Origin of the sequence: Pseudomonas sp. 6D_7.1_Bac1 (assembly GCF_025465945.1) — a bacterium.
In the GTDB taxonomy this organism is placed as follows: Bacteria; Pseudomonadota; Gammaproteobacteria; order Pseudomonadales; family Pseudomonadaceae; genus Aquipseudomonas.
Genome location: NZ_JANLNW010000002.1, coordinates 1 through 55,169 on the forward strand (window position 1 = coordinate 1; position 55,169 = coordinate 55,169).

Below are 55,169 nucleotides of genomic sequence, written 5' to 3' on the forward strand. Positions count from 1 at the left end.
CCCCCCCCCCCCCCCCCCCCCCCCCCCCACGGTGGTTAGTGTGAAATTTAGATATGCAAACGCGACACTGAAATGTCGCGTATCGGATACTTCGCCCCGTAACAGTGCGTTTGTCGCGCAAATTCGTTACGCTAGCCGCCATTTTGCGTTTGCTGCCCACAAGGACGCTGCGCGCTAAACGGGTCAGTCCTATACGGACCGGCAGCATTTCCCTCACCCATAAGGGAAATCCCTCTCTAAATTCCGATTCAGTAGTGTGGTATTTCCTTAATGAAAGTGTTGAAAGGCCAGGACATCCTGGCACTTGGTTTTATGACGTTTGCCCTGTTCGTCGGGGCTGGCAACATCATCTTCCCGCCTATCGTCGGCTTGCAGTCCGGGCCTAATGTCTGGATGGCGGCGCTGGGCTTTCTGATCACCGCAGTCGGTCTGCCGGTGATCACCGTTGTTGCGCTGGCCAAGGTCGGTGGCGCCATGGACGCCTTGAGCAGTCCGATCGGTAAAATCGCCGGTGGACTGCTGGCAGCGGCGTGCTACCTCGCTGTGGGTCCGCTGTTCGCCACTCCGCGTACCGCAACGGTGTCCTTCGAAGTGGGCCTGGCGCCGCTGACTGGCGAAAGCCCGTTGGCGCTGTTTCTCTACAGCTCGGTGTACTTCCTGCTGGTGTTCTTCATTTCGCTGTACCCGGGCCGTCTGCTGGACACCGTTGGCCGTTTCCTTGCGCCACTGAAGATCATCGCACTGGCCGTGCTCGGCATCGCCGCATTCGCCTTGCCGGCGGGCGACATCGGCACAGCAACGCCTGAGTACGTCGCAGCACCGTTCTCCCAGGGTTTCATCAATGGTTACTTGACCATGGATACCCTCGGTGCGCTGGTGTTCGGTATCGTTATCGTCAACGCCATTCGTTCCCGCGGTGTCGAGTCTCCAGCCTTGATCACCCGGTACGCGATCATCGCCGGGCTGATTGCCGGCGTCGGTCTGGCACTGGTGTACGTGAGCCTGTTCCGCCTGGGTTCGGGCAGCCATGAAGTGGCGGTCGGTGCTACCAACGGCGCAGCGGTATTGCACGCTTATGTGCAACACACCTTCGGTTCTCTGGGCAGCGGTTTCCTTGCGGTGCTGATCTCCCTGGCCTGCCTGGTGACGGCAGTCGGTCTGACCTGCGCTTGCGCCGAGTACTTCAGCCGCGTGCTGCCACTGTCCTACAAGACGCTGGTGATCATCCTGGCGGCGTTCTCGCTGCTGGTGTCGAACCTGGGGCTGACCAAGCTGATCGCGTTCTCGATCCCGGTACTGACCGCAATCTACCCTCCCTGCATCGTCCTGGTGGCGCTGAGCTTCTGCAAGGACTTCTGGCTTGAGCAGGGCCGTATTGTTGGCCCGGTGATGCTGGTGTCGTTCCTGTTCGGCATGATCGACGCGCTCAAGGGCGCGGGTATGGCGGACTGGATGCCGGCTCAGTTGGCGCACTTGCCGCTGGCCGAACAAGGTCTGGCATGGCTGGTGCCATGCGTCTTTACCCTGGTTGTTGCATTCGCGTGCGACCGTTTGCTGGGCAAGCGCGGCGAAGCCCTGGCTTAATGCTTCAAGGCCCGCCACAAGCGGGTCTTGAGCAACAATAGAAATGCCCCGTATCAATCGATACGGGGCATTTTTTATGGGCGCTGTGCAGTGTCTTTTTCCTTGCGCTAACGTCGAAGCATTGCAAAACCCAATGTGGGAGCGAGCCTGCTCGCGATGGGGGCTTCGCATTCAGCAGAGATGTTGACTGAGCTACCGCTATCGCGAGCAGGCTCGCTCCCACAGGGATTCGGTACTCCGTATACACATCACAAGGACCTGCATGTCGTTCATCCACACCAACCTGATCCACATTCTCGCTGCGCTCTGGTTCGTCATCTGCTGGGGCGGATACACCCGTTACGCCAGCTGGAAGGGCCGCGACACCGCGTGCCTGGCCAGTGTGTTGCACCTTTACCGCGAAGACTGGATGCGTCGCATGCTGTTGCGCGATAACCGCATCGCCGACGCCAGTGTGATCGGCAACCTGGAACGCAACGCGTCATTCTTCGCCTCGAGCACGCTGATTATCCTGGCCGGTATTCTCACGGTATTGGGAGCCTCTGAACGGGCGGTGTCGCTGCTGGCGGACATACCCATGGTCCAACAGGCTTCCCAGGGTATGTCAGAGATCAAATTACTGTGCCTGGCACTGGTGTTCGTTTACGCGTTCTTCACCTTCAGTTGGTGTATGCGCCAATACAACTTCGCCGCGATCCTGATTGGCTCGGCGCCAATGATCGGTGAACGCCATGTTTCCGAGCAGGAGCGCAAGGCGTTCGCTTCGCGCGCTGCGCGGGTGATCTCGATGGCGGCCAACCAGTTCAACTTCGGCCTGCGCTCTTATTACTTCGGCATGAGCATGCTTGTCTGGTTCGTCAGCCCGTGGTTGTTCATGTTGATGAGTGCAGGTGTGGTGTTGGTGTTGTATCGCCGCGAGTTTCATTCCGACGTATTGGACGTAATGGTCTATACCCCTACGGAGGCGCCATTGCCTGAAGCGATCAAGGAGATGAGTTGATGAGTATCCCGTTCTGGTGCGTGTTTATCAGTGCCGTGCTGATTTTCGTCGCCCGAATGCCGGTGGCCAAGGCCATGAAAGAGCAGGGCGGTTATAACAATCACCTGCCACGCGCGCAGCAAGCGCAGCTCACAGGCTTCGGCGCTCGCGCACTGGCTGCGCATCAGAACAGTTTCGAGGCTTTCATATTGTTTGCGGTCGGGGTGTTGATGGCGCACACCACGCAAACGGCGGGGTGGCTGGTCGACTGGCTGGCCATCATCTTTGTGATTGCCCGGGTGATCTACTTGCTGTGTTATTGGGCAGACTTGGCCTGGCAACGAAGTCTGGTGTGGTTTATCAGCTTGGTCTGTTCGCTGTTGCTGATGGTTAGCCCAATCTTGCGCACAGTATTGCTCTAACGTTTTATCGACGCGCAAAGTAAAGCCCGCACTTGGCGGGCTTTACTTTTGTAGCGCTAAAACCGATTAGTTGGTTTTAGGAGCTGCTTGATCAGCGGCTGCTTTGGTCGAATCAACCTGAGCTTTGGCAGCATCGGCGGCTTCTTTCGCAGCGTCGTTCACTTTATCCTGAGCTTCGCTCATTTTTTGCTGGGCTTGTGCAGCTGGTTGGGTAGCATCTTGAGCTTTGTCCTCGGGTTTTTTACCGCAGGCAGCAATGCCGAGGGAAGCGGTCAACATCAAGGCAATAGCTAAAGTCTTACGCATGGGGTGTTTCTCCTTATGGAAATATCTACTTGCCCTTTCGAGCACACCACCATGGATTTAGTTCCATGTTTCCTACAGATATATAAGATTTATCTGTAGGAACTTTTTCTTAGTCTCTCTACTGCTATGCAACGACACTAAAAAGAGCCTTTATCGAATGACCGACAACCCCATTTTTGAGCGCGCGACGCGGTTTTTATCGGCGCTGCGGCACTGCCAGGTACTCGGGTTGCGCGTGCACAGCGCCAGTAACGACGGGCTGACGATCACTTTGCCGTACAGCCCGCAGATCGTTGGCAATCCGCAAACCGGTGTGATTCATGGTGGCGCCATCACCTCGTTGATGGACACCGCGTGCGGCATGGCCACACTGTGCGTTTTGCCGGAGTTCGAGGTGTGTCCGACCCTGGATCTGCGTATCGACTACATGCACCCGGCCGAGCCCCATAAAGATGTGCATGGCTTCGCCCAGTGTTACCGGGTGACGACCGATGTGATCTTCACGCGCGGGTTTGCCTACCAGGACGACCCGCAGCAGCCGATCGCCCATGTGGTCGGGACCTTCATGCGCATGGGTAAGGGTGTCAAAGGCACCAAAGGTTTTGGTGGCGTCATCAATGGTGGTACGAAATGACTGACAACTTCAAAGAGCAGTTGCAGCAGGCCCACGAGCGTGGGGATTACGCATCGCTGCTGCACCTGATTCCCTACGCCAAGCTGATCGGCGTCGAGTGCTCGCGTCTGGGCGATGAGCTGCTTTTTCGTCTGCCGGCGAACAAGGACAATATTGGTAACCCTTTGTTGCCAGCGATTCATGGCGGGGTGATTGCCGGGTTCATGGAGCTGGCGGCGGCCCTGCATTTGCTGATCTTCACCGGTTCCCCTGGTGTGCCGAAGATCATCGACTTCTCCCTCGACTACCTGCGCGCCGGGCAGTTTCGCGACACCTATGCCAAGTGCCAGGTATGCCGTCAGGGGCGCCGGGTCGCCAACGTTGCGATAACCGCGTGGCAGAGCACTCAAGCCGAGCCGATTGCCACGGCGCGTGCGCATTTCAAGATTGAAGAGACCCCCAGCCCTTGAAATCCCCGTCATAGCCCCCAACTTTGATGACATCCCGCCGCCACCCCCCTTCAGGGTGCGGCCACTGCCATCCAATCGGAGTTTGATGACCATGAGCGTGGAAACTCAAAAGGAAACCCTGGGCTTCCAGACCGAGGTGAAGCAACTGCTGCACCTGATGATCCATTCGCTGTATTCCAACAAGGAAATTTTCCTTCGCGAACTGATCTCCAACGCCTCCGACGCTGTCGACAAATTACGTTTCGAAGCCCTGTCCAAGCCTGAGTTGCTGGAAGGTGGCGCCGAACTGAAAATCCGTGTCAGCTTCGACAAGGACGCTAAAACCGTCACCCTCGAAGACAACGGTATCGGCATGAGCCGTGACGATGTCGTGACCCACCTGGGCACCATCGCCAAATCCGGCACTGCCGATTTCATGAAGCACCTGTCCGGCGATCAGAAGAAAGATTCGCACCTGATCGGTCAGTTCGGCGTGGGTTTCTACTCTGCATTCATCGTCGCCGATAAAGTTGACGTATTCAGCCGCCGTGCCGGCCTCGCTGCCAGCGAAGGCGTGCACTGGTCGTCCAAAGGCGAAGGCGAATTCGACGTCGCCACCGTCGATAAGGAAGACCGCGGTACGCGCATCGTCCTGCACCTGAAGTCCGCTGAAGACGAGTTCGCCGATGGCTGGCGTCTGCGCAACATCATCAAGAAGTACTCCGACCACATCGCTCTGCCGATTGAGCTACCGAAAGAAGTGACGGCTGCCGAAGGTGAAGAGGCTCCCGCCGTTGAATGGGAAACCGTCAACCGCGCCAGCGCGCTGTGGACCCGTCCGCGTACTGAAGTAAAAGACGAGGAATACCAGGAGTTCTACAAGCACATCGCTCACGATTTCGAGAACCCATTGAGCTGGAGCCACAATAAGGTCGAAGGCAAGCTGGAGTACAACTCGCTGCTTTACGTGCCGGCCCGTGCTCCGTTCGACCTGTACCAACGTGAAGCGCCGCGTGGCCTGAAGCTGTACGTGCAGCGTGTATTCGTCATGGACCAGGCTGAGTCGTTCCTGCCGCTGTACCTGCGCTTCATCAAGGGTGTGGTCGACTCCAACGACCTGTCGCTGAACGTGTCGCGGGAAATCCTGCAGAAAGACCCGATCATCGATTCGATGAAGTCGGCGCTGACCAAGCGCGTTCTGGACATGCTGGAAAAACTGGCGAAGAACGAGCCTGAGCAATACAAGGGCTTCTGGAAAAACTTCGGTCAGGTCATGAAAGAAGGCCCGGCTGAGGATTTCGCCAACAAAGAGAAAATCGCTGGCCTGCTGCGCTTCGCCTCCACCCAGGGCGAAGAAGGCGAGCAAGTGGTCGCGCTGGCCGAATACCTGGCTCGCGCCAAGGAAGGTCAGGACAAGATTTACTACCTGACCGGCGAAACTTACGCGCAGGTCAAGAACAGCCCGCACCTGGAAGTCTTCCGCAAGAAAGGCATCGAAGTGCTGCTGCTGACCGACCGTATCGATGAGTGGCTGATGAGCTACCTCAGCGACTTCGACGGCAAGAGCTTTGTCGACGTGGCACGCGGTGACCTGGACCTGGGCAACCTGGACTCGGCAGAGGACAAGAAAGCCGCAGAAGAAGTCGCCAAGAGCAAAGAGGGCCTGGTTGAGCGGATCAAGACGGCGCTGGGTGAAACAGTCAGCGAAGTGCGGGTTTCCCACCGTCTGACCGACTCCCCGGCGATTCTGGCCATCGGCGAGCAGGATCTTGGCATGCAGATGCGTCAGATCCTGGAAGCCAGCGGTCAGAAGGTTCCGGATTCCAAGCCGATCTTCGAATTCAACCCGGCTCACCCGCTGATCGAAAAACTCGACGGTGAGCAGAGCGAAGAGCGTTTTGGCGACCTGTCGCACATCCTCTTCGATCAGGCAGCCCTGGCCGCCGGCGACAGCTTGAAAGACCCGGCCGCCTATGTGCGCCGCCTGAACAAGCTGCTGGTTGAACTGTCGGTTTAATCGCGTTAAAGAAAAACCCGCTTCGGCGGGTTTTTTCATTCTGGCGTTTCTTTACGGGAGTTAGTCATGAGCCAAGTCACTGTGCGTTCCGTGGTTTATCAGCTTGATGGTCAGTCTTACGAAGGTCGTCTGGCGTTCGATGCCAGTCAAACAGGTTCACGTCCGGGCTTGCTGATGGCGCCGAACTGGATGGGCGTCAGTGCTGGTGCCGAGAAGATTGCCCAGGAGGTTGCCGCCAAAGGTTATGTGGTGTTGATCGCTGACCTGTATGGGCAGTCGGTTCGCCCGCAAAACGCTGACGAGGCGGGCGCGGCGATGATGCCGCTGAAAAATGACCGTGCCTTGTTGCGCAAGCGCATGCAGGCGGCCTTCACTGCCTTGCAGGGTCAGGCTGAAGCAGCGGTCGACACGTCGAAACTGGCGACGTTTGGTTTCTGCTTCGGTGGTTGCTGTGCTCTGGAGCTGGCCCGTACTGGGGCGCCACTCAAGGCTGCTGTGTCGTTCCACGGCACGCTGGACACACCGAATCCTGCCGATGCAAAAAACATCAAAGGCTCGGTGCTGGTGCTGCACGGTGCTTCCGATCCACTGGTCGCGAAAGAGCAACCGCCAGCGTTCGAGGCTGAGATGAATGCAGCGGGTGTGGACTGGCAATTGCTGAGCTACGGCGGCGCCGTGCATTCCTTCACCGATCCACACGCCAATGTGCCGGGCATGATGATGTACGACGCTAAGACCGCCAGGCGGGCCTTTGTGTCGATGCACAACTTGCTGGAAGAAGTGTTCAACGGCTGAGTGTTGTTTCTAGCCCTGGCGCCGTAGGTGTCAGGGCTGGCCTCATCGCGAGCAGGCTCGCTCCCACAATTGACCCAGTCGGGCGCAGGATTTGCGAACGACGCCAATCCAATGTGGGAGCGAGCCTGCTCGCGATGGCGGCGTAACGGACACAGGAAATCTTAAGGCAACTCGATCCGCTCACTTTCCCCCGGTACAGTCGGCCAATCCCTGGCCGCCCAGCGCCTGCGTGCCTCATCGATCACCGCCGGATCGCTGGCGACGAAGTTCCAGTTGATCCGCCGCGGTCCGTCCATTGGCGCGCCGCCGAACAGCATGGCATGGCAATCGCTTTCGGCGAACAGGTCCATTTCTTCCCCGGCAGGCAGCACCACCAGCGAGTGCGGTTCTACGGGCTCGCCATTGAGTTGGGCATCACCGTCCAGCACGTAGAGCGCGCGCTCTTCATGCTCGCTGGGAATCAGCAACGTCGTCGCCGTTTTCAGCTCAAGCTCTGCGTACAGCGTAGGAGAAAGCACCGGCACCGGTGACTCCAGACAGAAGCCTTTGCCGGCAATCATCCTGATCTTCACGCCGAGGTTTTCGCTGACCGGCAGGCTGGCGGCCGGGTAATGGCTGTAATGGCCCGGACCTTGTTCGTGCTCTTTGGGTGAGGCCAGCCAGATTTGCAGGCCGTGCATCTTGAAATCGGTATCCCACAGCGCTTCTGGTGTGCGCTCGACGTGAGCAATCGCACTGCCTGCGGTCATCCAGCTGACGTCACCCGGTTTCACAATCTGGTCAGAACCCAGGCTGTCCTTGTGTTGGAGTTCGCCTTCGAACAGGTAGGTGAGGGTGGACAGGCCAATATGCGGATGCTGGCGAATGTTCATGCCACGGCCCGCCGGATAGCGGGTTTCGAGCATGTGGTCGAAAAACACGAAAGGCCCGACGCTGCGGCATTGGGCCGATGGCAGCGGGCGCAGGATCGGTTGGCCTTCGACATCTTCGGTGCGTGGGCGGATCACGAGCGGACTGTTCATGGTGCATTCCAGGCTGTACGAGTGATGCCGCTGAGCATAACCCGCACAGCCGATGCTTGCCGCTATTGGCTGAAGGCGCCTTCGGACAGGTGGGTTTCGATGGTCACTTCGCTGGTGGTCATCAGCTTGTGAATCGGGCAACGATCGGCCACGCGGTGCAGCTCTTCACGCTGGGCGTCGGTGAGCACGCCTTTGAGGGTGAGTTTGACATGCAGGGCGTATTTGCCTTTCTGCTCCTGGCTGTTGTCGTGTTTGACCTCGACCGTGACGCCGGTCAGCGGGATTTCTTTCTTTTGTGCGTAGAGCTTGAGGGTCAGTGCCTTGCAGGCCCCCAGCGCAGCATCGAAGTAATCGTGGGGCTCTGGCGCGGAACCTTCGCCGCCGAAGGCTTTGGGCACATCGGCGAAGAGTTGATGGTCGTCGATCTGGATGCTGTGACGAAAACCTTCGCTGGATTCGGTATTGACGGTAATGGTCATGACAAACCTCCTGGGCAGTAAGAAAGAGTGAACGTCAGATAAAGACCTTGCAGTTATAGAGCATTCGGCGATTCAGGGTGATCGTTTGCTGACTCAGCAGCGTTTTACCGTTTGCTGAATCGTTTGTGCCCAGGCATCGAAGTGCTTGGGCGTTTTGATATCACGTTTTCGTCTTACGCAAAATTTCTCCGGGCCGATACCTTCTTATGCAGCCAGCTGCAGGGTTGATGCAGCACTTTTGGAAGGAGCCAGAGGATGAGTATCAGAAGTCTCAATATCGCGCCGCGCGCAGGCTTGGGTTTTGGTGTGCTGGCGTTGATGGTGTTCTGTCTGGGCGGTTTTGCCCTGATGCAGATGTCGAACATGCGCCAGCAGTCCGACGAGGTCGACAACAACTGGCTGCCCAGCGTGATGGCGGTCGGTGATATGAATCAGGATTTGTTGCGTATTCGTGCCTTGACTCTGCGCTTGGTGATCAATCGCGATCCCCAGGTGCTGGCCCGCAATGAAAGCAAACTCAATGAGCTCAAGCGTGACCTGATGGCTGCTCAGGACCGCTATGACAAGCTGATCGTACTGCCAGAAGAGCGGGTCCTGTTTGACCGCTTCAAGATCAACGAGAAAATGTACCTGGGATACCAGGAGCAGTTGATGGCGTTTTCGGCGCAAAACCGGGTCGATGAGGCCTTGACCATCGTCAATGGTGGCATGAGTCAGATCGCTGATGAACTCTCGGCCACTTTGCACCAACTGGTTGAATTCAATCATTTGAATGCCAACCTCGCGACGGACCTGGGGCGGGCGGTTTTCAACACTGCCCGGACCTGGGTGATTGGCATGATCGCGGTGACTGCGTTAATCACCATTGGCCTGGCATTGTTGCTGACGCGCAGCATTGTGCTGCCGCTGGCCCAGTCGTTGAAAGTCGCTGAGGTGGTCGCGGGTGGCGATCTGACGGGCGATATCAGCATCAGTGGCAAGGATGAGCCGGCGCGCCTGCTGCACGCCCTCAAGAGTATGCAACACAACCTGCGCGAGACCATCCGGCGAATCTCCGACTCTTCAAGCCAACTGGCCTCGGCTTCGGAAGAGCTCAGTTGCGTGACGGAAGACGCCACCCGAGGCTTGCATCAGCAGAGTCTGGAAATCGAGCAGGCTGCAACGGCGGTGAATCAGATGACGGCCGCCGTAGAGGAGGTGGCAAGCAATGCGGTGGCCACGTCCGAGGCATCACGCGAGTCTGACCGGATCGCTCGGCATGGCCGTGAGCAGGTGCATCAGACGGTGATATCCATCGAGTCACTGGCCGATGACGTGACCGCGAATGCGGAGCAGGTCGAGGACCTGGCGCAGAAGGTCTATGGCATCAGCAAGGTGCTGGATGTGATTCGTTCGATCGCTGAGCAAACCAATCTGCTGGCCCTCAACGCAGCCATCGAAGCGGCGCGGGCCGGGAGTGCCGGGCGTGGTTTTGCGGTGGTTGCCGATGAGGTGCGGGCATTGGCCCACCGGACGCAGCAATCGACCCGGGAAATCGAGCAGATGATTGGCGGTATCCAGCAGGGTACCGATCAGGCGGTCAGCTCGATGCAACAGAGCAACACCCGCGCGCGCTCGACCCTGGAAGTGGCCAAGGCTGCGGGTACGGCGCTGGAAGAGATTGCGTCGGCGTTTGCCCTGATCAACGAGCGCAATCTGGTGATCGCCAGTGCGTCGGAACAGCAGGCAGTGGTGGCGCGGGAAGTGGACCGTAACCTGATGAACATCCGCGATCTGGCGTTGCAGACCTCGGCCGGGGCCAATCAGACCAGTGCGGCGAGTCAGGAGTTGTCGCGATTGGCGGTGGACCTGAATGCCATGGTGGCGCAGTTTTCGGTGTAGTTGATTTTTGTGGTGAGGGAGCAAGCTCCCTCGCCACGGGATTATTGATCGCCCAATAAAAAACGCCCCGAACCAGTCGGGGCGTTTTCATGTGCAGCGAAGCGGCGGGGCTTACTTGCCCTGCCAGCGCTTCAGGACCAGGGTGGCATTGGTGCCGCCGAAGCCGAAGCTGTTGCTCATCACAGTGTTGATGGTGGCGTCTTCGCGAGTCTTGGTCAGGATTGGCATGTCAGCCACTTCCGGGTCCAGTTCGTCGATGTTGGCAGAACCTGCCATGAAGTTGCCTTCCATCATCAGCATGCAGTAGATCGCTTCGTGAACGCCGGCGGCGCCCAGGGAGTGACCCGACAGGCTCTTGGTGGAGCTGATGGCCGGAGCCTTGTCGCCGAAGACTTCACGCACACCTTTCATTTCCGCGACGTCGCCGACCGGAGTCGAAGTGCCGTGGGTATTCAGGTAGTCGATCGGCGTGTCGACGGTGGACATGGCCATCTGCATGCAGCGGATGGCGCCTTCGCCGCTAGGAGCGACCATGTCGTAGCCGTCGGAGGTCGCGCCGTAGCCGACGATTTCCGCATAGATCTTCGCGCCACGGGCCAGAGCGTGTTCCAGCTCTTCGACCACGACCATGCCGCCACCGCCGGCGATGACAAAACCGTCACGCTTGGCGTCGTAGGCACGGGAAGCTTTTTCCGGCGTCTCGTTGTACTGGCTGGACAGTGCGCCCATGGCGTCGAACAGGAACGATTGGCTCCAATGCTCCTCTTCACCGCCGCCGGCGAACACGATGTCCTGCTTGCCCATCTGGATCTGTTCCATGGCGGTACCGATGCAGTGAGCACTGGTGGCGCAGGCAGACGCGATGGAGTAGTTCAGGCCCTTGATCTTGAACGGTGTGGCCAGGCAAGCGGAAACCGTGCTGCTCATGGTCCGCGTAACACGGTATGGGCCGACGCGCTTGACGCCTTTTTCGCGCAGGATATCCAGCGCTTCCATTTGGTTCAGGGTCGACGCGCCACCGGAGCCGGCGATCAGGCCGGTACGCGGGTTGGAAACCTGCTCGTCGGTCAGGCCGGAGTCAGTGATGGCGTCTTTCATGGCCAGGTAGGCGTAAGCCGCCGCGTGGCCGACGAAGCGATAGATCTTGCGATCGATCAACTCTTCGAGTGGCAGGTCAATGGAGCCGGAAACCTGGCTACGCAGACCCATTTCGGCATATTCCGGGTTGAACCGGATGCCAGGGCGGCTTGCACGCAGGTTAGCGGAGACGGTCTCTTTGTCATTGCCCAGGCACGAAACGATGCCCAGACCAGTGATAACGACGCGGCGCATGCGGATAACCCTTAGAAGTTGTCAGTGGAGGTGAATACGCCGACCCGAAGGCCTTCGGCGGTGTAGATCTCGCGGCCGTCAACGCTGACCGAACCATCGGCGATGGCGAGGTTCAGCTTGCCCTTCAGGACGCGCTTGATCTGGATGTTATAGGTCACTTTTTTGGCAGTCGGCAGAACCTGGCCGAAGAATTTCACTTCGCCCGAACCCAGGGCGCGGCCGCGGCCCGGCAGGCCTTGCCAGCCGAGGAAGAAACCGACCAGCTGCCACATGGCGTCAAGGCCCAGGCAGCCTGGCATCACCGGGTCACCTTCGAAATGGCAGGCGAAGAACCACAGGTCCGGAGTGATATCCAGCTCGGCGACCAATTCACCTTTGCCGTACTTGCCACCCTCTTCGCTGATATGAGTGATGCGATCCACCATCAGCATGTTCGGGGCGGGCAGTTGCGCGTTACCAGGGCCGAACAGCTCACCGCGACTGCAGCGCAGCAGGTCTTCCCGGGTAAAGGCGTTTTGTTTGGTCATGCGAGCTCCTCAATAATCCCATGCGGCAGGTGGGGCAAATCTTCCGGCCGATCGAAACATTCATGTCCCGAACCGGCAGCCTACTCATAGACTATTGCGTTGTGGTGAAAGTCACAGCACAAAGGACATGAATGTACACTTGTGCACTGAAATTATTATTCAAGCGCAAATTCGGGCTTGTTAGGTGACTAAGACTGCCGCACTTTCGCCTTTCACGCCAGTCGCAGATGGTCGATCACTCTGTACCAGGGTCTGTTGACGGTTGGTGGCAGCTCGCCACTAACCATCAACAGACCCTAGCGTACCCAACGCTGCAGAATCTGTTGCAGATCAGTGCGTTTGAAAGGCTTGGCCAGATAGTCGTTCATCCCTGCCGACAGGCAGGCCTCGCGATCACCCTGCAACGCGTTGGCCGTCAGGGCGATAATCGGTAGATCGGCGCAGCCGGGCAGTTGACGGATCTGCCGGGTGGCTTCGTAACCGTCGATGACCGGCAGCCGGCAATCCATCAGAATCGCCTCGAAAATCAGGCTCTCGGCGCTGCGCACCGCCTGTGCGCCGTCGGTGGCGACGCTGACAGTAAAGCCCAGGCTGCGCAGCATCGCTTCGATGACAGTCTGATTCACCGGGTTGTCTTCCACCAGCAGCACATTGCGCCCTTCGCCGTGGTCGTTGCCGGCAGGCGTGCGCGGTGCCAGGGTCGGCGGCGTCTGCCTGGACAGCGCCAGCGGAATTTCCAGGGTAAACACCGAGCCTCGGCCTTCTTCGCTCTGGGCGCGCAGTGTGCCGCCCATCCGTTCGGCCAGTGTGCGGGCAATCGGCAGGCCCAGGCCGGTGCCGCCGTAGCGTCGGGAGATCGAGCAATCGGCCTGCCTGAACGCGTCGAACATCAGCTCCAGGCTTTGCACCGAAATGCCAATCCCGCTGTCGCGCACAGTGCAGGTGAACCACAGCAGTTCGTGGTCCAGCGATTGCCACTGCGCCTCGATCGTCACCCGGCCTTTCTCGGTGAACTTCAGGGCATTGCCGATCAGGTTGACCAGGATCTGCCGGATCCGTGTCGGGTCGCCCTGGACTTGCAGGGCCTGCATGCCATCGGGGATTTGCAGTTCCAGGCTCAGACCACGTTGCACCGCACTGTGCTGGAAAGCCTGGGCGCAGCTGTTGATCAGCTCGGTAAGGTTGAACGGGATGTGCTCCAGTTCCAGGGCCGAGCGTTCAATGCGCGAGAAGTCGAGAATGTCGTTGATGACTTTGAGCAAGTGCTCGGTGGACTCCGACGCCAGCGCGGCGTACTCGATCTGCTCCTCGGTCATGTCGGTGGTTTCGAGCAGTTGCAGCATGCCCAGCACGCCATTCATCGGCGTGCGCAACTCGTGGCTCATCATCGCCAGGAAGTCGGACTTGGCGCTGTTGGCCTTTTCCGCTTCCTCGCGGGTCTGGATCAGTTGCGCCATGGCCTGATGTTGCTCGCGACTGGCGAGTTCGAGACCATCGGCGAGGTTGTTGATGTGGCGCGACAGGTTGCCCAACTCAGCATCGTCGACGATCGGCAGCGGTGTTGTGAAATCGCCTTGCTGAATCGCCTTCACTGCATTGCCCATGGCGCTGATGGGCTCAGACAGGCTGGCGGCCAGGCGCCGGGCCAGCAGGAAGGTAAAGAGCAGGGCAAACAGTGCGAGGATCGCGGCCTTGAGCAGGATTTCCTGTTGTCGCTGGCTGAAGGCATCGTTGGACATGCCGACGATTACCCGGCCCAGATAGTCTTCGGAGGCCCCGCCGGCCGATGGAGGGCCCTGCAAAAAGTCGTCGTTGAGCTGGATCCGTTGCAAGCGCACAGGCGCCTGAAACTCTTCGACCTGTTGCGAGCGTTGGCGGTTTTCCGAGGGCTGTTCGACGTACACCAGCACCTTGTTGGCGTTGTCCTGTACCTCCAGGAAACGCACATGCGGCGTCGTCAGAGACGCCTTCATCAGACTTTCGAGCACCTCATTGTTGCCGGAGATAACGCCGTACTCGGTGGCCGGGGCCAGTTGATTGGCGATCAGTTGGCCGGTGTGGTTGAGCTCCTGGCGCAAGTCCTGGATTCGCACGACGGTAAAGAAGCTGATCAGTAGCAAGGTCAGCAGCAGTGCCGGGCCGAGGCTGATGATCTGGGTACGGGTATTGATACCCCAATGGCGACGGAAGGTCATGGTCGGTTTTCTCCTTCGGCCAACTGTGTTGCAACAGCCGCGGGGTCAATCTGTTCGATGCCCAGGGAGCGAGCGACTTGCGGGTTACTTAACACTTTGAAGCGTTGCGGATAGAGGTCGCGCGGCCAACTGGCCGGCGAGCGGTCAAGCAAGTCATTAAGAATGGCCAGCCAATCGCTCTGATCGCTGTAGGTGCTGGCCAGGCTGCCGGCTTTGACAAAGCCTGCGTTGGGACCGATCAACGCAAGCTGTCGGCCATAGCTGCTGAGCAGCAGATTCTTGGCGGTTTTCGGGTTGTACAGGTCGGGGTCGTCGAGCCCCAGCAATACGTCGCTGTTTTTCAGCAGCGCTTGCAGAGGCCGGCTGTCATTGGTGTTGTCCCAACGTTCGGCGACGATTTCCAGCCCCAACCGGTGTGCGGTGTGGTGCAGTTCCTTGAGCAGAAATTCACTGTTCATCCCGTACAGCACGCCGACTCGTCGCGCTTGTGGCAGCAGGGCCTGGGTCAGTCGAAGTTGGCGGCTCAGCGGTGGATCACTCCACAGCAGGCTCAGACGCAGGGGCAGGGCATTGCCCAAGCGCTGATAGGCTTGCAGGCGGCTGATGCGCAACACCAGGGTCGCAGGTCCCTGGTTGTCTTGCAGACGCCAGTCCAGGCTCGGCAGGTCGAGCAGGATCAGTCGGGTTGCGTTGGGTAGCCGGGACGGCGCGGGGAGGTCGGCAAGGCGTGTGAAGCGCACCGTGTCTGCGGGCCGCTGTTTGGCCAGCGCGCGGGTGAAGGCTTGCACGCCGGGGCTGTCTTCGGCGCCGGTCAGCAACACATCGGCAGCGTGCGCGGGCAAGCTGCCCAGACAGACAAGCAAGAATCCCCAAACCCAAGGCCGGCGGCGTCGGGGGGAGAGGGTGCAAGTCTGGCTGTGGCCCATGTCAGAACTCTAACTCTGCGCTGAAGTAGAGCACGTGGCGCGAGTCATAGTGGTTGTCGATGTAGGTGGTCGGCTGGTTGTCGAGGCGTTGTTGCAGGATGCCGGCCAGTTCGAGGTTGGCCTTGCCCAGCGCAATACGTTTGGCGATGCGTGTATCGACACGTTCGAAGCGGTAGCCATTGAGTGCGTCGTCACCGTAGTAGAACAGCGCGCTATTCCAGCCGTTGCCCCAATCGCGCAGCCAACCGGCCGAGCCGCTGTTGCGCGCGGTGAATAGTGCATCCTGAGGGTTGCTGGCCTCGGCATCGACATAGGCGTAGGTCAGGCGCAGCCGGTCAGCGGCGCTGACTCGCCAGTCAACCTGGGTTTCCGTGCCGCTGAAACGTGAGGCGTTGGCGTTGCTGGCAATGTACTGATTATTGCGCAGCGGCTCGCTGATCATGCTGGTGATTTCGTCGTAGAACAGTTTCACGTCGACGCTCAGCCCAAGGTCAGCGAAGAAGCCGTTATACCCCAGTTCCCGCGAGCGCATGTGTTCTTGATCGAGGTTGCCGGGGCCACGAGTCCTGACGAAGTAACGGGCGCTGGACTGACCGTAGGCATCGGGCCTGAGGTTGGTCACCTGGTAGCTCCAGTTGACGTTGTTTTCGAACATGTCGGGTGAGCGGGTGGCCTGCGAATACACCGCACGCAGACCGTGGCGCGGGTTGATCAGGTAATTGATCGCTACCCGTGGGGTGAGCGAGTCGCCGACCAATTGGGGTTTTTCGTACATCGCACCGCCTTGCAACAACCAGTGCTCGGTGGCGCGCCACTCCAGTTGACCGAACAACCGCCAGATGGTGTCGTCGAGGGTGCCGTTGAAGTACGTCTCGGAGTCGGCCCGGTCGTATCGATAGTTCAGGCCACTGACCAGCCGCAGACTGTCGGACAGGCTCAGGGTGTCCTGCAGTTCCAGGTCGTAACGCGACTCTCGGGCGCTCTGGTCGATGTCGCCGCAGACCGTGCGTTTGGCGCCACCTTTCCATTGATCGAGCACCTGATTGGCCAGCGCCTGTTCGGCGGGTGTGCCGTGCGGAGCACCTGTGCCGGTATAGCTTTCCATGTGCCGCGCCAGTCGCTCGGCATAGTTGGGGTTGAGCTGCCAGAGGTTAGTGAGTTCCGGGCTGAAGGACACTTCGGCGTCGCAGGCGCGCCAGTTCTGCTGGCGATCCCAGTGCTGCGCCGAACCCTGGACGTAGAGGCTGTGATCCGGGTTGATCTCCAGGTTCCAGCGTAACGAACCGGCGTAATCCTCGGCAATTACGTCAGAGTTGTCGCCCGCCGAGGTAATTCCGGAAAACACCGGACGGTAGGTATAAGGCCGCTGGTTGGTACCGTCCTTGGCATTCAGTTGCCAATCGATGCTTTGCTGCTCGTTGAGCGTCTGGCTGACGGACAGGTTGAAGCGGTTCAAGCGGCGACTGTCGCGGTAATCCGCACCCTGGCGATTCGAGTCGAAACCATCGTCTTCCTGGCCGGACAGCGACAAGCGCAGGTCGCCGGTTTCCCATCCGCTGCCCTGGCTGGCGTACCAGTCGTTGATACCGCGTTCACCGCGGGTGACTTTCACCCGAGTGCCATGGCTGTTGGCCGGCGCGCGGGTGATGATATTGACCACCGCCATCAGCGCGTTGGCGCCATAGCTGACGGTGTTCGGGCCACGGAACACCTCGATGCGCTCGATGTCCTCCATGGCCACCGGAATGTCGCTCCAGTCCACGGTCGCAAGGCCGGCGCGGTACACCGAACGACCGTCGATCAACACTTGCATGCGCCGTGCTTCGCTGGCGTTGGTGCCGTGATAGTTCACCGCTGCCTGGTTGCCGCTGATGTTACCGACCATCATCCCCGGTACCAGCCGCAGCAATTGGCTGATGTCCCGGGCACCGCTGGCCTTGATCAGTTCGCTGTCGATCACCGTCATGCTGCCGGGCACGGCGGCCGGTGACTGTTTCAGTCGGGTGGCGGTCAGCACTTGTGGCAATGGCGGGTTGTCGAGGAACAGATCATCGGCCAATAGCGGGTCGCAGAGCACCAGCGCCAGAACCAGCGAAGAGCGAAGGTGGGGAGGAGGGCCAACAGACACAGTGCAGCCTTGATAGCGGTTATTTGCCGCGCATGTTAACCGAGCTGTTTGAGTTTTCCAGTCACGATGCCGGCATTTTCCCTGGTTTTGTTGGTCTGCTTCCTACAGGTGTCGGTAATTGACACAGGGGCTGGCCGACGCTGGACCGCCCCGTATAATGCGGCTATCGCCATTGGTATGGATTAACGGATTGCATATGACTGAACAGCGCCCGATTGCGGTCCTGGGAGGCGGAAGTTTTGGTACCGCCGTGGCTAATCTGCTGGCCGAGAACGGTCATCAGGTCCGGCTGTGGATGCGAGATCCCGAGCAGGCCGAGGCCATTCGGGTCAACCGCGAGAATCCACGCTACCTCAAGGGCATCAAGGTTCACCCAGCGGTGGCGCCGGTCACCGACTTGCTGGCCACCCTGAATGCATGCGACCTGTGTTTCGTCGCGCTGCCCTCCAACGCCCTGCGTTCGGTGCTGGTGCCGTATGCCGAGCGCCTGAGTGGCAAGTTGCTGGTGAGCCTGACCAAGGGCATCGAAGCTCACACCTTCAAGCTGATGAGCGAAATTCTTCAGGAAATCGCCCCACAAGCGCGCATCGGCGTACTTTCCGGGCCGAACCTGGCCCGTGAAGTGGCCGAACATGCGCTGACGGCCACGGTGGTCGCCAGTGAAGACGAAGAACTCTGCCAACGGGTTCAGGCTGCGTTGCACGGTCGGACCTTTCGCGTGTACGCCAGTGCCGACCGTTATGGCGTGGAACTGGGTGGGGCACTGAAAAACGTCTACGCGATCATCGCCGGCATGGCGGTGGCGTTGGGCATGGGCGAAAACACCAAGAGCATGCTGATCACCCGGGCGTTGGCGGAAATGACCCGCTTCGCGGTGAATCAGGGCGCCAACCCGATGACCTTCCTCGGGTTGGCCGGGGTGGGCGACCTGATCGTCACCTGCTCGTCACCGAAAAGCCGCAACTATCAGGTCGGTTTTGCCCTGGGTCAGGGCTTGAGCCTGGAAGACGCGGTGACCAGTCTTGGCGAGGTTGCCGAAGGCGTCAACACCCTCAAAGTGCTGAAGGCCAAGGCGCAGGAAGTCGGGGTTTACATGCCGTTGGTCGCCGGTTTGCATGCGATTCTGTTTGAAGGGCGCACGCTTAATCAGGTTATTGAACTGTTGATGCGTGGCGAGCCGAAAACCGATGTCGACTTTATCTCCACCAGCGGTTTCAACTGAACACTCTATCTACAGAGGCAGGGAGCGAGACATGAACGATCCAAAAGTAGAAGCCAAGTACGAATCCATTCTGCTGCGCGTGCTGTGGATGCTGGTTTATGTGCTGGTCTGGCAAGTCGCGCAATTTATCCTTGGCGCGGTGGTGCTGGTGCAACTCATCTATCGGTTGATCTACGGCGCACCCAACGCAGGCCTGATGAACTTCGGTGACAGCCTCAGCCAGTTCCTGGCGCAGATCGGTCGCTTCGGCAGCTTTCACAGCGATCAGAAACCTTGGCCATTCGCCGATTGGCCAACCCCGCGGACACCGGAAGGCGAGGCCCCGCACGCCGTACCGCCTGCGCCGCATCCGACCCGTGATGAGGAGCCGAAGCTATGAAAGTCTGGGTGTTGCGTCACGGTCAAGCCGAGTCTCACGCCCGTAGCGACGCCGAACGGGAATTGACCCAGCAGGGGCGCGAAGAAGTGCTGCGCAGTGCCGCGCAGCTGATCGGCCAGCCGATTCAGGCGATCGTCGCCAGCCCGTATGTGCGGGCGCAGCAGACCGCGCAACTGGTGCGCGAAGCGTTGGGCTTTGAACCAGAGATTCGCACGGTGCCGTGGCTGGCGCCAGACAACAACCCGCTGACTGTCGTGGATCAACTCGACTCGGCGGAGAACATCCTGCTGGTCAGCCATAACCCACTGGTAGGCAACCTGATTGGCTTCTTGCAGCACGGTCATTTACGTGCGCCGCAGCCGATGAACACCGCCAGTCTGGCCGAGCTTGAGGCTGATTTGCCGTTGGCCGGGGGTATGACGCTCAATAGCGTCAAGAACCCGTAGCGCACGATCAATGTGGCGATGACGCTTGATGTGGCGAGGGAGCTTGCTCCCGCTTGGCTGCGAAGCAGTCGTAAAAAGCGCCCTGAAAAACCGAGGTACCGGTTTTAGGGCCGCTGCGCGACCCAACGGGAGCAAGCTCCCTCGCCACAGAGCGATCGTGTTGTTCTCTTGATTTGTTTGTGACAAATACTCAACCAAGCAACCGCTTGGTTGGGCTACGCTTGCCGCCATACCGAACAAAAGGGAGCGCATCGCATGTCCGCCGCTTTTCGTTTGCCGCTGCAAGTGTTCTACGAGCGTGAAGCTCGCCATCCCCGCCAGCGTTTTCTGGTCCAGCCGATTGGCGGTGGCCAGGTCGAGACGCTGACCTGGGCCGATGTCGGCCATCAGGCGCGGTGCGCCGCTCACTGGCTACGCGCTCGGGAGCTGCCTCCAGGCAGCCACATTGCACTGATCTCGAAAAATTGCGCGCACTGGATCATTGCCGACCTGGCGATCTGGATGGCGGGGCATGTCTCCATTCCGTTGTACCCCAACCTGACGGCCGACTCGGTGGCCCAGGTGCTCGAACATTCCGACGCGGCGCTGGTGTTCATCGGCAAGCTGGACGATTGGCCGGGCATGTCCGCAGGCGTCAGAGCCGATCTGACCACCATCAGCCTGCCGTTGTGCCCGGTGGGTGAGTTCGACTTCAGCTGGGCCGACCTGCAACGCAGCTCACCGATTCAGGACGATCCAACACCCGGTGCGGACCAGTTGGCGACGATTATTTACACCTCCGGAACCACCGGTCTACCAAAAGGCGTGATGCACAGCTTCGGCAACCTGGGTTTTGCCGCCACTCACGGCACGCAGTTGTTTGGTCTCAATGAGTCGGACCGGCTGTTGTCGTACCTGCCGCTGTGCCACGTCGCCGAGCGGATGTTCGTCGAACTGGCGGCGATCTATACCGGGCAAACCGTATTTTTTGCCGAAAGCCTCGATACCTTTCTCACCGATTTACAGCGCGCCCGGCCGACGGCGCTGTTCGGTGTGCCACGGATCTGGACCAAGTTCCAGATGGGCGTGTACCGCAAGATTGCGCCAAAGCGCCTGGACTGCCTCCTTGGTGTGCCCATCATCGGAAAATGGGTCGGGCGCAAGGTGCTCGCGGGCCTGGGGCTGGATGCCTTGCGCATCGCGCTGTCGGGAGCCGCCCCTGTGCCGCAGGCCTTGCTGCACTGGTACAAACGCCTTGGGCTGGATGTGCTTGAGGTCTACGGCATGACCGAAAGTTGCGGTTATTCCCATATTTGCCTGCCGGGCCAGAACAAGCCCGGCTGGATCGGCAAGCCGTGCCCGGAGGTGGAGGTGCGGATCGAGGACTCGGGTGAAGTGCTGGTGCGCAGCGGCGCGACCATGCTCGGCTATTTCAAGGAGCCGCAGAAAACCGCTGAGACGATCACCGAGGACGGCTTTCTGCGCACCGGCGACAAGGGTGAACAAGACGCCGAAGGCTATTTGCGCCTGACCGGGCGGCTCAAGGAAATCTTCAAGACCAGCAAGGGCAAATACGTGGCACCGGCACCGATTGAAAACCGCCTGGCGGTGCATTCACGTATTGAGCAGGTGTGTGTGGTCGGCGACGGTCTGAGTGCGCCGCTGGGGCTTTGCGTGCTCTCGGCGGTGGGTTTGCAGGACGCCGCCAGCGTGGCGCGCAATGCCTTGCAATCGAGCCTGGAAAGCTTGCTCGAAGAGGTTAACGGCGCCCTCGACAAACACGAACGCCTGCGCCAACTGGTGGTAGTCAAGGACAGCTGGGCGGTGGAAAACGGCTTCCTCACGCCGACCTTGAAGATCAAGCGCAACGTGATCGAAGCGGCGTATGGCGCACGGTTCGAAGAGTGGAGCGCGCGCAACGAAGCCGTGCTGTGGCAGGATTGACCTGAAATAAAACCAACGAAGGATGCAGCGATGAGTCTGTGGCGTACCGTCCCCAACATTGAACAGTTAAACGCGATTCAGAAAAATACCATCGGCGAAGTGCTGGATATTCGCTTCGAGGCGTTTGATGACGAATCGCTGACCGCCAGTATGGTCGTCGACCATCGCACCCATCAGCCCTACGGTTTGCTGCATGGCGGCGCCTCGGTGGTCCTGGCTGAATCCGTCGGCTCCATGGCCAGTTTCCTGTGCATCGACACCAGCAAATTTTATTGCGTAGGCCTGGAAATCAACGCCAACCACTTGCGCGGCCTGCGCAGCGGACGCGTGACGGCGGTGGCCAGGCCGATACACATCGGTCGCACCACCCACGTCTGGGATATCCGCTTGAGCAGCGACGAGGGCAAGGCCAGTTGCGTGTCACGGTTGACCATGGCAGTGGTGCCGTTGGGCGAAAACCCGCCGGCTCGCTAACGGCACGAATGATCTGCTTCTGTGGCGAGGGGGCTTGTTGTGGCGAGGGAGCTTGCTCCCGCTGGGTCGCGTAGCGACCCCAAAACCTGTAACACCGCATCTGTCATATTTTCGACGGCTGCGCCGCCGAACGGGAGCAAGCTCCCTCGCCACAACAGCGTACTCGATCCTGAATTGCCCATAGCCGTGGCCTGACTGTCATCATTCCTGGCAGTTACGGTCATTGCTGTAGGACTGCGTCTTACGGACAATCAACGCTTGATTTCGTTTATGGACGCGCCGTTATGTCGCAGCAGATTTTTTTCGCCCACGCCAATGGCTTTCCTTCAGGCACTTACGGCAAGTTGTTTGCCGCGCTGGCGCCGGAGTACCAGGTCGCGCATCTGCAGCAGCACGCCCATGACCCACGGTTCCCCGCCGACGATAACTGGCACAACCTGGTGGATGAACTGATCCATCACCTTAAGCTGCAACCTGAACCGGTGTGGGGCGTTGGTCATTCCTTTGGTGGCGTCTTGCACCTGCACGCGGCCCTGCGTTGCCCGCAGCTGTATCGCGGCGTAGTGATGCTGGATTCACCCGTGCTGACCCGCCCTGATCAATGGGTTATCCGCGCCGCCAAGCGTTTTGGCTTTATCGATCGCTTGACCCCCGCCGGCCGCACCTTGGGTCGTCGCGAGGAGTTTGCCGATCTGGAATCGGCGCGCAGCTACTTTGCCGGTAAAACCCTGTTTCGCGGCTTCGATCCGGAATGTTTCGATGCCTACTTGCAACACGGTCTGCACAAGGTCGGTGATCGCTTGCGCTTGCGCTTCGATCCCGCCACCGAGATCAGCATCTACCGTGGCGTTCCGCACACCAGTCCCGGCCGTCCTCGTCAGTTGAAAGTGCCACTGGCGGTGGTTCGTGGCCGGCAGAGTCGGGTGGTGATGCGCCATCACGCAAGTTTCGTGGGGCGTATGCCGCAAGGCGAGTCGCTGACAATGCCCGGCGGTCACATGTTTCCCCTCGAACGCCCGCAAGACACCGCGACGTTGCTGAAAAACCTGTTCAGCCGTTGGGAAGGGCGCGGCGAACGGAGTTGCGCATGAGCGGCGTCGAAGAAGTGCGCCTGAGTCTGCCGCACATCGAGTTGGCCGCGCACTTGTTTGGCCCCGAAGACGGCCTGCCGGTCATTGCCTTGCACGGTTGGCTCGACAACGCCAACAGCTTTGCGCGCCTGGCCCCCAAGCTCGAAGGCTTGCGAATTATCGCGCTGGACATGGCCGGCCACGGGCACTCCGGGCATCGGCCGTTGGGCGCCGGTTATGCGCTGTGGGATTACGCGCATGACGTACTGCAAGTCGCCGAGCAGTTGGGCTGGAAGCGTTTTGCGCTGTTGGGCCACTCCATGGGGGCGATCGTTTCCGTGGTGTTGGCCGGATCGATGCCCGAGCGGGTGACGCACCTGGCGCTGATTGACGGGGTGATTCCACCCACCGCGACTCATGACAACGCCGCCGAACGCATGGGCATGGCCCTGCAAGCGCAGTTGGACCTGCAAGAAAAGCGCAAACCGGTCTACAACACCCTGGACCGGGCCATCGAAGCGCGCATGAAAGGCCTGGTCGCGGTCAGTCGTGAAGCCGCCGAATTACTCGCCCGGCGTGGTTTGATGCCAGTGCCGGGTGGCTACACCTGGCGGACCGACAGTCGCTTGACGCTGGCGTCTCCGCTGCGTCTGACAGATGAGCAGGCGATGTCCTTCGTTCAGCGCGTCAGTTGTCCTGCGCAATTGGTGGTTGCCGCTGATGGCATGCTCGCCAAGCATCCAGAATTGCTGGAGCGTCTACCCTTTAGCCGTGAACAGCTGCCCGGCGGCCATCATTTGCACCTGAATGACGAGCCCGGCGCCGCCCTTGTTGCAGACTGTTTCAATCGGTTCTTCGCCGTTCCTTGACTTGCAGCGGGCAACTGTCGAGGCTGGGCGGGTTGAAATGGGAGACAACCATGATCGATCTCTACACCGCTGCGACCCCGAATGGCCACAAAGTCTCTATCGTGCTCGAGGAACTCGGCATGCCCTATACGGTGCATGCCTTGAGTTTCGACAAGAAGGAACAAAAGGCCCCAGCCTTTCTCAAGATCAATCCCAATGGCCGGATCCCGGCGATTGTCGACCGTGCCAACGGTGATTTCGCCGTGTTCGAATCCGGCGCGATTCTCATCTACCTGGCTGAGCTGAGCGGGAAACTGCTGCCCAAAGACCCGAAAGGGCGCTCGGTAGCGATCCAGTGGCTGATGTTCCAGATGGGCGGTATTGGCCCGATGCAGGGTCAGGCCAACGTGTTTTTCCGGTATTTCCCGGAAAAGCTTCAGGGCGCCATCGACCGCTATCAGCATGAAACCCGACGTTTGTATGAAGTGCTCAACACGCGACTGGAAACCGTCGAGTTTCTCGCTGATGAGTACAGCATCGCTGACATTGCCACTTACCCGTGGGTCCGTGGCCATGAATGGTCCGGCGTTTCGGTGGAAGGTTTACCCGGCTTGCAACGCTGGATGGCCGCAATGGAGGCGCGTCCTGCGGTGCAGCGTGGCTTACAGATCCCGCCGCGTACCGACGACGCCAATGTCGTCAAGGGCGCCCAGGCCATGCTGATCCGATGAGAGTGTCTTCAAGGTTGAAAAGCATGCGTTTAATCGGTTTGTTGGGGCTGGGGTGTTTCAGTTCGCTGGTGTTTGCCGCCGATGTACCTGGAAGTCACGATTTACCATTGGTGCCGCGTCTGGCCGATGCGCAGATTGTCGACTATCGCCCGGCTGCCGAGCTTGAACGGATCTACCCGATGGGGTCGGTCCGTAAAATCAGTGGCCAGCTGCGTTTCGATGGTCAGGTCAGCGCCCGTGGGCAAACGACATCGGTGACCTACGAGTTGCCGCCGGAGCATTCGTCCACCGAGGCCTTCACCGCTGCTCGCGAGGCCTTGCAGAAACAGGGCGCCGAGCTGTTGTTCTGGTGCCAGGCCCGCGATTGCGGCGAAAGCAGCCTGTGGGCCAATGGGGTGTTTGGCAACGCCAAACTCTATGGCGCCGACGATCAACAGGCTTATCTGCTGCTGCGACTCGCGGCACCACAGGACAACTCGCTGGTAGCGCTGTACAGCATCACTCGCGGCAATCGCAAAGCTTATCTGCATGTCGAGCAGTTCGACGCCAGCACGCCACTGGGCGAGTTGTTGCCGACCTCCGCGACCCTGTTGCGTCAGCTCAAGGACACCGGCGTGCTGGACCTGCCGCATCTGACGGGCGACCCGCAACCGGTCTGGCTGACATTGCTGTCGCGCGGCTTGAACCTCGATACCACCTTGCGCGTCAGCGTTTCCGGGATCAACGCCGAGGCCTGGCGCCAGGCGCTGGTCGGGCAGGGCGTGCGTGCGGCGCGGATGGAACTTGGCAACGTGCCAGCAACCGGCCTGCACATCGAGTTCCTGCGATAATCTTATCCCCTGGCGTACGTGCCGTTGGCCGTTCGCCTGCTCTTTATTGATTGACCTTGCTCGAGACTTTTCATGCTCAATAACGATCGCCTGTTGGTGCAGATCCTGCTCCTGGTGTTGTTCGGTGCCAGCTTCTGGGTGATGGCGCCCTTCTGGTCAGCGCTGTTCTGGGGCGCGGTGCTGGCGTTCGCCAGTTGGCCGCTGATGCGCTTGCTGACCCGCTGGCTCAACGGTCGCGAATCCGTCGCGGCCGCCTTGCTGACCCTGGGCTGGATGGTGTTGGTGGCGGTGCCGCTGGTGTGGCTCGGGTTTAACCTGGCCGATCATGTGCGTGATGCCACGGTGTTCATCAAGGACGTGCAGGTTGACGGCTTGCCGGCGGCGCCGGTGTGGCTGGCCGGGATTCCTTTGGTCGGCGAGCGGCTGGTGGGGCTCTGGAACAGCATTGACCAGCAAGGCGCGGCGCTTTTGTTGGCGGTCAAACCTTATCTGGGGCAGGTCGGCAATTGGTTGCTGGCGCGCAGTGCGCAGATCGGCGGCGGTATTCTCGAGCTGACCTTGAGCATCGTTTTCGTGTTCTTTTTCTACCGTGATGGCCCGCGCTTGGCGATGTTCGTTCATCGTCTGCTCGAACGGCTGATCGGCGAGCGTGCCGGTTACTACATCGAATTGGTGGCCGGAACGGTGCAACGGGTGGTCAACGGGGTCATCGGCACAGCTGCTGCCCAGGCGATTCTGGCGTTGATCGGCTTCCTGATTGCCGGTGTGCCGGGCGCGCTGGTACTGGGTATCGCTACCTTCCTGCTCAGCCTGATTCCCATGGGGCCGCCGCTGATATGGATTCCGGCCACTGCCTGGCTAGCCTGGAAGGGCGAATACGGCCTGGCGGTGTTTCTCGGTATCTGGGGCACCTTCATCATCAGTGGCGTCGACAACGTGCTCAAACCCTACCTGATCAGCCGTGGCGGCAACTTGCCGCTGGTGATCGTGCTGCTCGGGGTGTTTGGCGGGTTGATTGCCTTTGGGTTTATCGGGTTGTTTATCGGCCCGACCTTGTTGGCCGTGGCGTACAGCCTGTTGATCGACTGGAGTAACAGTCAGGGGCGGGTTGAAGAAAAGCGCTGATCAATTGTGGTGAGGGGGCAAGCCCCAATGCCGATCAGTCAAGTCGAATACTGAACCTGTGGCGAGGGAGCTTGCTCCCGCTGGACTGCGTAGCAGTCCCATTTTCAGGGCCGCTTCGCCCGAGCGCGGACTGGCCCGCGGGAGCAAGCTCCCTCGCCACAGGTTATGGGTTCAATAACCTCAGGCCGCGGCGTTCAGGTTTTTGCTTGAGTTCAGCGTATTGGTCTGCGAGTACTGCTGGTTCATGCTGACGATCAACTTGCTCAGGGCCTCGGCGACGGCGCCTTGATCGATGGTGCCGCTGGTTTGGCTGCTGCCCGTTTGCAATGCCGTGAGCAGGGCTGTGTCATTGACGGTGCTGCTGGTGGACGAGCTTGTGGTCAGGGCATTGCTCGGTTCGGTGGCGCTGATGCTGCTATCACAGTTCGTGCCCGGTTGGCTGGACAGCGTCTGCGGCTGTTGCGGTGTGAGGGCGGCAAGCAGCTCGTCCTTGCTCACCGTCCCGTCGTTGTTCGTGTCCAGCGCCGCGAACAGGGACTGGCTGTCGGCAGTGCTGCCGGCTTTTGTCAGTCCGTTGCTCAGCTCAGCGCTGCTGATGCTGCCGTCCCCATTGCTGTCCAGCAGGCTCAGCATGGTGTCGGCCAGTTCCGTGCTGGGCGGCTGATCGTGGGCGTGATGTGCCGGCGGAGTCATGGCGGCCATTTCCTGGCTGCTCAGGCTACCGCTGTTGTCGGTGTCCAGGCTGCTGAACTGCTGGCTCAGGCTGTTCAGTACGCGGCTGTCGGGATTCTTCGCCAGGGCGCTGTTCAGCTCATCCTTGGAAACGGTTCCGTCGCCGTTGGTGTCGAGTTTGGCGAACAGTTCTTTCTGACGCTGCTGGAGTCGGGCGGTGTAGGCCGCACTGGTGGCGCTGGTATTACTGGAGTTACTGCTGACGCTGCCGATCATGGGCTCACTCCCCGCGGATGGATAAAACCGGTGAAGGCACCGGCCCATGCAGCCTCGGGGGAGGAGTTGTCGTGGGTATGTGGAATTTGTACGAATCAGCACACAGAGTCTGTTCAGACCCGTGGCAGGCGAATCACCGCAGTCAGGCCGCCACCCGGGGTGTCTTCCAGGCTTAATGCGCCACCCAGCCGCTCGGCAGCTTCGCGCGCGATGGTCATGCCCAGGCCAACACCGCCGGAGTTGCGGTTGCGCGAGCCTTCAAGGCGATAGAAGGGCTCGAACACTGCTTCGCGTTTGTCGGCGGCGATGCCGGGGCCATGGTCGATCACTCGAATGATCAGCTGTTCACGACTGTCCTCCAGGTTGATCAGCGCCTGGCCGGCGTAACGCAAGGCATTGTCCAGCAAGTTGTTGATGCAGGAGCGCAAGGCCATCGGTTGAACCTGCAACGGCGCACAGTGCCCGCTGGCCTGTACGTCTGCTCCATGATCCTGGGCGTTCTCGCAGAGCGATTCGATCAGCGCCTGCACATCCATCCACTGCAGGGCTTCGCTGGTGCGTTGTTCATGCAGGTAACTCAGGGTGGCGTCGAGCATGCGAATCATGTCGTCGAGGTCCTGACGCATCTGCCCTTGCAGTTTGTCGTCGTCGATCTGCTCCAGGCGCAACTTGAGCCGCGACAGTGGCGTGCGCAGGTCATGGGAGACAGCACCGAGCATGCGTGAGCGCTGCTGTACCTGCTCACGAATGCGCTTCTGCATCAGGTTGAAGGTGTGCGCCGCTTGCCGTGCCTCCCGTGGGCCGGATTCATCAAGCGGCGGGCTGTCGAGGTTTTCGCTGAGACTCTCGGCAGCGGCGCTCAGGCGTTGAATCGGCCGGGAGAGCAGCTTCGCGCCGTACCAGGCGGCGACCACCAGCGAGATAAGCTGAAAGGTCAGCGGTACGATCGGCCCACCAAACCAGGGCCGTGGCGGCCTGTTTTTGAAGTGCGGTGACGGCGGTTGCCCGTTGATCTCGGCGGAAAACTCCGGAGGGGGGGGCGGAGGCTTCGGGCCGTAATGGTGGAACCAGAAGAAAGCCAGTAGGTGCGCCAGGAAAATCGCCAGCAACAGCACGCCAAACAGGCGACCGAACAGCGTATCGAAGCGCGCACGCATCAGCCGATGTCTCGGGCGTCGAACAGGTAACCTTCGCCGCGAACGGTTTTGATCAGCGCAGGTGATTTGGGATCGTCACCGAGTTTTTGCCGCAGGCGCGAGACCAGCAAATCGATACTGCGATCGAACGCTTCGATCGAGCGTCCACGGGCGGCGTCCAGCAGTTGTTCACGGCTGAGCACCCGTCGTGGGCGTTCGATGAACACCCAGAGCAAACGAAATTCCGCGTTCGACAGCGGCACCACCAGGCCATCGGCGGAGATCAACTGGCGCAGCACGCTGTTGAGGCGCCAGTTGTCGAAGCGAATGTTGGCGCGTTGCTCGGTGCGGTCATCGCGCACGCGGCGCAGGATGGTTTGAATCCGTGCGACCAACTCCCGTGGTTCGAAGGGTTTGGCCATGTAATCGTCGGCACCCAGTTCCAGGCCGATAATACGGTCGGTGGGCTCGCAGCGGGCGGTGAGCATCAGGATCGGGATGTCCGATTCGGTGCGCAGCCAGCGGCACAGCGACAGACCGTCTTCGCCGGGCAGCATCAGGTCCAGCACCACCACATCGTAATGCTCGGCTTGCAGCGCCAGACGCATCGCGGCGCCATCGGTAACGCCACTGGCGTGGATGTTGAAACGGGCCAGGTAGTCGATCAGCAGTTCACGGATCGGAACGTCATCGTCAACGATCAGCGCGCGGGTGTTCCAGCGTTTGTCTTCGCCGATGGCGGGGGCTTTTTGATCGTCGTTCAGAGGAGCGGGGCTATTATGCATGCGTACGTTCATCTGCCAGAGAGGCTGCCAACCACAAAAGATAGGCCGCGAGGTTGTGGCTTCAGCATAGGCGTCCGGCCGTGAGGCGGGAAGTGCTGTAGGAAGTCTTGCGAGTGGCGAGGGTAGCCTTTGGGGGTGTTGAGGGCGTGTCGTGAGTGTATCTGTTTCGACACAATTGCGGTGCCTGCGGGGTTTATCATCCGCTGATCCGCACCGTTGAAGATGATTTACCGATCATCGGGTCCCGGACGGCCTCGCGTTCCGCTACAATGCGCGCCGATTTCGACTTGCCTGAGAGCCCGCTCATGTCCGCCTGCCAGACTCCTATCATCGTCGCCCTGGATTTCCCTACCCGTGACGCCGCACTGAAGCTGGCCGACCAGTTGGACCCGAAGCTGTGCCGGGTCAAAGTCGGTAAAGAATTGTTCACCAGCTGCGCTTCGGAGATCGTCGGAACCCTGCGTGACAAGGGCTTCGAGGTGTTTCTCGATCTTAAATTCCATGACATTCCGAACACCACCGCGATGGCCGTCAAGGCCGCAGCGGAGATGGGTGTGTGGATGGTCAACGTGCATTGCTCCGGCGGTCTGCGCATGATGGCGGCCTGTCGCGAAGTGCTCGACCAGCGCAGCGGTCCAAAACCGCTGTTGATCGGCGTGACCGTGCTGACCAGCATGGAGCGTGAGGATTTGGCCGGGATTGGCCTGGACATCGAACCGCAAGAGCAGGTATTGCGTCTGGCGGCACTGGCGGAAAAAGCCGGGATGGACGGTCTGGTGTGCTCGGCACTGGAAGCCCGTGCCTTGAAAACGGCGCATCCGTCGCTGCAACTGGTGACCCCGGGGATCCGTCCGGCGGGCAGCGCCCAGGACGATCAGCGCCGTATTCTGACGCCGCGCCAGGCGCTGGATGCCGGTTCCGACTATCTGGTGATTGGTCGCCCGATCAGCCAGGCGGCCGATCCGGCCAAAGCCCTGGCCGCCGTAGTGGCCGAACTGGCCTGATCAGACACTGAAGATCCAATGTGGGAGCGAGCCTGCTCGCGATGAGGGAGTGTCAGTCGACATCTGAAGTTGTCTGATACACCGCTATCGCGAGCAGGCTCGCTCCCACATTAGTTTTGTGGGCACTTCAAATTTTGGGTTACACCTTCAACACCAACTTCCCGAAGTTCTCACCGCTGAACAGTTTCATCAGCGTTTCCGGGAACGTCTCCAGTCCTTCGACGATGTCTTCCTTGCTCTTGATCTGCCCCTTGGCCATCCACCCGGCCATTTCCTGCGCGGCGGTGGCGTACTGTGCGGCGTAGTCCATCACCACAAAGCCTTCCATTCGTGCACGGTTGACCAGCAGCGACAGATAGTTGACCGGGCCTTTGACCGCTTCCTTGTTGTTGTACTGGCTGATGGCGCCGCAGATCACCACCCGGGCCTTCATGTTCAGCCGGCTGAGCACGGCGTCGAGAATATCCCCGCCGACGTTATCGAAATACACGTCTACCCCTTTCGGGCATTCGCGCTTGAGGCCGGCAACCACGTCTTCGTGCTTGTAGTCGATGGCACCGTCGAAACCCAGTTCGTCAATCAGGAACTTGCACTTGTCCGCGCCGCCGGCGATACCCACCACACGACAGCCTTTGATCTTGGCAATCTGCCCGGCAATGCTGCCCACTGCGCCGGCCGCGCCCGACAGCACCACAGTATCACCGGCTTTCGGCGCACCGACGTCAAGCAGCGCAAAGTAAGCGGTCATGCCGGTCATGCCCAGCGCTGACAAGTAGCGCGGCAATGGCGCCAGTTTCGGATCGACCTTGTAGAAACCTCGAGGCTCACCAAGGAAGTAATCCTGCACACCCAGCGCACCGTTTACGTAGTCACCCACAGCAAATCCCGGGTTGTTCGAGGCAATCACCTTGCCCACGCCGAGCGCGCGCATTACTTCGCCGATGCCCACTGGCGGGATGTAGGACTTGCCTTCGTTCATCCAGCCACGCATGGCCGGGTCCAGCGACAGGTATTCGTTCTTGACCAGAATCTGGCCCGCCGCCGGTTCGCCGACCGGGACTTGCTGATAGGTGAAGGTCTCGCGGTTCGCAGCTCCCACCGGGCGTTTGGCGAGCAGGAATTGACGGTTGGTCTGGGCAGTCATGGCGGGCACTCAAGGTTGAATGAAGTCTGATTGATAGACCCTCATGGCCGTTGTCGCAAGGTTTGCTGACGCAGCGAATACAACCCGATCCAGTGGAGTGATAGTCGGACGGGGATATCCATCACTGCAACTCATAAGCAATCAACCGGCCCTCTGATAGTGCTGCCGCGTGACGGGGCCGGATGGCTAGACTGCGAAAACGCGATCACCCACATTTTTCGAGGACATAACAATGAGCATGACGTTTTCCGGCCAGGTAGCGTTGGTGACGGGTGCAGCCGCCGGTATTGGCCGCGCGACCGCCCAGGCGTTTGCCGCCGAAGGGTTGAAAGTGGTGGTCGCGGACCTCGATGTGGCGGGCGGCGAAGGCACCGTCGAGTTGATCCGGGCAGCCGGTGGCGAAGCGCAGTTCGTGCGTTGCAACGTGACCCTGGAAAGCGACGTGCAAAACCTGATGGCTCAGGCGGTGAGCACTTACGGCCGCGTCGATTACGCCTTCAACAACGCCGGGATCGAAATCGAAAAGGGCAAGCTGGCCGAAGGCACTGTCGATGAGTTCGACGCGATCATGGGCGTCAACGTCAAAGGCGTCTGGCTGTGCATGAAGTACCAGCTGCCGCTGATGCTTGCCCAGGGTGGCGGCGCCATCGTCAATACCGCTTCGGTGGCGGGTCTCGGCGCGGCGCCGAAGATGAGCATCTACGCGGCGTCCAAGCATGCGGTCATCGGCCTGACCAAGTCGGCGGCCATCGAATATGCGAAGAAGAAAATCCGGGTGAATGCGGTCTGTCCGGCGGTTATCGACACCGACATGTTCCGCCGCGCCTATGAAGCCGATCCGAAGAAAGCCGATTTCGCCGCAGCCATGCACCCGGTAGGACGTATCGGCAAGGTCGAGGAAATTGCCAGTGCGGTGCTTTATCTGTGCAGCGATGGTGCTGCGTTCACCACCGGTCACTCGCTGGCGGTGGATGGAGGGGTGACGGCGTTCTGATGGTTTGTGTGCGGCGAATCGCCGGACATTGTGTTTCAAAGGGTTAGAAGAGCGCGTTTTGGCGGCGTTGTCGCACATCTTCATGAGAGCGCCTGTGCTTAACTGACTCCAGAAATACAACATACCGTTGGAGTTGGTCTCTCATGGAATTGAGAATCGATCGGCAGGCGCTGGTGCCAGTCGTGCAGCAAATTGTTGACGCCCTGGCGGGCTGGATTCGCCAAAGTGCCGTTGAACCAGGAACACGTTTACCGTCTATTCGACAGCTGGCCCGGGATAATCTGCTCAGTCAGTCCAGTGTCATTGAAGCGTATGAACGCATGGTCGCCCAAGGCGTGCTTGCGTCGCGTCATGGCTCGGGCTTTTTCGTTGCCGGGCCTTTGACCGCGACACATCGTTGTGGTGAGCAATCAGACCTTGCGGTGGCTGATGCAAGCCATGTCGGATTGGGCGAGAGCCCGTTGGACAAGTTGCCGCTGGGGCATGGTGGTATGCCTGAAACCTGGCGCGAGAGCGACGACCTCAGTTATGCCATTCGCCAGGTATCTCGTACCGACATGGCCGGATTGTTCAACTACAGCACCTCATACGGGTTGCCTGTCTTGCGCCAACAGCTCCTCAAACGCCTGCAACAGATCAATATCGCCGTCGATGAGAATCAGGTACTCACCACGGCGGGGGCTACTCACGGGCTGGACCTGATCGTACGGGCACTGCTCAAGCCGGGCGATTGTGTGGTGGTCGAAAGTCCGGGCTATTCGAATCTGTTCGAGCTGCTCAGGTTGCGTGGCGTCAGATTGCTGGAGGTGCCACGAACCTCTCGCGGTCCGGATATTGCGGTACTTGAGGCGCTGTTGGGGGCGAATAAGCCCCGCGCCTTGTTCATCAATAGCCTGTTCCACAATCCCACCGGCAGTAGCCTGGCGCCGGCCGTTGCGCAACGGATTCTCGAATTGGCAAAGCGTCATGAGCTGATCATCGTCGAAGATGACGTCTACGCTGACTTTCAGGGCAGTGCCGGTACCCGCCTGGCGGCAATGGATGCAGGTGAGAGCGTGGTTTATGTCAGTAGCTTTTCGAAAACCCTCAGCAGTTCGCTGCGGGTCGGTTATGTCGTGGCCAGCGCCGCCATCATTGCCCGCCTGGCAGAAGTGAAGATGATTACCAGCCTGGGTGCTTCGCGGTTTTGCGAGTCGGTGCTGAGCAGTCTGTTGCTCAATGGCACCTATCGCAAACTGGTACAGCGCCAGCGTCAGCGTTTGAAGCGTGACAGGGCGGCGACATTGCTGGTGCTTGAAGACGCCGAGTGGGAGGTGTTCGGCAAGCCTGCGGGGGGGTTGTACATTTGGGCCCGACCACGAGCACAAGAGCCGGCGCAGGTGCGCGCGCGGGCTCACGAATTCGGTATCGCGCTGTCCTCCAGGACGGCCTTCAGCCCCAGTGGCGAGGCCAGCGACTGGTTACGCATCAATGTGGCTTATGCCAGTGATCCGCGGGCGCTGGCGTTTTTTAAGGCCTGCGCATTACCGGATCGACTTCGACCGTTCTGAAAACGACTTCTGCGTAGCTTTTTGCCATTATTGCGGCGCCAAAGACTTGTGCTTGAGTGCACCCCGTTGCGAACCTGCAACAACTGAAAATGGCCATGTTGCCATTGGGTATGGGAAGGGGGGTACGAGCAATGATTTCGGCCGTGCAAGGACGTTTTGCCAACCTCGGTATGGCAAAAAAACTGGGTGTCGGTTTTATTCTGGTCCTGCTGTTGACGGCCCTGGTGGCCGCTATCGGTGTCTGGTCCTTACAAACTATCAGCCAGCGCTTCGATGGGCTCAAGCAGATGTCGTCGCTCAACAGTAGTTTGCTCAAGGTGCGTTTGCTGGAGCAGGATTACGCTTTGCACAGTGATCCGAAAACCGTCGATGCCTTGCACGAGGGTGTTGACGCGTTGATCGCCCTCGCAACGCAACTCAAGGCTCAGTCAGCGGCTAACGTCCCGGTGATGAATGATGTCGAGCAGTCGCTGGGGGCTTACCGCAAAGCCTTCGATGAGTTTGTCGAACTGACCCAGGCCAAGGACCTGGCGCTGGAAATGGCCAGTTGGTCGGTGTCCAGCGTGGCCAATAACCTTGATGTGCTGCAGGCGGGTCTTGCCGACGATGGCGCTTATGCGCTCAAGGAGTCGCAAGGCAAGGATGGCGCGGAGTTTATCGAGCAGGCCAATCAGGTCAGTCAGGTGTCGCGATTGATGTTGCAGGCAATGAATGAGGCGCGGGTGCGCCTGGATCAGAGCCGCAAGGTCAGCGACGAAAGCGCCGAGCAACAAGGCAAGATTGAACAGGCCGACCAGGCGTTGACGCAGGCTGAGGCGTTGAAAAACACGGTCAAGGATGCGGGCTACCAGACCGTGCTCAATGAAGTGACCGGACATATCGCCAGTTTCAGCGAAAAACTGGCCGAGTACACGGGGCTGTTGACTCAAGAGAAAAAGGTCTATCAGCAGTTGCATGAGCGTGCCGCCGAAGTGGTGCAGCGGGTCGATCAGGCCTATGGCGCTGAGGACCACTCGATGCAGGCGGAGCTGAAGAAGAACTCGCTGTTGATTATCGCATCGTCGGCCCTGGCGCTGCTGGTCGGGCTGATTGCAGCGTGGGTGATTACTCGCTTGATCGTTGCGCCACTGCGCAGCGTGATTCTCGTCGCTCAGCAAATTGCAGCGGGCGATCTGAGCGCGACCGTGCAGGTAACGCGACGTGATGAAATCGGCCAGTTGATGCAGGCAATGCAGCAAATGGGCGCTGGGCTGAGCAGTATCGTCAGTGGTTTGCAGGCCGGCATCGAGCAACTTGCGAGTTCCGCGCAATCACTCTCGGCGGTGACCGAGCAGACCAACCTGGAAGTCAGCAGCCAGAAGGAAGAAACCGAGCAAGTCGCCACCGCGATGAATCAGATGACTGCCACCGTGCACGACGTTGCGCGTAACGCCGAGGAAGCGGCACTGGCGGCGCAGACAGCGGACGGCAAGGTCGAGACCGGCCAGCAGGTGGTGCGTCAGAGCATGCAACGCATCGAACAGTTGGCTGACTCGGCGACGTCGGCCAGTTCCAGCATCGAAAGCCTCAGTGCGGAAATCCAGAACATTGGCACTGTCCTCAGCGTGATCAAAAGCGTTGCCGAGCAAACCAACCTCCTGGCACTCAATGCGGCCATCGAGGCTGCGCGAGCGGGTGAACAGGGCAGGGGCTTTGCTGTGGTTGCCGATGAAGTTCGTGCCTTGGCCAAGCGTACCCAGCAATCGACCGAAGAAATCGAGCGTCTGGTGAGCGCCTTGCGTTCAGCCGCGCAGGCGTCGGTGCAGCAAATCCAGAGCAGTGGCGAGTTGGTCAAGCTTGCAGTCAGTGATGCGCTACAGACCGAAAGCGCGCTGGGCAGTATCGCGGCGGCGGTATCGCTGATTCAGCAGATGAACCAGCAAATCGCTGCAGCGGCCGAAGAACAGAGCTCGGTTGCCGAGGAGATCAATCGCAGCGTGACCAGCATCCGTGCCAGTGCCGATCAATCCTCGCTGGCCATGCAAGGCAATGCCACGTCCAGTATCGAGCTGGCGCAGTTGGGGGCTGAGCTGAAGGGGATGGTAGGGCATTTCAGGTTGTAAGCGATGTGTGGCGAGGGAGCTTGCTCCCTCGCCACAAGTGCTGTGTCAGTCGTAGATAGCTTTCTTCTTCCAGTCTGCGTCGACTTCTACTTCTTTAAGGCCTTGGGTCAACTCGTTAACTTCACCTTCCACCGGTGCAATGTTGGTCAGCACCATGGAGTTGGCGCGCGCCAGAAGTTTTTCCAGGTACTGCAGCTGTTCGCTGTAAACCTGCGGGTCTTGCTGTTTACGCAAGTACTGCACGCCACGCTCGAACGCCAGGCGGGCTTGCCCGGGTTGTTCCTGTTGCAGTGCATGTTGGCCGAGGTTGTTGAAAAACTCGATGTGCAGCAATACCAGGATGTGCCGAATTTCGCGGATCCAGCGCTTGGCTTCGTTGGCAGGCAGGAAACCGTCCTGTGCCGCGCGAGTGACCTGACCGTGCAGGGCCTCAAGCAGAAAGCGTACGTCCTTGGCCTTGGCTTCGGTCTGGATCGGTGCCGGCGGGTTATTGACCGGAATGGATTCGCCTTGCGCGACCAGCGCACTCAGTTCGTCAATGCGGGCTTTGACCGTCGAGCTGGATTTATCCAGATTGAGCAGGCGTTGGCAGACGTTGAGTTCCAGGCGCGTGAGCAGCAACTTGAGCGCCGGAGTCATCAACTGGCCAGGGAAGGTCTCGGTGATTTCGCCACAACGGCGCAGTCGATCATTGAGTTCGACCTTGGTGCGGGCCTTTTCCAGTTTATTGTTTTCCACCACATGGTTCATGTAGCCAATGGCGATCAATATTGCGATCCCGACTATTACTAGCAGGGTGATCATGAGTGGTGTCACCGTGAAGACCTCTTTATAGGGTTTGCATGCGAGTGTAGAGGCTAAGCCTGGGAGCGCATAGGGTGGCGCGACGAGTTGAATCGAGCCTTTGCGCTGTCTATATAGGTAATGTGTGGATGGGTGCACATTGCCATCATCTGCTGGTGAGGACTATAGCGTCTTGGCGAGTGACAGAATATAGGCGTCAAACCCCGGTCGGACGAAAACCTGGAAATGCCCCTGAAAGGGCGGCGAAGTCATTGATTTAAATAAATTTATAGTTGGGGGTTGACGACCCCTCAATCCATCCATAGAATGCGCGCCACTTACAGCGTAAAGCCAACAGCAAAACGCGGTAGGGAGTGAATGTTGTACGTGTGTCCCCTTCGTCTAGTGGCCTAGGACACCGCCCTTTCACGGCGGTAACAGGGGTTCGAGTCCCCTAGGGGACGCCAATGCGGGAATAGCTCAGTTGGTAGAGCACGACCTTGCCAAGGTCGGGGTCGCGAGTTCGAGTCTCGTTTCCCGCTCCAATTTTAAACAGCTTTGCTTTCGGGCAGGGTTGAGTGAAACCAGAACCAAGTCTTCGGATGCGGGTCTGGACACTGGAACACACACCATGTGTTCCGGGTAGCGTGTCCCCTTCGTCTAGTGGCCTAGGACACCGCCCTTTCACGGCGGTAACAGGGGTTCGAGTCCCCTAGGGGACGCCATTTGCGGGAATAGCTCAGTTGGTAGAGCACGACCTTGCCAAGGTCGGGGTCGCGAGTTCGAGTCTCGTTTCCCGCTCCATATTTAACAAAAACGCCGCTCAATGAGCGGCGTTTTTGTGTGCGCGTTAAAAAGGCATCTCAGCCTCCGAGGCTATGTATCAGGCTATCGAGCACTTCAGCGGTTGTGTCATCCAACTCCGCTACGACCGACGCTCTAAGATGGCGCGCCTGGCGGTATTCACTCGGTGTGCAGTTGGTGAACTGCTTGAAGGCGCGAGCGAAGTAGGAAGGGTCCTTGAAGCCGGCCTCATAGCCGATGCTGGTGATGGGCATCTGGCTGTTGTCGAGTAATTCCTTCGCGAAGTTCATGCGCTTGTTCAAAATGTAATCCATGTAGCCAAGTCCATTGGCTTCCTTGAACAGGCGGCTGAAGCGAAAGGCCGTCATGCCGCAGCGCTTCGCCAGTTCCCTCTGGTCGATGGTCTCCCGAAAGTGCTGGTCGATGTACAGCAGTACGTTGCTGAGCGCCTGGTGTTTTTGGTGTCCTGAGGTCAGCCGGATGCTGTCCGGCAGGGTCGGTGAGTGGTCGATCAGTAATGTCTTGCGGTGGTCGACAACATTGCGGCGCAGCTCGTAGAGCTGAACGACAGCGGTCAGGTAGCGGTTCTTCTCGGTGGCTGAGAGGGGGAGCACCAGGTATTCCCAGACACAGGAACGCATGGCCCATACGGCCAGTTCTTCCGAGTGTTGCACGGTGAACATGCTGATCGGGATGGCCGGTACGGTGCGTTTGATCTCCAGCAACAGCCTCAGGCCCGGTGTGTCGGGGCGATCAAAATGGATGCAGATCATGTCGGCCTGCACCTCGCTGGAAAACACCGAGTCTTTCGCCAGTTTGCAGTCGCAGGATTCCTCGAACTGCGTGATCAGTTCGGTTGTGGACCGATCGTGGGTCCGATCGAACCAGAGTAGTGATGGTTTCCTGATCACGTTCGAGGTCATGTGTTTGGCTCCGAGGTTCTTCGTGCCTCCCTCCGCTGAGTAGTATTGTCAATGTGATATCACTTTGCAGACTAAATCCTGATAAGAAAAACCGAATTTAGTTCTATGCGCTCTATGTTCTGCCTGGAAGTCAGGGCCGGTCGGTTATTTATTGGTGTGTTGGCGGCGCATTCGGGATCAACCGTTCGTCGCTTGTGAATAAAGGGCAATGGCATTGGCCAGCCATGCCTTGTTTTTAGCTTTTCCTTTCCCTTCTTTTCCCTCTGTAGACGCCAATTACCCGGTAGTTGGCGTGCCCGCAAAAAAGTCCTAGCGATGCGCAAAATCCTCCTAACCCCCATGACGGCACCCTGACTAAGGTATTAACACGCAGTACATAAAGTGCTGCCCCCCGGAAGTACAACAATCGAAAATGAGGTGTGCAAAATGACTCTTCAAACAATCAAAACTTCGGTACTGAAGTTCGCCAAAGATGAAGACGGCCTGACCATCGTGGAATACGCGGTGGCCGGTGGGCTGATTACGGTCGCTGTTGCCGCGACGTTCGTTCTTTTGGGCGGCCATGTGAACACCAAAATCGCGGCGCTGTGCGCTGCCGTTAATGCTGGTGTTGCGTGCTGAGAGCGAAAACTCCCGCTAGGGAGATGCGGCGATGTCCATGGAGGAGCAGGTTGCTACTGTTTTGCTGATGGGGTTGCTGGGCATGGCGGTGGTGAGCGATCTGCGTCGCCACCGCATTCCCAAAGCTGTTGTGCCCTGACCAGGGTTCCGACAGCACTGCCCAGAAAGAATGACAAAAAGCGCTAGCACTTAAGTGAGGTGAGCAAAATGCTTCTGCAAGCAAGCAAGACTTCAGTAATGAAGTTCATCAAAAACGAGGATGGCCTGACCATCGTGGAATACGCGGTGGCAGGTGGGCTGATTACGGTTGCTGTTGCCGCGACGTTCATTCTTTTGGGCGGCCAGGTGAACACCAAAATCGCGGCTCTGTGCGCTGCCGTTAATGCTGGTGTTGCGTGCTGACAACGATAATTCCCAGTAGGGAGACGCGCCATGTCCACGGAAATGATGGTATCGACTGCTTTACTGATAGGACTTTTGGGCGTGGCGGTGGTGAGCGATCTGCTTCGCCACCGTATTCCCAACCTGCTGATTCTGTTGGGCCTTGCCCTGGGATTGGCTAGTCAGACTTATTCAGGAGGTGTCAGCGGATTGGGAGACAGCCTGCTGGGCATCTTGATCTGTTTTGTGCTGTTTGTGCCCATGTACGCCTTGGGTGGCATGGCCGCCGGTGACGTCAAGTTGATGGCCATGGTCGGCAGTTTTCTACCCTTCCATTACGCGTTGTGGGCTGCATTTTTCAGCCTGATAGCCGGTGGCATTTGCGGTTTTCTGATAGTGCTGGTTCGCGGTCAGTTGTTGCAGACCCTGGCGCGCTATTGGCTGATTCTGAGAGCGCAGTCCTATCTCGCACCGACTGCAGATGAAGTAGCCGGCAAACCTTTCCCATATACGATCGCAATCCTGATCGGCACTTTAAACACCGTTCACTGGCAACTCTTTGCCAGTGGGTTGGGAGGTTAGTCATGCACGTCATCGTCGATAGTGATGCCTACCACAATGAGCGAGAAGCGGTGCAGCGACTGGCCCCCCAACCATGCACTATCAGCGAGACGGGGCTGACAGACAGTTTTCTCGGCGAGTTGGTGTGCAAGCATTTGTACGACGCCGGCGTGTTGGACATGCCGCGGCTGGTAGAGCGCCTGGCGCTGACCGGAGCCGTAATGGAAGAAGTCCTGGCGTTTCTGCGCAAGGATGGTCGTGTCGAAGTGCTTGGGCAGATGGGTGCGCAAACGGGAGGCGGGCAGTCGCTGCGTTATGGCCTGACTGAACGCGGTCGCAGTGCCGCCCGCGATGCCCTGTCGCGTAGCGGCTATATCGGTGCGGCGCCGTTCCCGGTGAGTGCCTACCGTTCCCTGCTCAAGGTGCAGACCATTCACCATGGACGTATCAGCGCTCACGATATGCGCACGGCGCTTCACGGCGTAGTGCTCACGGAGGGGATGCTCGATCAATTGGGTGTGGCGCTGAACTCCGGGCGGGCGATCATGATTTATGGCCCTGCGGGAACCGGCAAGACCTATGTCAGCAGTCGGCTGATTCGTCTGTTCGCCGAGGCCATCTGGGTGCCCCATGCCATCGTGATCAACGAGTCGGTGATCGAGATCTATGACCCGCAGGTGCACCAGCGTCTGGATGATAACGGCCAACAGAACAATTTGATGCTCAACGAAGGGATCGACCGTCGACTGATTTGCTGCAAACGCCCGATTGTCATCACCGGTGGTGAGTTGAGCATGGAGCAGCTGGATGTTCGCTATGACCCCTTCACCCGTCAGTACCAGGCCGCCTTGCAGCTCAAGGCCAGCAATGGCCTGTTCATCATCGATGACATGGGGCGCCAGCGCATGGCCCCCGCCGAGCTGTTCAATCGCTGGATCGTCCCGATGGAAGAGAAGCGTGACTTCCTCAACCTGGGCGGCGGACGGCATTGCGAGCTGCCGTTCGATCTGATTCTGGTGTTTTCCACCAACCTCAACCCCCTGGAGTTGGCTGATGAGGCCTTCCTCCGTCGAATTGGCTACAAGCTGCAATTCGGTTACCTGAAACCCGAAGAGTACGAACGGATCTGGCAACAGGAGTCCGAGCGTCTGGGTATTTATTATGACCCGCTGCTGGTGCGTTATGCACTGCAGAGACTTTACGCCATTGAAGGCATGCCCCTGGTGCCTTGCCACCCCCGCGATCTCCTGAACATGGCGCTCGATCGTCAGCGTTACCTGGGCGGTTCCGGGCCATTGTCGCGGCAGGAGCTGGAATGGGCCTGGCACAACTACTTTGTCCAGCTCGACTTCCTTTGAGTAGGAGATACAGACATGAGTTCTCGTACTGTCACCTTGATTGGTATTTCCCTGGTCATGGGCCTTGGCGCCGCATGGATGGCCAACACCTGGCTGAGTTCACGGCTCAATGCCAGCCCGGATGACCACCTTCGAAGCGTGGTGGTCGCCACGGTCGAGATTCCTTTCGGGCAGATGGTCGAGGCCCAGCAGGTCACGACTGTGCGCATGCCCATGGATACGATCCCGGACGATGCCTTCGATTCCAGCGATAAAGCGGTGGGCAAGATCGCCACGTTCGACATCCTGCGGGGCGACATTGTGCGGGGTGCACGACTGAGCGAACACTTGGGTGGCAGCACTCTGGCCTCGCTGATTGCGCCAGACAAACGTGCCATTTCGGTACGGGTGGACGATGTGGTCGGTGTCGGCGGGTTCCTGTTGCCGGGTAACCGGGTTGATGTGTTGGCCACCAAACACACCGATGGCAGCAGCAACAACGCCGTGTCCAAGACCATCCTCGAAAACCTGCGAGTGTTGGCGGTGGATCAGACGGCGGGCACCGACAAGACCCAACCAGTGGTGGTGCGTGCAGTGACGCTGGAGATGACGGCCACTGAGGCGGAGGCCCTGGTCACGGCGCAGACGGAAGGGAAGTTGCAACTGGCTCTGCGCAACCCGCTGAACCTCACGAAAAAGCCGGCCGTCGCGCCTGTTGCGCCTGTTACGCAGACCATCGCCATGGCCACCGAAACCGCGCCAAGGCGCGTGGTGCACCGTAGCGGCAGTGGCGGCGGGGCTATCACCGTTATCCGTGGGATCGAATCCCATGTCGTCAATGTGCACTGACAGGGCACCCATGCAGTGGTGGAGCTGATCCAGTTCAGTATCGGCAAATGAGGGCTTGACGATGAATCCTCGAATTCAACGGCCGTTCCCGGTAACGCCAAGGCGCCAGCGGGGATCGGTGACCGTACTGATGGTGATCGCGTTGGCGGCGATCGCCATGATGGCGGCGCTGGCGCTGGACGGCGGCCATATGTTGCTGAACAAGACACGCCTGCAAAATGCGGTGGACGCCGCGGCCCTGAGTGGCGCTAAAACCTTGAGTCAGGTCACAGGCAGTACCAGCCTTGCCAGCGCAACACGCACTGCCGCGCTGAACACGCTGACACTTAATGCCAATGCCACCGGCAACAGCGAATTGGCAACGGCCATTGGCGGCAGCGCAGGCACATTTGCTGTGGTGGAATTGGCCAACAGCGTCTATGGACCGTTCTCCTATCCGGGACCTGCGAATGCCACTTACGTTCGGGTGACGGTATCGAGCTATCGCCTGACCGGTTTTTTCTGGAGTTTCGTTCAGGCATTGGGCACTGCCGGTCTCGGCAACAAGGTGGTGGCGGCGATGGCTACCGCCGGACCCAGCCCCACCAGCCCCTGTGATCTGGCGCCACTGATGGTGTGTGGTGACCCGACTAAATACAGCCCGAGCACCGGTGTGTTCTGGGGCTATCACTTCGGCGATTTGCAGGATTTGAAAACCGGCTCTGGCACTACGTCTGCCATTGGCCCAGGCAACTTTCAGTTGCTCGATTTTGGTTCGGGTGGCAGTACGGTCAGACAGGACCTGGCGGGAGGCGGCTCGGTATGCCGCAGCGTCGGGCAAAATGTCACGACTGCACCGGGCAACAAGGTTGGCCCGACGTCCCAAGGCTTGAACACCCGCTTTGGTCAGTACAACGGACCGGTCAATGCCGCGCAGTATCCCCCAGACCTGATCGTTAGCTACAGCACACCCGTGATCAGTTGGAACAGCTCAAGCACACCGCCACGGGCGGAGTACAAGGGCCAACCCGTCATTTCGAACAACGGCACGCTCACCGCTGGCGGCAAGGCGGTGCTTGGCTACAACGACTGGCTGGCGAGTTCCGCCGCGTGTGTCGCCGGCACAGGCAGTGGTTGCCAGAGCGGTGGGGTTTACGAGCGACGGATGCTGAAAATCGTGATTGGCAATTGCACCGGGCAAAACAATGGTGCGACCTCGATTCCGGTCCTGGGTTTTGGCTGCTATTTCGTGGTGCAGCCGGCCGGTAGCACGGGAAGTACCTCGGAGATCTTTGGACAGTTCGTGCAGGAGTGCCAGGGCGACAATGTGCCGGGTCCCAATCCTTCGGGTGATGCCGGCCCACGGATCATTCAGCTCTACAAAACCTACATCAATGGCAGCGGCACTCCGAGCACTGATTCTTAGGAGGCGTCATGGGACTTTACGCGTTTGAACAACGGCGGGGCCAGCAAGGAATGGCATTGGTGGAATTCACCATCGCCCTGCCGTTGTTGCTGCTGCTGTTGCTGGCCCTCGGCGAGTTCGGTCGCATGCTCTTTCAGTACAACACCCTGTTACAGGCCAGCCGTGATGCCGGCCGTTACATCGCCAGCCAGGCGTGGAACTCGACACTGGGACAAGTCGATCTGAGCAACGCAACACTGGTGACCCAAACGAAAAACGTGGCGGTCTATGGCGTGCCTGCCACCACCGGGGCCGCGGTGGTGTCAGGGTTGACGACCAGCATGGTGGGGGTCACCGCGGTGGGCACCGACCATGTGCAGGTCACCATCACCTATACCTTCTGCCCGGTAATTGGTGGTGGCGGTTGTGCCGGCTCGATAACCGGGCTTTTTGCCAATTCGATTGCGCTGCGCATTCCGCTGGTCGCCACGACTGTCATGAGGGCTCTGTGATGAACCGCAAAAATATGCGCGGCGTCTATGTGGTGGAGTTCGCCTTCATCGGCTTGCTGGTGTTCATTCTGTTGTTCGGCGTGCTGGAAATGGGCCGCCTGTACTTCACGGTGAATGCCCTCGATGAATCCGTGCGGCGCGGCGCGCGCCTGGCGGCGGTGTGCAACATCAGCGATCCGATCGTGTTGCAGCGGGCGATCTTCAATGCTGCGGGCAATGCGGGCACGAGCCAGCTGATCACCAATCTGGGCACTGGCAACCTGACGCTGACCTACCTGGACGTGAACGGCGCGCAGGTGGCCAACCCTACCGACACCGTCAGCGTCACCGGATTCCGTGCCATCCGTTATGTCCAGTTGAGCCTGCAAGGCTACGTTTTCAATCTGTTTATTCCCGGGTTTGGTGTGCCGATTACCCTGCCGGTCTTCAGGGCGACCTTGCCACGCGAAGCCCTTGGGCATCATTCCGAATCGGGGGAGGTCACTCCATGCTGAATATAAGGGAAACTCCGTTAACCACTGCGACCGGAAAACCCGGGCTGCGATTGCTGATCAGCAGCCGTGATGCCACGGCGTTGCGTGATCTGCAAAGCGTTTGCCAGCGCATGCCCAGCCTGGAGGTGAGCACGCGTCTGGTGAGTAATGGGCATGTCGACCCGCTCTACGGTCTGGAGCGGATGCCCGATCTGTTGTTGGTGCGTGTGAGCCACCTGTGGCGCGAGGAGCTGGCTGCTCTGTTACAGCGTCCGGCCCATGAGCGTCCGCCGCTGTTGGTGTGCGGTCTGTTGAGCGAGCAGGACAGCATGCGACTGGCGATGCAGGCCGGTGCTCGTGATGTCCTGCCGGAGCCGATAGTCGAGACCGAATTGGTCGCCGCCTTGAGTCGTCTGGTCGCGGAGGTCCGTGTCAGCAGTGGGGTAGAAGGCAAACTGATCGCCGTGATGAGCGCCAAGGGCGGCTCCGGCGGTACGTTGCTGGCCTGCAACCTGGCTCACCAGCTCAGCGTCAAGGGCGGCAATACCCTGCTGCTGGATATGGACCTGCAATTTGGCAGCGTCACTAATTATCTGGATGTGGCGCAGTCGCACAGCCACCTTGAGGTGTTGCTGCAGGTCGAGGGCATGGACGGCGTAGCGCTACGCGGTTTTTGCAGCCACTTCAGCCCGACCTTGCATGTGCTGGGTGGCCGGGCTGGTGAGCTGTGTCTGCCGCAGGATGCCCATCCGGAACAACTCGATGCATTGTTGCAGTTGGCCCGCGCAAGCTATGACTGGGTGGTGGTCGACCTGCCACGGCAAATCGACCACCTCACAGGCGCAGTACTGGAGCAGGCGGATCGAGTGTACGTCGTGGTACAGCAGAGCGTCAGCCATCTTCGGGATGCCAGCTCCTTGATGCGGATTCTTCGTGACGACCTGGGCGTACGTGGGGATCAATTGCAGGTGGTGGTCAACCGCTATGACAAGTCGGCAGCGATCAGCCTCAAGGATATCGGCGAGGCGCTGCGCTGCGTGAACCTGTTGAAATTACCCAACGACTTCAACCTGGTCAGCCAGAGCCAGAACTCTGGCGTGCCGTTGGGGGTGCAAGCGCCGCGGGCTCCGATCACCGTCGCCGTGCGCGAGATGACCGAGGTGTTGGTCGGTAACCAGATGACCAGGAGCAAGGGCTTACTCAAACGTGCCTTCAACCGTTTTTTCGGGGGATGACCCATGATCAGCGACTTTCGTAACCGCTTGCGCAAACAGTCCGGAAAACCCGCCGCATCGTTGTCTGGTCAGCAGGGCGACGACCTGCTGGATCCAACGGAGGAATTGATGGCGTGGGAACGTTCCGTTCCGGACGTTATTTACGAGACCAAAAGTCAGGTCACTCCGGTGGAGGCTGAGTGGCGGGAAAAGATCTATCAGCAATTGCTTAAAGTCATGGACCTGTCCTTGCTCGATTCGCTTGAGCAGGCCGAGGCCACGCGGCAGATTCGCGAGATTTGCCAACGTCTGCTGGATGAGCATTCAGCCCCCGTGAGTTCGGTCAGTCGCCAGTTGATCATCAAACAGATCACCGACGAGGTGCTCGGCCTTGGCCCACTGGAGCCGTTACTGGCGGATCACAGCGTGTCCGACATTCTGGTCAACGGCTATGCTTCGGTCTATGTCGAGCGCTTCGGCAAGTTGCAGAGGACCGATGTGCGCTTTCGCGATGATCAGCATTTGCTGAACATCATCGACCGCATTGTTTCCAGTCTGGGTCGGCGCATTGACGAGTCTTCGCCGTTGGTGGACGCCAGGCTCAAGGATGGTTCGCGGGTCAATGCGATTATCCCGCCGCTGGCCATCGACGGGCCGAGCATGTCGATCCGCCGCTTTGCCGTGGACCTGCTCAACACCGACAGCCTGATCCAGGTGGGGACCTTGACCCCGGCCATTGCTTTGCTGCTCAAGGCGATTGTTCGTGGGCGCCTGAATGTGTTGATCTCTGGCGGCACCGGCAGCGGCAAGACCACCATGCTCAATGTGCTGTCCAGTTTCATTCCGCAAAACGAGCGGATCGTCACCATCGAAGACTCGGCCGAACTGCAACTGCAACAACCCCATGTGGTGCGTCTGGAAACCCGCCCGTCGAACATTGAGGGACGTGGCGAGGTGAGCCAGCGGGAGTTGGTGCGCAACAGTCTGCGTATGCGCCCGGACCGCATTGTGATCGGCGAAGTGCGCGGTGCCGAGGCACTGGACATGCTGACGGCCATGAACACCGGCCACGACGGCTCGTTGACCACGATCCACGCCAATACCGCGCGCGATGCATTGGGGCGAATCGAGAACATGGTGTCCATGACCGGTGCCACTTTCCCAATCAAGGCCATGCGTCAGCAGATCGCTTCGGCCATAGATGTGGTGATCCAGCTGGAACGTCAGGAGGACGGCAAGCGACGTCTGGTCAGCGTGCAGGAGATCAACGGCATGGAGGGCGAGATCATCACCATGACTGAAATTTTCTCGTTTGCGCGCAGTGGCATGGGCGAACATGGCGAAGTGCTCGGTGATTATCGGCCCAGCGGCATGATCCCGTCCTTTCGCGATGTGTTGGCCAAACGCGGTATCGAGTTGCCACTGACCCTGTTCAGACCTGAATGGATGGAGGCACGGCAGTCATGAGCCCTATATCCGGTGAATTCATTCTGATCTTCCTCGGTATGGTGTTTATCGCCGTCTTCCTCCTGGCCCAGGGCGTGGTGGTACCGGTGTTCGGCGAGGCGGGCAAGATGCGCAAGCGCATTCGCGGCCGCTTGCATGTCCTGGAGAAGGCCAACAATCTGCCCAACATGCAGACCGTGCTGCGGCAGAAATACCTGACACGCTTGTCGCCACTGGAGGCCAGGCTTGAGCAACTGCCGTTTATGGCGGATCTGACACAACTGATCGAGCAGTCCGGACACGAATATCGGGCCTATCGGGTACTGTTCCTCGGACTCGCCATGGGAGTTGGTGCAGGAACCCTGGTCTTGTTGCTTTCGTCACCCTGGTGGATGGCGCTGGCGGTGGCTTTTGGGGCGGCCTGGCTGCCGCTGCTGAAAATCCTCCGTGACCGCAACAAACGCTTTGCTGAGTTCGAGGAGGGTTTGCCAGATGCGCTGGATGCCATGTGCCGGGCCCTGCGCGCCGGGCATCCGTTCAATGAAACCCTGCGTCTGGTCGCCGAAGAGCACAAGGGCCCGGTGGCTCATGAGTTCGGCCTGACGTTTGCCGATATCAACTATGGCAATGACGTACGCCGGGCCATGCTCGGCCTGCTGGAGCGGATGCCGAGCATGACGGTGATGATGCTGGTGACGTCAATCCTCATCCATCGTGAGACTGGCGGCAACCTGACCGAGGTACTGGAGCGTTTGAGTCGGTTGATCCGGGGGCGCTTCCGCTTCCAGCGCAAGGTCAAGACCTTGTCGGCCGAAGGACGAATGTCGGCCTGGGTGCTGGTGGCCATTCCGTTCGTGCTGGCGGCGGTGATCCTGGTTACAACCCCCAGCTACCTGCCTGTGCTGATCAATGATCCGATCGGCCATAAGCTGATCATCGGGGCTTTCTGCGCCATGTTGGTCGGGATTGTCTGGATACGCAAAATCATCCGGATTCAGGTGTAAGCGGTTTTCGTCACGCGGAGGTGCAGGTCATGGACTATTTGCTCGGGCTGTTCAGTCGAGTAACGGGTAATGAGGCGCTGGCGCGCCTGTTATTCGTCAGTGCAATAGGGTTGAGTGCGGTGCTTGCGGCAGTCACGGTGACGTTACTGGTGTTGGGTCTTCAGGATCCGATGCAGCGTCGCCTTGCGCTGATCAAGCGTGGTCATTTCGGGAGTGCAGCGGGGCCGGACGCACCGGGTAATCTGCAGCTGCTGCTGGAGCGGGTCGGCCAGCGTTTTGGCTCAGCCGACGCGGCTCAGACGTCCGCAACCCGGCTCCTGTTGATGCACGCGGGTTATCGCTCATCTTCGGCGGTGCAGATGTACTGGGCGGTGCGCTTGTTGTTGCCGCTGGTATTGGTCGGCCTTGCGCTGCTGGTTTTGCCCTTGATTCCCGGGCTTTCCCTGATCATGGGCCTGCTGCTGATGATGATGGTGGCCGGGGTCGGATGGTTGCTTCCTGCGATGTATGTCGATAAGCGCAAGCAGATGCGCCAGGCGCGGCTGCGTGCGGCGTTTCCAGATGCCTTGGATCTGATGGTGGTCTGCGTTGAGTCGGGTCTGGCCTTGCCCACGACCATCGAGCGGGTGGCTGAGGAGATGGCGGTCAGTCAGATTGAGCTGGCTGAGGAACTGGCGTTGGTCAATGCGCAAATCCGTGCCGGCATTACCAGCACCGAGGCGCTAAAACAATTGGCTGTGCGCACCGGTCTGGAAGACGTGCAAGGGTTGGTCAGTCTATTGGCGCAAAGTATCCGCTTTGGCACCAGCGTGGCCGATACCCTGCGCATCTATGCCGATGAGTTCCGTGACCGGCGTACGCAGGCCGCCGAAGAGATGGGGGCGAAAATCGGTACCAAGCTGATATTTCCACTGATTTTCTGTCTGTGGCCGAGCTTCTTTCTGGTCGCCATCGGGCCGGCGATGATCGGGGTGCTCAAGGCATTCGGGGGACTATGAGAGGCGCGGGGGGCGTTTGCAGTCTCTGGGCTACGCCAGAGGCTGATCGCCCACTGACGTGCCTCATTTGCTGCTCATGCTTCCCGATGCCTTTTGCTCGTAACGTTCGGGAATCTTGTACGTGAAGCTATCCAGCCAGCGCTGCATGGCCAGGTCACGTTCGGTGGACGAAACGGTCTGCAGTTTAGGGGAAGCAACCACGCCGCGAATCTGTAGTTGCAACCATTGTTCCGTGCCTTGTTGCGGCACCGAAGAGGGGCCCGGCTCAATCGCCCAGGCGGTCGTGGACAGGCAAGCCATGGACACTATCAACAGCCTCTTGGTATTCATCTCGACTCCTCGTGTTTTCTACTTGATCGCACCGGGTGAGGCATCGACCACCTCTGCCGTGCGACTCCCCTCGACAGCCACCACTTTTTTAGCTGGGGCCTTGAGTTTTTCCGCGCGAGCTTGAGCGTCTGCGACTTGCTTTGGACTCAGACTGGCGCGGTTCGCGAGTTCGGCAGCCTGCTTCCAGTTGTCCTGATAGATCAGCAGCGTCACCAAATTGAGTGCCGCCAGTGAATCTGACTGCTTGAGCTCCATGGCGGTCAGAAACTGGAAGCGTGCTTCGTTAATACGTCGCTGATTGAGGTAGACGACCCCCAGGTCATTGCGGATTTTATCGTCGGTGGGGGCCATCCTCATTGCACGCTCGAGGTGATCCGCGGCGGCCGCATTATCATTTTTGGCCACGGCCAACTGACCCAGGCCATGCTCGCCTTCAGCGGCCAGGCAGGTGCCAAGCAGGCTCTGATACAACGGCCCGGCCTCGTTACGACCCAGCAGGCGCAGTACTCGAGCCTTGCGCAGGCGAACTTGCGGCAGATCTTCAGGCAGCCCCTCCAGATTCGCCAGGCTGGCATAGAAACGGCCATCGTTGGCCATGTCATCCGCCAGATTCAGGGACAACTGTTGATCCGAATCGGGACTCGCACAGCTACTCGGTCGCGAAGACAGGCCATTTGTGGCACAGCCTGCGAGCATCACTGTCGCCGCGATTGCTATGACCGCTTTCATTGAGTGTCCTCTGGCTACAACACGTTGAACCAGGCTCGGGCTCATTGCGAGAGCCCCATGCGACTGTCGAAGTCGCCGCTGTCGAGGAAGTACATGCGGTAGAAGTTCGGGTCGTAATTGCGCAGTTGCTCGCCAGGCAATGACGGCAGTTGTGCATTGGCTGCCAGCGGTTGAACCAGGTGCGGGGTGACGATCATCAGCAGTTCGCGCTCTTCACGGTTGATGGTGTTATTGCGGAAGAACGCGCCGAGAATCGGGATATCGCCCAGCCCCGGAAACTTGTTCACCTGGGAGCTGTTGTTGGTGCTGATCAGGCCGCTGATGACGAAGCTTTCGCCATCGGCCAGGGAAATGCTGGTGTCGGTACGGCGCACGGTAAATGCCGGGACCACGGTGCCGGCGATCTGTATGGCGTTGGTGAAATCCAGCTCGCTGACCTCGGGTGCCACCTTCAGGGCAATGCGATTTTTCCCGACGATGGTTGGGGTCAGGGTCAGGCGGACACCGAACTCCTTGTACTCGATAGAGATGTTGTCGCTGCCTGAACTGGGCACCGGAATCGGCACTTCACCACCGGCCAGGAAGCTCGCACTCTGTCCGCTAAGGGCCACAAGGCTCGGCCGCGCCAGGGTGTAGGCAAAGCCACTGCCTTCCAGCGCATTGATCATCCCCAGCACATTGCCGCCCCCAAAGCCGATATTGAAAGTGCCGTTATTGAGCGGGATGTTTGGCTTCAGACCACCAATGTTGCCGGGTGTCACAGTCACCCCGGGCACTGTGCCAGGCGAGCCGAACAGAAAATTGCCGCTTTTGCCGAAGATCGACGTGCTGGCTTCTTTCAATTTGGTGCGGCTGACTTCAACGAAGCGAATATCGGTCTGCACCTGGCTCGGCAGCAGCGGGTCTTCGGAAGGCACCGTCGACACGCTGGTCAGCGCGGCGGTGGCCTTGCCCTTGACGAACACCATGCTTTGGCGCGGCGTGGGCGAGCAGGCGGTCCAGACCATCAGGCTGGTGGCGCCCGGAGTTATACCCGTGAGGATGAAGGAGTTGCTGCCGCTGGTTTGCACGTCGGCAACTTTCGGGTCGCCCACTGCCAGTTGCTTGATCGGGACGGGCATGCGCAGCTCATCCTGAAGCCCCTGACCGACCTCGAACACGGGGGGCAAATTTGCCAATTGCGAGCAATTGTTCGCCGCAGCCTGAGCCGCGTCTATGCCAAGACCCATCCATAACAGGCCATGAATGATTCTCTTGAAAGCGGGCACGGTACGATAGCTCATTAAGTGCATCCTCGCTGAATAGGCCATCTGTGGTCTAACTGGGTTGCCTCGGATCATTTCAAGGGGCCCGGGCCGGCCCTCCACCTCGCCAGACCACTAATGGTCCCGGCAATATTCCTTGGTACTGCGCACAAGCGGGGGCAAGACGCGGGGCTGACTGACCCGCAAATTGCCTTCACTCAAACTGTTTTCTGGGCCCAGGGCTCGCGAGGATATTCTGTCAACAACCTTGTCCGGCCTGGACAGGCTGTCGAGCGGAGCACGACGTACAGGCCCGGCAGCGCCTATAAAGAGCACTGTCTGCCGACCTGACTCCCCCAAAAAGTAGCCCGCAATCAGAATGGAAAGCAGGAAAACGCCAGCCAGGATCATAGTGAGGTAACTCCTTGTGCCAATCCGCTATCTGATCGCTGAACAAAACGTGGACAACTCAAACCGTTACTACTGACTCCTTGTTTGAAGGTAGTTCAGTCGAAGCAAAACGCCATGATTTAAAAGAAAACTTTCAATGCGGGGGGGATGGCAGGTGTTGATCGGTTGTCATCCTTCTTCGCAGGTTTCGAATCTCGCACTCAACCCGCGAGGCCGTCCTGTTTCGGGGTATTTCCACACGCAATGCGCCCTCAAAAATTGTTACCGGATGCATCAATACGACGCAAAGCGCGGTTCAGGTAACAGTCGCGCACACGGTGCGGCAATCCTCGAAAATTTTCCTGTCAGTCCTGAAGCCCCGTTCCAGAGGCCTTTCTCCTGCTTTAAAGGGTTTCTTCAGCCGCTGTTCAGCGAGTTGGCTGGTTGATTGCATATGCTTGTACGTACAAGTAAGTGTATGTGCGTGGGAGTCGCCAGGAGGTGTTGACGCACAGGGCTGCTTTAAAGCACTTGCTTGGGGTTTTGGTTCAGATACACAGCGTCGCACGCATTCCAGTAACGGCACCCATGCGCCGCAGGCGCCCATAGTGGTTTTAGGAATTGATAATAATGAAAAGAACATTGCTGACCCTTTCTGCGTTGACCTTGTGCATGGCCGCAGGCGCAGCCATGGCCAAAGAGTACAAAGAGCTGCGTTTTGGCGTTGATCCTTCTTATGCACCGTTCGAGTCCAAAGCGGCTGACGGCAGCCTTACCGGGTTTGATATCGATCTGGGCAACGCGATCTGCGCCGAGCTGAAGGTCAAGTGCAAATGGGTCGAAAGCGATTTCGACGGTACGATTCCAGGCCTGAAGGCTAATAAGTTCGACGGCGTGATCTCCTCCATGACCGTGACTCCAGCCCGTGAGAAAGTCATCGACTTCTCCAGTGAGCTGTTCTCCGGCCCGACCGCTCTGGTCTTCAAGAAAGGCTCCGGCGTTTCTGACGTGGCCTCGCTCAAGGGCAAAAAGGTCGGCTACGAGCAAGGCACCATCCAGGAAGCCTACGCCAAGGCCGTACTGGACAAGGCCGGGGTAGAGACCAAGGCCTACGCCAACCAGGACCAGGTCTATGCTGACCTGACCTCCGGTCGCCTCGACGCTTCGGTGCAGGACATGCTGCAAGCCAAACTGGGCTTCCTGAAGTCGCCACAAGGCGCCGACTACGATGTCAGCAAGCCGATCGACGATCCTCTGCTGCCAGCCAAAACGGCGGTGGGTATCGCCAAAGGCAACACAGAACTCAAGGCACTCATCGATAAAGGCCTCAAGGCGGTACACGATGACGGCACCTATGACTCGATCCAGAAGAAACACTTCGGTGATATGAATCTGTACAGCGGCAAGTAACGCCCCGGCGCCCGTCTTCAGGATGGGCGCTTTTTTATGGCTATAGGTCCCTGAATTATGTTCGAAGCACTTTTGCAGACACTCGGGCTCTCCGCATTCAGCTTGAAGGGGTTCGGCCCTCTGTTGCTGGAAGGCTCCTGGATGACCGTCAAGTTATCGATACTATCGCTGTTGTTGAGCGTTCTGCTCGGCCTGCTCGGCGCCAGTGCCAAACTCTCCAGTATCAAACTGTTGCGGATTCCGGCCCAGCTCTACACCACGCTGATTCGCGGGGTGCCGGACCTGGTGCTGATGCTGCTGATTTTCTACAGCCTGCAAACCTGGCTGACCAGTTTCACCGAGGTGCTGGGCTGGGAATACATCGAGATCAATCCGTTTGCCGCAGGGATCATCACCCTGGGCTTTATCTACGGCGCGTACTTCACTGAAACCTTTCGCGGCGCGATCCTCGCTGTGCCCCGCGGGCAGATGGAAGCAGCCACGGCCTACGGCTTGAGCCGTGCTCAGCGCTTTCGCTTCGTGGTGTTCCCGCAAATGATGCGCTTCGCGCTGCCGGGCATCGGTAACAACTGGATGGTGATCCTCAAGGCCACCGCGCTGGTGTCGATCATCGGCCTGGCGGACCTGGTAAAGGCCGCGCAGGACGCCGGCAAAAGCTCCTATCAACTGTTCTTTTTTCTGGTGTTGGCAGCGCTGATCTACCTGGTGATTACCAGCGCTTCGAATTATGTCCTGCGCTGGCTCGAACGGCATTACGCGGCAGGTTCCCGGGAGGCTGTACGATGATCGAACTACTGCAGGACTACTGGAAACCGTTCCTTTACACCGACGGCTACCACATCACTGGCCTGGCCATGACTCTGTGGCTGCTCAGCGCCTCGATTTTCATCGGTTTTCTGGTGTCGATTCCACTGTCGATTGCCCGGGTTTCCAACAAGCTCTACGTGCGCTGGCCGGTGCAGTTCTACACCTACCTGTTCCGTGGCACGCCGCTGTATATCCAGTTGCTGATCTGCTACACCGGGATCTACAGCCTGGCCGCGGTCCGCGCGCAGCCGGTGCTCGATGCGTTCTTTCGCGATGCGATGAACTGCACCATCCTCGCCTTTGCCCTGAACACCTGCGCCTACACCACGGAGATTTTCGCCGGGGCGATTCGCAACATGGCCCACGGCGAAGTCGAAGCGGCCAAGGCCTACGGGCTGACAGGCTGGAAGCTTTATGCCTACGTGATCATGCCGTCGGCGCTGCGTCGCTCGTTGCCGTACTACAGCAACGAAGTGATCCTGATGCTGCACTCGACCACCGTGGCCTTCACCGCCACCGTCCCGGACATTTTGAAAGTGGCGCGGGATGCCAACTCGGCGACCTTTTTGACCTTTCAATCGTTCGGCATCACCGCGCTGATCT

At 59.3% G+C, this 55,169-nt stretch carries 54 protein-coding genes, 4 tRNA genes and 2 pseudogenes (1 of these 60 running past the window's edge); 43 read left to right on the forward strand and 17 right to left on the reverse strand.

Translation table 11 applies throughout. From position 1 onward, the window contains the following. Positions 1-270: 270 nt before the first annotated feature. From brnQ to NTD87_RS00315, 3 genes are all read left to right on the forward strand, one after another. Positions 271-1,584, forward strand: coding sequence for a branched-chain amino acid transport system II carrier protein (gene brnQ / locus NTD87_RS00305; protein WP_262111077.1), 1,314 nt, complete (start codon positions 271-273; stop codon positions 1,582-1,584). A gap of 262 nt (positions 1,585-1,846) precedes the next feature. Beyond that, positions 1,847-2,584, forward strand: coding sequence for a DUF599 domain-containing protein (locus NTD87_RS00310; RefSeq protein ID WP_262111078.1), 738 nt, complete (start codon positions 1,847-1,849; stop codon positions 2,582-2,584). Then, entirely contained in the window at positions 2,584-2,985 is a 402-nt protein-coding gene (locus NTD87_RS00315; protein ID WP_262111079.1) for an MAPEG family protein, read from the forward strand. The genes NTD87_RS00310 and NTD87_RS00315 overlap by 1 nt, the downstream gene beginning before the upstream one ends. A 66-nt stretch (positions 2,986-3,051) precedes the next feature. Here NTD87_RS00315 and NTD87_RS00320 read toward each other — a convergent pair whose 3' ends face one another. Then, positions 3,052-3,291, reverse strand: coding sequence for a hypothetical protein (locus tag NTD87_RS00320; RefSeq protein ID WP_262111080.1), 240 nt, complete (start codon positions 3,289-3,291; stop codon positions 3,052-3,054). Between the two features lie 157 nt (positions 3,292-3,448). On the opposite strand from NTD87_RS00320, the gene NTD87_RS00325 reads away from it, so the two are divergent. The 4 genes from NTD87_RS00325 to NTD87_RS00340 all read left to right on the forward strand — a co-directional run bounded on the left by NTD87_RS00325 (position 3,449) and on the right by NTD87_RS00340 (position 7,165). Beyond that, positions 3,449-3,925, forward strand: coding sequence for a PaaI family thioesterase (locus tag NTD87_RS00325; RefSeq protein WP_262111081.1), 477 nt, complete (start codon positions 3,449-3,451; stop codon positions 3,923-3,925). After that, positions 3,922-4,374: a PaaI family thioesterase gene (locus NTD87_RS00330; protein WP_145014802.1), complete on the forward strand. Its 453-nt coding sequence runs from the start codon at positions 3,922-3,924 to the stop codon at positions 4,372-4,374. The genes NTD87_RS00325 and NTD87_RS00330 overlap by 4 nt, the downstream gene beginning before the upstream one ends. Before the next feature lie 91 nt (positions 4,375-4,465). Beyond that, positions 4,466-6,370 (forward strand): molecular chaperone HtpG, encoded by a 1,905-nt coding sequence (htpG, locus tag NTD87_RS00335; RefSeq protein WP_262111082.1) that lies wholly within the window; start codon positions 4,466-4,468, stop codon positions 6,368-6,370. A gap of 66 nt (positions 6,371-6,436) precedes the next feature. Further along, entirely contained in the window at positions 6,437-7,165 is a 729-nt protein-coding gene (locus NTD87_RS00340; RefSeq protein WP_262111083.1) for a dienelactone hydrolase family protein, read from the forward strand. A gap of 161 nt (positions 7,166-7,326) precedes the next feature. Here the strand turns inward: NTD87_RS00340 and NTD87_RS00345 are convergent, their stop codons facing one another. Continuing rightward, complete coding sequence (locus NTD87_RS00345) at positions 7,327-8,187, reverse strand: pirin family protein (RefSeq protein WP_262111084.1); 861 nt, start codon at positions 8,185-8,187, stop codon at positions 7,327-7,329. 62 nt (positions 8,188-8,249) lie between these two features. Next, a complete protein-coding gene (locus NTD87_RS00350; protein ID WP_262111085.1) occupies positions 8,250-8,666 on the reverse strand; it encodes an OsmC family protein in 417 nt (138 codons plus the stop codon). Positions 8,667-8,921: 255 nt separating this feature from the next. Between NTD87_RS00350 and NTD87_RS27905 the strand changes: the two are divergent. Both NTD87_RS27905 and NTD87_RS27910 read left to right on the forward strand, forming a co-directional pair. Continuing rightward, positions 8,922-9,692: pseudogene (locus NTD87_RS27905) on the forward strand (MCP four helix bundle domain-containing protein); the annotation flags it as partial. Next, positions 9,684-10,547: a methyl-accepting chemotaxis protein gene (locus NTD87_RS27910; protein WP_410017444.1), complete on the forward strand. Its 864-nt coding sequence runs from the start codon at positions 9,684-9,686 to the stop codon at positions 10,545-10,547. The pseudogene NTD87_RS27905 and the gene NTD87_RS27910, both read left to right, overlap by 9 nt. A gap of 111 nt (positions 10,548-10,658) precedes the next feature. On the opposite strand, the gene fabB is transcribed toward NTD87_RS27910, so the two are convergent. From fabB to NTD87_RS00380, 5 genes are all read right to left on the reverse strand, one after another. Further along, the gene (fabB, locus tag NTD87_RS00360) at positions 10,659-11,879 is read right to left on the reverse strand and encodes a beta-ketoacyl-ACP synthase I (protein ID WP_123423255.1); all 1,221 of its coding nucleotides are present in this window, start codon (positions 11,877-11,879) and stop codon (positions 10,659-10,661) included. 11 nt (positions 11,880-11,890) lie between these two features. After that, positions 11,891-12,406, reverse strand: coding sequence for a 3-hydroxyacyl-[acyl-carrier-protein] dehydratase FabA (gene fabA / locus NTD87_RS00365; protein WP_010211704.1), 516 nt, complete (start codon positions 12,404-12,406; stop codon positions 11,891-11,893). 296 nt (positions 12,407-12,702) lie between these two features. Next, the gene (locus NTD87_RS00370) at positions 12,703-14,601 is read right to left on the reverse strand and encodes an ATP-binding protein (RefSeq protein ID WP_262111088.1); all 1,899 of its coding nucleotides are present in this window, start codon (positions 14,599-14,601) and stop codon (positions 12,703-12,705) included. Next, a complete protein-coding gene (locus tag NTD87_RS00375; protein WP_262111090.1) occupies positions 14,598-15,527 on the reverse strand; it encodes an ABC transporter substrate-binding protein in 930 nt (309 codons plus the stop codon). Before NTD87_RS00375 ends, NTD87_RS00370 begins: the two co-directional genes overlap by 4 nt. Position 15,528: 1 nt before the next feature. Continuing rightward, a complete protein-coding gene (locus NTD87_RS00380; protein ID WP_262111091.1) occupies positions 15,529-17,655 on the reverse strand; it encodes a TonB-dependent receptor plug domain-containing protein in 2,127 nt (708 codons plus the stop codon). A 196-nt stretch (positions 17,656-17,851) separates the two neighbouring features. Between NTD87_RS00380 and NTD87_RS00385 the strand changes: the two genes are divergently transcribed. From NTD87_RS00385 to NTD87_RS00430, 10 genes are all read left to right on the forward strand, one after another. Then, entirely contained in the window at positions 17,852-18,877 is a 1,026-nt protein-coding gene (locus NTD87_RS00385) for an NAD(P)H-dependent glycerol-3-phosphate dehydrogenase (protein WP_262111092.1), read from the forward strand. A 31-nt stretch (positions 18,878-18,908) separates the two neighbouring features. Further along, the gene (locus NTD87_RS00390) at positions 18,909-19,256 is read left to right on the forward strand and encodes a DUF4389 domain-containing protein (protein ID WP_262111094.1); all 348 of its coding nucleotides are present in this window, start codon (positions 18,909-18,911) and stop codon (positions 19,254-19,256) included. Further along, entirely contained in the window at positions 19,253-19,702 is a 450-nt protein-coding gene (sixA, locus tag NTD87_RS00395) for a phosphohistidine phosphatase SixA (RefSeq protein WP_262111095.1), read from the forward strand. Before NTD87_RS00390 ends, sixA begins: the two co-directional genes overlap by 4 nt. A gap of 255 nt (positions 19,703-19,957) precedes the next feature. Beyond that, the gene (locus tag NTD87_RS00400; RefSeq protein WP_262111096.1) at positions 19,958-21,625 is read left to right on the forward strand and encodes an AMP-binding protein; all 1,668 of its coding nucleotides are present in this window, start codon (positions 19,958-19,960) and stop codon (positions 21,623-21,625) included. Between the two features lie 30 nt (positions 21,626-21,655). Next, positions 21,656-22,099: a hotdog fold thioesterase gene (locus tag NTD87_RS00405; RefSeq protein ID WP_262111097.1), complete on the forward strand. Its 444-nt coding sequence runs from the start codon at positions 21,656-21,658 to the stop codon at positions 22,097-22,099. A 284-nt stretch (positions 22,100-22,383) separates the two neighbouring features. Beyond that, on the forward strand, positions 22,384-23,190 hold the full coding sequence (locus NTD87_RS00410) for an alpha/beta fold hydrolase (protein ID WP_262111098.1): 807 nt from the start codon (positions 22,384-22,386) through the stop codon (positions 23,188-23,190). Continuing rightward, on the forward strand, positions 23,187-24,038 hold the full coding sequence (locus NTD87_RS00415) for an alpha/beta hydrolase (RefSeq protein ID WP_262111099.1): 852 nt from the start codon (positions 23,187-23,189) through the stop codon (positions 24,036-24,038). Before NTD87_RS00410 ends, NTD87_RS00415 begins: the two co-directional genes overlap by 4 nt. A gap of 50 nt (positions 24,039-24,088) precedes the next feature. Further along, a complete protein-coding gene (locus tag NTD87_RS00420; RefSeq protein WP_262111101.1) occupies positions 24,089-24,748 on the forward strand; it encodes a glutathione S-transferase family protein in 660 nt (219 codons plus the stop codon). Positions 24,749-24,771: 23 nt separating this feature from the next. Next, positions 24,772-25,578: a DUF4892 domain-containing protein gene (locus NTD87_RS00425; protein ID WP_262111103.1), complete on the forward strand. Its 807-nt coding sequence runs from the start codon at positions 24,772-24,774 to the stop codon at positions 25,576-25,578. 72 nt (positions 25,579-25,650) lie between these two features. Next, the gene (locus NTD87_RS00430; RefSeq protein WP_262111105.1) at positions 25,651-26,703 is read left to right on the forward strand and encodes an AI-2E family transporter; all 1,053 of its coding nucleotides are present in this window, start codon (positions 25,651-25,653) and stop codon (positions 26,701-26,703) included. A 180-nt stretch (positions 26,704-26,883) separates the two neighbouring features. Here NTD87_RS00430 and xopAW read toward each other — a convergent pair whose 3' ends face one another. The 3 genes from xopAW to NTD87_RS00445 form a co-directional block, all read right to left on the reverse strand. After that, positions 26,884-27,651 carry a XopAW family type III secretion system calcium-binding effector gene (gene xopAW / locus NTD87_RS00435; RefSeq protein WP_262111106.1) on the reverse strand — a complete coding sequence of 256 codons (768 nt, stop codon included), beginning with the start codon at positions 27,649-27,651 and terminating at the stop codon, positions 26,884-26,886. A gap of 113 nt (positions 27,652-27,764) precedes the next feature. Then, the gene (locus NTD87_RS00440; protein WP_262111107.1) at positions 27,765-28,808 is read right to left on the reverse strand and encodes a sensor histidine kinase; all 1,044 of its coding nucleotides are present in this window, start codon (positions 28,806-28,808) and stop codon (positions 27,765-27,767) included. Next, positions 28,808-29,572, reverse strand: a complete 765-nt coding sequence (locus tag NTD87_RS00445; RefSeq protein ID WP_262111108.1) for a response regulator — start codon at positions 29,570-29,572, stop codon at positions 28,808-28,810. The genes NTD87_RS00440 and NTD87_RS00445 overlap by 1 nt, the downstream gene beginning before the upstream one ends. Before the next feature lie 305 nt (positions 29,573-29,877). Between NTD87_RS00445 and pyrF the strand changes: the two genes are divergently transcribed. After that, a complete protein-coding gene (gene pyrF / locus NTD87_RS00450) occupies positions 29,878-30,576 on the forward strand; it encodes an orotidine-5'-phosphate decarboxylase (protein ID WP_262111110.1) in 699 nt (232 codons plus the stop codon). A 139-nt stretch (positions 30,577-30,715) separates the two neighbouring features. On the opposite strand, the gene NTD87_RS00455 is transcribed toward pyrF, so the two are convergent. Further along, entirely contained in the window at positions 30,716-31,720 is a 1,005-nt protein-coding gene (locus tag NTD87_RS00455; RefSeq protein WP_262111111.1) for an NADP-dependent oxidoreductase, read from the reverse strand. A gap of 232 nt (positions 31,721-31,952) precedes the next feature. On the opposite strand from NTD87_RS00455, the gene NTD87_RS00460 reads away from it, so the two are divergent. The 4 genes and pseudogenes from NTD87_RS00460 to NTD87_RS27920 all read left to right on the forward strand — a co-directional run bounded on the left by NTD87_RS00460 (position 31,953) and on the right by NTD87_RS27920 (position 36,366). Continuing rightward, positions 31,953-32,714, forward strand: a complete 762-nt coding sequence (locus NTD87_RS00460; RefSeq protein WP_262111112.1) for an SDR family oxidoreductase — start codon at positions 31,953-31,955, stop codon at positions 32,712-32,714. Between the two features lie 143 nt (positions 32,715-32,857). Beyond that, a complete protein-coding gene (locus NTD87_RS00465; RefSeq protein ID WP_262111114.1) occupies positions 32,858-34,264 on the forward strand; it encodes a PLP-dependent aminotransferase family protein in 1,407 nt (468 codons plus the stop codon). Between the two features lie 1,016 nt (positions 34,265-35,280). Further along, positions 35,281-35,505, forward strand: a pseudogene (locus tag NTD87_RS27915) (HAMP domain-containing protein); the annotation flags it as partial. Continuing rightward, positions 35,503-36,366 (forward strand): methyl-accepting chemotaxis protein, encoded by an 864-nt coding sequence (locus tag NTD87_RS27920; RefSeq protein WP_410017445.1) that lies wholly within the window; start codon positions 35,503-35,505, stop codon positions 36,364-36,366. The pseudogene NTD87_RS27915 and the gene NTD87_RS27920, both read left to right, overlap by 3 nt. Before the next feature lie 45 nt (positions 36,367-36,411). Here the strand turns inward: NTD87_RS27920 and NTD87_RS00475 are convergent, their stop codons facing one another. Further along, on the reverse strand, positions 36,412-37,170 hold the full coding sequence (locus NTD87_RS00475) for a hypothetical protein (protein ID WP_262111117.1): 759 nt from the start codon (positions 37,168-37,170) through the stop codon (positions 36,412-36,414). A 370-nt stretch (positions 37,171-37,540) separates the two neighbouring features. Between NTD87_RS00475 and NTD87_RS00480 the strand changes: the two genes are divergently transcribed. The 4 genes from NTD87_RS00480 (at position 37,541) to NTD87_RS00495 (ending at position 37,953) form a co-directional block, all read left to right on the forward strand. Beyond that, positions 37,541-37,616 (forward strand) — tRNA-Glu (locus NTD87_RS00480). Between the two features lie 2 nt (positions 37,617-37,618). Further along, a tRNA-Gly gene (locus NTD87_RS00485) sits at positions 37,619-37,694 on the forward strand. Positions 37,695-37,798: 104 nt separating this feature from the next. Beyond that, positions 37,799-37,874, forward strand: a tRNA-Glu gene (locus NTD87_RS00490). A 3-nt stretch (positions 37,875-37,877) separates the two neighbouring features. Then, positions 37,878-37,953, forward strand: a tRNA-Gly gene (locus NTD87_RS00495). Between the two features lie 59 nt (positions 37,954-38,012). On the opposite strand, the gene NTD87_RS00500 is transcribed toward NTD87_RS00495, so the two are convergent. Next, positions 38,013-38,876: a helix-turn-helix transcriptional regulator gene (locus NTD87_RS00500; RefSeq protein WP_262111118.1), complete on the reverse strand. Its 864-nt coding sequence runs from the start codon at positions 38,874-38,876 to the stop codon at positions 38,013-38,015. A gap of 426 nt (positions 38,877-39,302) precedes the next feature. Here NTD87_RS00500 and NTD87_RS00505 point away from each other — a divergent pair, with 426 nt between their 5' ends. From NTD87_RS00505 to NTD87_RS00560, 12 genes are all read left to right on the forward strand, one after another. Further along, positions 39,303-39,497: a Flp family type IVb pilin gene (locus tag NTD87_RS00505; RefSeq protein WP_262111120.1), complete on the forward strand. Its 195-nt coding sequence runs from the start codon at positions 39,303-39,305 to the stop codon at positions 39,495-39,497. A 207-nt stretch (positions 39,498-39,704) separates the two neighbouring features. Next, positions 39,705-39,899: a Flp family type IVb pilin gene (locus tag NTD87_RS00510; protein WP_262111121.1), complete on the forward strand. Its 195-nt coding sequence runs from the start codon at positions 39,705-39,707 to the stop codon at positions 39,897-39,899. A 30-nt stretch (positions 39,900-39,929) separates the two neighbouring features. After that, positions 39,930-40,460, forward strand: coding sequence for a prepilin peptidase (locus NTD87_RS00515; RefSeq protein ID WP_262111122.1), 531 nt, complete (start codon positions 39,930-39,932; stop codon positions 40,458-40,460). 2 nt (positions 40,461-40,462) lie between these two features. Further along, the gene (locus tag NTD87_RS00520) at positions 40,463-41,797 is read left to right on the forward strand and encodes an AAA family ATPase (RefSeq protein ID WP_262111123.1); all 1,335 of its coding nucleotides are present in this window, start codon (positions 40,463-40,465) and stop codon (positions 41,795-41,797) included. 15 nt (positions 41,798-41,812) lie between these two features. Then, positions 41,813-42,625 (forward strand): Flp pilus assembly protein CpaB, encoded by an 813-nt coding sequence (cpaB, locus tag NTD87_RS00525; RefSeq protein WP_262111124.1) that lies wholly within the window; start codon positions 41,813-41,815, stop codon positions 42,623-42,625. Positions 42,626-42,686: 61 nt separating this feature from the next. Next, positions 42,687-44,030 (forward strand): pilus assembly protein TadG-related protein, encoded by a 1,344-nt coding sequence (locus tag NTD87_RS00530; protein ID WP_262111125.1) that lies wholly within the window; start codon positions 42,687-42,689, stop codon positions 44,028-44,030. An 8-nt stretch (positions 44,031-44,038) separates the two neighbouring features. Next, a complete protein-coding gene (locus NTD87_RS00535; protein WP_262111127.1) occupies positions 44,039-44,521 on the forward strand; it encodes a TadE/TadG family type IV pilus assembly protein in 483 nt (160 codons plus the stop codon). Beyond that, a complete protein-coding gene (locus tag NTD87_RS00540) occupies positions 44,521-45,015 on the forward strand; it encodes a TadE/TadG family type IV pilus assembly protein (RefSeq protein WP_262111128.1) in 495 nt (164 codons plus the stop codon). The genes NTD87_RS00535 and NTD87_RS00540 overlap by 1 nt, the downstream gene beginning before the upstream one ends. After that, positions 45,009-46,229, forward strand: a complete 1,221-nt coding sequence (locus tag NTD87_RS00545; protein ID WP_262111129.1) for an AAA family ATPase — start codon at positions 45,009-45,011, stop codon at positions 46,227-46,229. Before NTD87_RS00540 ends, NTD87_RS00545 begins: the two co-directional genes overlap by 7 nt. A 3-nt stretch (positions 46,230-46,232) precedes the next feature. Continuing rightward, positions 46,233-47,675, forward strand: a complete 1,443-nt coding sequence (locus NTD87_RS00550) for a CpaF family protein (RefSeq protein WP_262111131.1) — start codon at positions 46,233-46,235, stop codon at positions 47,673-47,675. Then, positions 47,672-48,658: a type II secretion system F family protein gene (locus tag NTD87_RS00555; RefSeq protein WP_262111132.1), complete on the forward strand. Its 987-nt coding sequence runs from the start codon at positions 47,672-47,674 to the stop codon at positions 48,656-48,658. Before NTD87_RS00550 ends, NTD87_RS00555 begins: the two co-directional genes overlap by 4 nt. 29 nt (positions 48,659-48,687) lie before the next feature. After that, the gene (locus NTD87_RS00560; protein ID WP_262111133.1) at positions 48,688-49,656 is read left to right on the forward strand and encodes a type II secretion system F family protein; all 969 of its coding nucleotides are present in this window, start codon (positions 48,688-48,690) and stop codon (positions 49,654-49,656) included. A 63-nt stretch (positions 49,657-49,719) separates the two neighbouring features. Here NTD87_RS00560 and NTD87_RS00565 read toward each other — a convergent pair whose 3' ends face one another. The 3 genes from NTD87_RS00565 to NTD87_RS00575 are packed head-to-tail and all read right to left on the reverse strand — an operon-like array spanning position 49,720 to position 51,998. Next, positions 49,720-49,986, reverse strand: a complete 267-nt coding sequence (locus NTD87_RS00565) for a DUF3613 domain-containing protein (protein WP_262111134.1) — start codon at positions 49,984-49,986, stop codon at positions 49,720-49,722. An 18-nt stretch (positions 49,987-50,004) separates the two neighbouring features. Continuing rightward, positions 50,005-50,715, reverse strand: a complete 711-nt coding sequence (locus tag NTD87_RS00570; protein WP_262111135.1) for a tetratricopeptide repeat protein — start codon at positions 50,713-50,715, stop codon at positions 50,005-50,007. Between the two features lie 41 nt (positions 50,716-50,756). After that, a complete protein-coding gene (locus tag NTD87_RS00575; protein WP_262111136.1) occupies positions 50,757-51,998 on the reverse strand; it encodes a type II and III secretion system protein family protein in 1,242 nt (413 codons plus the stop codon). Between the two features lie 981 nt (positions 51,999-52,979). On the opposite strand from NTD87_RS00575, the gene NTD87_RS00580 reads away from it, so the two are divergent. The 3 genes in view from NTD87_RS00580 to NTD87_RS00590 are tightly spaced (at most 57 nt apart) and all read left to right on the forward strand, a layout consistent with a single transcriptional unit that may run on beyond the window. Next, entirely contained in the window at positions 52,980-53,759 is a 780-nt protein-coding gene (locus NTD87_RS00580; RefSeq protein WP_262111137.1) for a transporter substrate-binding domain-containing protein, read from the forward strand. A 57-nt stretch (positions 53,760-53,816) separates the two neighbouring features. After that, positions 53,817-54,545: an ABC transporter permease gene (locus NTD87_RS00585; protein ID WP_262111139.1), complete on the forward strand. Its 729-nt coding sequence runs from the start codon at positions 53,817-53,819 to the stop codon at positions 54,543-54,545. Continuing rightward, positions 54,542-55,169, forward strand: partial view of an ABC transporter permease gene (locus NTD87_RS00590; protein ID WP_262111141.1) — the 5' portion only. It continues 83 nt past the right edge of the window; 628 of the gene's 711 nt are visible here — the first part of the coding sequence; the start codon lies at positions 54,542-54,544; its stop codon lies beyond the right edge, outside the window. Before NTD87_RS00585 ends, NTD87_RS00590 begins: the two co-directional genes overlap by 4 nt.

Bases quoted from the DNA above. Each gene is read 5' to 3' on its own strand.
- NTD87_RS00500 (WP_262111118.1), bottom strand. From the start codon at position 38,876: ATGACCTCGAACGTGATCAGGAAACCATCACTACTCTGGTTCGATCGG.
- NTD87_RS00545 (WP_262111129.1), top strand. From the start codon at position 45,009: ATGCTGAATATAAGGGAAACTCCGTTAACCACTGCGACCGGAAAACCC.
- NTD87_RS00410 (WP_262111098.1), top strand. From the start codon at position 22,384: ATGTCGCAGCAGATTTTTTTCGCCCACGCCAATGGCTTTCCTTCAGGC.
- NTD87_RS00585 (WP_262111139.1), top strand. From the start codon at position 53,817: ATGTTCGAAGCACTTTTGCAGACACTCGGGCTCTCCGCATTCAGCTTG.
- NTD87_RS00340 (WP_262111083.1), top strand. From the start codon at position 6,437: ATGAGCCAAGTCACTGTGCGTTCCGTGGTTTATCAGCTTGATGGTCAG.
- sixA (WP_262111095.1), top strand. From the start codon at position 19,253: ATGAAAGTCTGGGTGTTGCGTCACGGTCAAGCCGAGTCTCACGCCCGT.
- NTD87_RS00445 (WP_262111108.1), bottom strand. From the start codon at position 29,572: ATGCATAATAGCCCCGCTCCTCTGAACGACGATCAAAAAGCCCCCGCC.
- NTD87_RS00550 (WP_262111131.1), top strand. From the start codon at position 46,233: ATGATCAGCGACTTTCGTAACCGCTTGCGCAAACAGTCCGGAAAACCC.
- NTD87_RS00510 (WP_262111121.1), top strand. From the start codon at position 39,705: ATGCTTCTGCAAGCAAGCAAGACTTCAGTAATGAAGTTCATCAAAAAC.
- NTD87_RS00345 (WP_262111084.1), bottom strand. From the start codon at position 8,187: ATGAACAGTCCGCTCGTGATCCGCCCACGCACCGAAGATGTCGAAGGC.
- NTD87_RS00555 (WP_262111132.1), top strand. From the start codon at position 47,672: ATGAGCCCTATATCCGGTGAATTCATTCTGATCTTCCTCGGTATGGTG.
- NTD87_RS00375 (WP_262111090.1), bottom strand. From the start codon at position 15,527: ATGGGCCACAGCCAGACTTGCACCCTCTCCCCCCGACGCCGCCGGCCT.
- NTD87_RS00455 (WP_262111111.1), bottom strand. From the start codon at position 31,720: ATGACTGCCCAGACCAACCGTCAATTCCTGCTCGCCAAACGCCCGGTG.
- NTD87_RS00540 (WP_262111128.1), top strand. From the start codon at position 44,521: ATGAACCGCAAAAATATGCGCGGCGTCTATGTGGTGGAGTTCGCCTTC.
- NTD87_RS00460 (WP_262111112.1), top strand. From the start codon at position 31,953: ATGAGCATGACGTTTTCCGGCCAGGTAGCGTTGGTGACGGGTGCAGCC.
- NTD87_RS00560 (WP_262111133.1), top strand. From the start codon at position 48,688: ATGGACTATTTGCTCGGGCTGTTCAGTCGAGTAACGGGTAATGAGGCG.
- brnQ (WP_262111077.1), top strand. From the start codon at position 271: ATGAAAGTGTTGAAAGGCCAGGACATCCTGGCACTTGGTTTTATGACG.
- NTD87_RS00440 (WP_262111107.1), bottom strand. From the start codon at position 28,808: ATGCGTGCGCGCTTCGATACGCTGTTCGGTCGCCTGTTTGGCGTGCTG.
- NTD87_RS00580 (WP_262111137.1), top strand. From the start codon at position 52,980: ATGAAAAGAACATTGCTGACCCTTTCTGCGTTGACCTTGTGCATGGCC.
- NTD87_RS00505 (WP_262111120.1), top strand. From the start codon at position 39,303: ATGACTCTTCAAACAATCAAAACTTCGGTACTGAAGTTCGCCAAAGAT.
- xopAW (WP_262111106.1), bottom strand. From the start codon at position 27,651: ATGATCGGCAGCGTCAGCAGTAACTCCAGTAATACCAGCGCCACCAGT.
- NTD87_RS00400 (WP_262111096.1), top strand. From the start codon at position 19,958: ATGTCCGCCGCTTTTCGTTTGCCGCTGCAAGTGTTCTACGAGCGTGAA.
- NTD87_RS00320 (WP_262111080.1), bottom strand. From the start codon at position 3,291: ATGCGTAAGACTTTAGCTATTGCCTTGATGTTGACCGCTTCCCTCGGC.
- NTD87_RS00370 (WP_262111088.1), bottom strand. From the start codon at position 14,601: ATGACCTTCCGTCGCCATTGGGGTATCAATACCCGTACCCAGATCATC.
- NTD87_RS00315 (WP_262111079.1), top strand. From the start codon at position 2,584: ATGAGTATCCCGTTCTGGTGCGTGTTTATCAGTGCCGTGCTGATTTTC.
- NTD87_RS00425 (WP_262111103.1), top strand. From the start codon at position 24,772: ATGCGTTTAATCGGTTTGTTGGGGCTGGGGTGTTTCAGTTCGCTGGTG.
- NTD87_RS00520 (WP_262111123.1), top strand. From the start codon at position 40,463: ATGCACGTCATCGTCGATAGTGATGCCTACCACAATGAGCGAGAAGCG.
- NTD87_RS00475 (WP_262111117.1), bottom strand. From the start codon at position 37,170: ATGATCACCCTGCTAGTAATAGTCGGGATCGCAATATTGATCGCCATT.
- NTD87_RS27920 (WP_410017445.1), top strand. From the start codon at position 35,503: ATGGGCGCTGGGCTGAGCAGTATCGTCAGTGGTTTGCAGGCCGGCATC.
- NTD87_RS00405 (WP_262111097.1), top strand. From the start codon at position 21,656: ATGAGTCTGTGGCGTACCGTCCCCAACATTGAACAGTTAAACGCGATT.
- NTD87_RS00565 (WP_262111134.1), bottom strand. From the start codon at position 49,986: ATGAATACCAAGAGGCTGTTGATAGTGTCCATGGCTTGCCTGTCCACG.
- NTD87_RS00415 (WP_262111099.1), top strand. From the start codon at position 23,187: ATGAGCGGCGTCGAAGAAGTGCGCCTGAGTCTGCCGCACATCGAGTTG.
- NTD87_RS00530 (WP_262111125.1), top strand. From the start codon at position 42,687: ATGAATCCTCGAATTCAACGGCCGTTCCCGGTAACGCCAAGGCGCCAG.
- NTD87_RS00430 (WP_262111105.1), top strand. From the start codon at position 25,651: ATGCTCAATAACGATCGCCTGTTGGTGCAGATCCTGCTCCTGGTGTTG.
- cpaB (WP_262111124.1), top strand. From the start codon at position 41,813: ATGAGTTCTCGTACTGTCACCTTGATTGGTATTTCCCTGGTCATGGGC.
- NTD87_RS00390 (WP_262111094.1), top strand. From the start codon at position 18,909: ATGAACGATCCAAAAGTAGAAGCCAAGTACGAATCCATTCTGCTGCGC.
- NTD87_RS00535 (WP_262111127.1), top strand. From the start codon at position 44,039: ATGGGACTTTACGCGTTTGAACAACGGCGGGGCCAGCAAGGAATGGCA.
- NTD87_RS00350 (WP_262111085.1), bottom strand. From the start codon at position 8,666: ATGACCATTACCGTCAATACCGAATCCAGCGAAGGTTTTCGTCACAGC.
- fabB (WP_123423255.1), bottom strand. From the start codon at position 11,879: ATGCGCCGCGTCGTTATCACTGGTCTGGGCATCGTTTCGTGCCTGGGC.
- pyrF (WP_262111110.1), top strand. From the start codon at position 29,878: ATGTCCGCCTGCCAGACTCCTATCATCGTCGCCCTGGATTTCCCTACC.
- NTD87_RS00330 (WP_145014802.1), top strand. From the start codon at position 3,922: ATGACTGACAACTTCAAAGAGCAGTTGCAGCAGGCCCACGAGCGTGGG.
- htpG (WP_262111082.1), top strand. From the start codon at position 4,466: ATGAGCGTGGAAACTCAAAAGGAAACCCTGGGCTTCCAGACCGAGGTG.
- NTD87_RS27910 (WP_410017444.1), top strand. From the start codon at position 9,684: ATGCAACACAACCTGCGCGAGACCATCCGGCGAATCTCCGACTCTTCA.
- NTD87_RS00465 (WP_262111114.1), top strand. From the start codon at position 32,858: ATGGAATTGAGAATCGATCGGCAGGCGCTGGTGCCAGTCGTGCAGCAA.
- NTD87_RS00325 (WP_262111081.1), top strand. From the start codon at position 3,449: ATGACCGACAACCCCATTTTTGAGCGCGCGACGCGGTTTTTATCGGCG.
- NTD87_RS00310 (WP_262111078.1), top strand. From the start codon at position 1,847: ATGTCGTTCATCCACACCAACCTGATCCACATTCTCGCTGCGCTCTGG.
- NTD87_RS00575 (WP_262111136.1), bottom strand. From the start codon at position 51,998: ATGAGCTATCGTACCGTGCCCGCTTTCAAGAGAATCATTCATGGCCTG.
- NTD87_RS00515 (WP_262111122.1), top strand. From the start codon at position 39,930: ATGTCCACGGAAATGATGGTATCGACTGCTTTACTGATAGGACTTTTG.
- NTD87_RS00420 (WP_262111101.1), top strand. From the start codon at position 24,089: ATGATCGATCTCTACACCGCTGCGACCCCGAATGGCCACAAAGTCTCT.
- NTD87_RS00570 (WP_262111135.1), bottom strand. From the start codon at position 50,715: ATGAAAGCGGTCATAGCAATCGCGGCGACAGTGATGCTCGCAGGCTGT.
- NTD87_RS00385 (WP_262111092.1), top strand. From the start codon at position 17,852: ATGACTGAACAGCGCCCGATTGCGGTCCTGGGAGGCGGAAGTTTTGGT.
- fabA (WP_010211704.1), bottom strand. From the start codon at position 12,406: ATGACCAAACAAAACGCCTTTACCCGGGAAGACCTGCTGCGCTGCAGT.